This window comes from Allochromatium humboldtianum (assembly GCF_013385175.1).
GTDB lineage: Bacteria > Pseudomonadota > Gammaproteobacteria > Chromatiales > Chromatiaceae > Thermochromatium > Thermochromatium humboldtianum.
Genome location: NZ_JABZEO010000009.1, coordinates 1 through 57,671 on the forward strand (window position 1 = coordinate 1; position 57,671 = coordinate 57,671).

47 protein-coding genes (1 of these 47 running past the window's edge) are annotated in these 57,671 nt (G+C 62.0%); 24 read left to right on the top strand and 23 right to left on the bottom strand.

Annotated elements, in window-relative coordinates; all coding sequences use genetic code 11:
• The first annotated feature begins 92 nt into the window (after positions 1-92).
• The 6 genes from HW932_RS13525 to HW932_RS13550 all read left to right on the top strand — a co-directional run bounded on the left by HW932_RS13525 (position 93) and on the right by HW932_RS13550 (position 8,777).
• Positions 93-824 carry a cephalosporin hydroxylase family protein gene (locus HW932_RS13525; protein ID WP_176977026.1) on the top strand — a complete coding sequence of 244 codons (732 nt, stop codon included), beginning with the start codon at positions 93-95 and terminating at the stop codon, positions 822-824.
• A 96-nt stretch (positions 825-920) separates the two neighbouring features.
• On the top strand, positions 921-1,820 hold the full coding sequence (locus tag HW932_RS13530) for a radical SAM/SPASM domain-containing protein (RefSeq protein ID WP_176977027.1): 900 nt from the start codon (positions 921-923) through the stop codon (positions 1,818-1,820).
• Between the two features lie 5 nt (positions 1,821-1,825).
• A complete protein-coding gene (locus HW932_RS13535; protein ID WP_176977028.1) occupies positions 1,826-3,688 on the top strand; it encodes an O-linked N-acetylglucosamine transferase, SPINDLY family protein in 1,863 nt (620 codons plus the stop codon).
• A 17-nt stretch (positions 3,689-3,705) separates the two neighbouring features.
• Positions 3,706-6,018 (top strand): tetratricopeptide repeat protein, encoded by a 2,313-nt coding sequence (locus HW932_RS13540; protein WP_176977029.1) that lies wholly within the window; start codon positions 3,706-3,708, stop codon positions 6,016-6,018.
• Positions 6,019-6,045: 27 nt separating this feature from the next.
• Positions 6,046-8,187, top strand: coding sequence for an O-linked N-acetylglucosamine transferase, SPINDLY family protein (locus tag HW932_RS13545; RefSeq protein WP_176977030.1), 2,142 nt, complete (start codon positions 6,046-6,048; stop codon positions 8,185-8,187).
• 95 nt (positions 8,188-8,282) lie between these two features.
• On the top strand, positions 8,283-8,777 hold the full coding sequence (locus HW932_RS13550; RefSeq protein ID WP_176977031.1) for a hypothetical protein: 495 nt from the start codon (positions 8,283-8,285) through the stop codon (positions 8,775-8,777).
• Here HW932_RS13550 and HW932_RS13555 read toward each other — a convergent pair.
• Positions 8,740-11,070, bottom strand: a complete 2,331-nt coding sequence (locus tag HW932_RS13555) for a tetratricopeptide repeat protein (protein WP_246296829.1) — start codon at positions 11,068-11,070, stop codon at positions 8,740-8,742. The two genes, HW932_RS13550 and HW932_RS13555, sit on opposite strands and share 38 nt — an antisense overlap.
• A 503-nt stretch (positions 11,071-11,573) precedes the next feature.
• Between HW932_RS13555 and HW932_RS13560 the strand changes: the two genes are divergently transcribed.
• A complete protein-coding gene (locus HW932_RS13560; RefSeq protein ID WP_176977032.1) occupies positions 11,574-13,133 on the top strand; it encodes an ATP-binding protein in 1,560 nt (519 codons plus the stop codon).
• A 125-nt stretch (positions 13,134-13,258) separates the two neighbouring features.
• Complete coding sequence (locus HW932_RS13565) at positions 13,259-14,818, top strand: ATP-binding protein (RefSeq protein WP_176977033.1); 1,560 nt, start codon at positions 13,259-13,261, stop codon at positions 14,816-14,818.
• Here HW932_RS13565 and HW932_RS13570 read toward each other — a convergent pair.
• The gene (locus HW932_RS13570) at positions 14,811-15,230 is read right to left on the bottom strand and encodes a pepsin/retropepsin-like aspartic protease family protein (RefSeq protein WP_176977034.1); all 420 of its coding nucleotides are present in this window, start codon (positions 15,228-15,230) and stop codon (positions 14,811-14,813) included. The genes HW932_RS13565 and HW932_RS13570 overlap by 8 nt on opposite strands.
• A 241-nt stretch (positions 15,231-15,471) precedes the next feature.
• Between HW932_RS13570 and HW932_RS22030 the strand changes: the two genes are divergently transcribed.
• The 5 genes from HW932_RS22030 to hrpA all read left to right on the top strand — a co-directional run bounded on the left by HW932_RS22030 (position 15,472) and on the right by hrpA (position 25,185).
• A complete protein-coding gene (locus HW932_RS22030) occupies positions 15,472-17,586 on the top strand; it encodes a flagellin N-terminal helical domain-containing protein (RefSeq protein WP_176977035.1) in 2,115 nt (704 codons plus the stop codon).
• A 181-nt stretch (positions 17,587-17,767) separates the two neighbouring features.
• Positions 17,768-18,133, top strand: a complete 366-nt coding sequence (locus tag HW932_RS13580; protein WP_246296831.1) for a flagellar protein FlaG — start codon at positions 17,768-17,770, stop codon at positions 18,131-18,133.
• Positions 18,134-18,215: 82 nt separating this feature from the next.
• Positions 18,216-20,261, top strand: coding sequence for a flagellar filament capping protein FliD (gene fliD, locus HW932_RS13585; protein WP_176977037.1), 2,046 nt, complete (start codon positions 18,216-18,218; stop codon positions 20,259-20,261).
• A 220-nt stretch (positions 20,262-20,481) separates the two neighbouring features.
• Positions 20,482-20,883, top strand: a complete 402-nt coding sequence (gene fliS / locus HW932_RS13590) for a flagellar export chaperone FliS (protein ID WP_176977038.1) — start codon at positions 20,482-20,484, stop codon at positions 20,881-20,883.
• Positions 20,884-21,219: 336 nt separating this feature from the next.
• Positions 21,220-25,185, top strand: a complete 3,966-nt coding sequence (gene hrpA / locus HW932_RS13595; RefSeq protein ID WP_176977039.1) for an ATP-dependent RNA helicase HrpA — start codon at positions 21,220-21,222, stop codon at positions 25,183-25,185.
• 22 nt (positions 25,186-25,207) lie between these two features.
• On the opposite strand, the gene HW932_RS13600 is transcribed toward hrpA, so the two are convergent.
• A complete protein-coding gene (locus tag HW932_RS13600; protein WP_176977040.1) occupies positions 25,208-26,518 on the bottom strand; it encodes a diguanylate cyclase in 1,311 nt (436 codons plus the stop codon).
• 76 nt (positions 26,519-26,594) lie between these two features.
• Positions 26,595-27,719, bottom strand: coding sequence for a DegT/DnrJ/EryC1/StrS family aminotransferase (locus HW932_RS13605; protein WP_176977041.1), 1,125 nt, complete (start codon positions 27,717-27,719; stop codon positions 26,595-26,597).
• Positions 27,720-27,893: 174 nt separating this feature from the next.
• Here HW932_RS13605 and HW932_RS13610 point away from each other — a divergent pair, with 174 nt between their 5' ends.
• The 8 genes from HW932_RS13610 to HW932_RS13645 all read left to right on the top strand — a co-directional run bounded on the left by HW932_RS13610 (position 27,894) and on the right by HW932_RS13645 (position 34,261).
• Positions 27,894-28,775 carry an META domain-containing protein gene (locus HW932_RS13610; RefSeq protein ID WP_176977042.1) on the top strand — a complete coding sequence of 294 codons (882 nt, stop codon included), beginning with the start codon at positions 27,894-27,896 and terminating at the stop codon, positions 28,773-28,775.
• A 118-nt stretch (positions 28,776-28,893) separates the two neighbouring features.
• On the top strand, positions 28,894-29,103 hold the full coding sequence (lptM, locus tag HW932_RS13615; RefSeq protein WP_176977043.1) for an LPS translocon maturation chaperone LptM: 210 nt from the start codon (positions 28,894-28,896) through the stop codon (positions 29,101-29,103).
• Positions 29,104-29,127: 24 nt separating this feature from the next.
• Positions 29,128-30,399, top strand: coding sequence for a diaminopimelate decarboxylase (gene lysA / locus HW932_RS13620; RefSeq protein ID WP_176977044.1), 1,272 nt, complete (start codon positions 29,128-29,130; stop codon positions 30,397-30,399).
• Positions 30,396-31,067: a class I SAM-dependent methyltransferase gene (locus HW932_RS13625; protein WP_176977045.1), complete on the top strand. Its 672-nt coding sequence runs from the start codon at positions 30,396-30,398 to the stop codon at positions 31,065-31,067. Before lysA ends, HW932_RS13625 begins: the two co-directional genes overlap by 4 nt.
• Entirely contained in the window at positions 31,064-31,900 is an 837-nt protein-coding gene (dapF, locus tag HW932_RS13630; RefSeq protein WP_176977046.1) for a diaminopimelate epimerase, read from the top strand. The genes HW932_RS13625 and dapF overlap by 4 nt, the downstream gene beginning before the upstream one ends.
• Before the next feature lie 10 nt (positions 31,901-31,910).
• The gene (locus tag HW932_RS13635; protein WP_246296833.1) at positions 31,911-32,606 is read left to right on the top strand and encodes a DUF484 family protein; all 696 of its coding nucleotides are present in this window, start codon (positions 31,911-31,913) and stop codon (positions 32,604-32,606) included.
• A gap of 13 nt (positions 32,607-32,619) precedes the next feature.
• Positions 32,620-33,582 (top strand): tyrosine recombinase XerC, encoded by a 963-nt coding sequence (gene xerC / locus HW932_RS13640; RefSeq protein WP_176977047.1) that lies wholly within the window; start codon positions 32,620-32,622, stop codon positions 33,580-33,582.
• 19 nt (positions 33,583-33,601) lie between these two features.
• On the top strand, positions 33,602-34,261 hold the full coding sequence (locus HW932_RS13645) for a sulfotransferase family 2 domain-containing protein (RefSeq protein ID WP_176977048.1): 660 nt from the start codon (positions 33,602-33,604) through the stop codon (positions 34,259-34,261).
• A 2-nt stretch (positions 34,262-34,263) separates the two neighbouring features.
• On the opposite strand, the gene HW932_RS13650 is transcribed toward HW932_RS13645, so the two are convergent.
• The 5 genes from HW932_RS13650 to HW932_RS13670 all read right to left on the bottom strand — a co-directional run bounded on the left by HW932_RS13650 (position 34,264) and on the right by HW932_RS13670 (position 38,965).
• Positions 34,264-35,052: a DUF2189 domain-containing protein gene (locus HW932_RS13650; protein ID WP_176977049.1), complete on the bottom strand. Its 789-nt coding sequence runs from the start codon at positions 35,050-35,052 to the stop codon at positions 34,264-34,266.
• 115 nt (positions 35,053-35,167) lie between these two features.
• On the bottom strand, positions 35,168-37,141 hold the full coding sequence (locus tag HW932_RS13655) for a SpoIIE family protein phosphatase (RefSeq protein WP_176977050.1): 1,974 nt from the start codon (positions 37,139-37,141) through the stop codon (positions 35,168-35,170).
• Positions 37,141-38,097 carry an ABC transporter substrate-binding protein gene (locus tag HW932_RS13660; RefSeq protein ID WP_176977051.1) on the bottom strand — a complete coding sequence of 319 codons (957 nt, stop codon included), beginning with the start codon at positions 38,095-38,097 and terminating at the stop codon, positions 37,141-37,143. The genes HW932_RS13655 and HW932_RS13660 overlap by 1 nt, the downstream gene beginning before the upstream one ends.
• A 92-nt stretch (positions 38,098-38,189) precedes the next feature.
• Complete coding sequence (locus tag HW932_RS13665) at positions 38,190-38,627, bottom strand: ATP-binding protein (protein ID WP_176977052.1); 438 nt, start codon at positions 38,625-38,627, stop codon at positions 38,190-38,192.
• On the bottom strand, positions 38,624-38,965 hold the full coding sequence (locus HW932_RS13670; RefSeq protein WP_176977053.1) for an STAS domain-containing protein: 342 nt from the start codon (positions 38,963-38,965) through the stop codon (positions 38,624-38,626). Before HW932_RS13670 ends, HW932_RS13665 begins: the two co-directional genes overlap by 4 nt.
• A 369-nt stretch (positions 38,966-39,334) precedes the next feature.
• On the opposite strand from HW932_RS13670, the gene HW932_RS13675 reads away from it, so the two are divergent.
• Entirely contained in the window at positions 39,335-40,303 is a 969-nt protein-coding gene (locus tag HW932_RS13675; protein WP_176977054.1) for an MBL fold metallo-hydrolase, read from the top strand.
• 9 nt (positions 40,304-40,312) lie between these two features.
• Here HW932_RS13675 and HW932_RS13680 read toward each other — a convergent pair whose 3' ends face one another.
• Genes HW932_RS13680 through HW932_RS13700 form a run of 5 tightly spaced genes read right to left on the bottom strand, consistent with a single transcriptional unit; the run spans position 40,313 to position 43,980 of the window.
• Positions 40,313-42,412 carry a heavy metal translocating P-type ATPase gene (locus HW932_RS13680; protein ID WP_343047363.1) on the bottom strand — a complete coding sequence of 700 codons (2,100 nt, stop codon included), beginning with the start codon at positions 42,410-42,412 and terminating at the stop codon, positions 40,313-40,315.
• Positions 42,413-42,448: 36 nt separating this feature from the next.
• A complete protein-coding gene (locus HW932_RS21870; protein WP_246296835.1) occupies positions 42,449-42,850 on the bottom strand; it encodes a hypothetical protein in 402 nt (133 codons plus the stop codon).
• The gene (locus HW932_RS13690) at positions 42,847-43,038 is read right to left on the bottom strand and encodes a carbon monoxide dehydrogenase (protein ID WP_176977055.1); all 192 of its coding nucleotides are present in this window, start codon (positions 43,036-43,038) and stop codon (positions 42,847-42,849) included. The genes HW932_RS21870 and HW932_RS13690 overlap by 4 nt, the downstream gene beginning before the upstream one ends.
• Entirely contained in the window at positions 43,031-43,396 is a 366-nt protein-coding gene (locus HW932_RS13695) for a magnetosome protein MamC family protein (RefSeq protein ID WP_176977056.1), read from the bottom strand. Before HW932_RS13695 ends, HW932_RS13690 begins: the two co-directional genes overlap by 8 nt.
• The gene (locus HW932_RS13700; protein ID WP_176977057.1) at positions 43,393-43,980 is read right to left on the bottom strand and encodes a hypothetical protein; all 588 of its coding nucleotides are present in this window, start codon (positions 43,978-43,980) and stop codon (positions 43,393-43,395) included. Before HW932_RS13700 ends, HW932_RS13695 begins: the two co-directional genes overlap by 4 nt.
• A gap of 196 nt (positions 43,981-44,176) precedes the next feature.
• Here HW932_RS13700 and HW932_RS13705 point away from each other — a divergent pair, with 196 nt between their 5' ends.
• Both HW932_RS13705 and HW932_RS13710 read left to right on the top strand, forming a co-directional pair.
• A complete protein-coding gene (locus HW932_RS13705) occupies positions 44,177-44,782 on the top strand; it encodes an HMA2 domain-containing protein (protein WP_176977058.1) in 606 nt (201 codons plus the stop codon).
• 101 nt (positions 44,783-44,883) lie between these two features.
• On the top strand, positions 44,884-45,237 hold the full coding sequence (locus HW932_RS13710; RefSeq protein ID WP_176977059.1) for an HMA2 domain-containing protein: 354 nt from the start codon (positions 44,884-44,886) through the stop codon (positions 45,235-45,237).
• A 114-nt stretch (positions 45,238-45,351) separates the two neighbouring features.
• Here HW932_RS13710 and HW932_RS13715 read toward each other — a convergent pair whose 3' ends face one another.
• The 9 genes from HW932_RS13715 to pepN all read right to left on the bottom strand — a co-directional run.
• Positions 45,352-45,549 carry a zinc-finger domain-containing protein gene (locus HW932_RS13715; protein ID WP_176977060.1) on the bottom strand — a complete coding sequence of 66 codons (198 nt, stop codon included), beginning with the start codon at positions 45,547-45,549 and terminating at the stop codon, positions 45,352-45,354.
• Between the two features lie 122 nt (positions 45,550-45,671).
• Positions 45,672-46,595: a branched-chain amino acid transaminase gene (locus HW932_RS13720; RefSeq protein WP_176977061.1), complete on the bottom strand. Its 924-nt coding sequence runs from the start codon at positions 46,593-46,595 to the stop codon at positions 45,672-45,674.
• 83 nt (positions 46,596-46,678) lie between these two features.
• Positions 46,679-49,531, bottom strand: coding sequence for a bifunctional [glutamate--ammonia ligase]-adenylyl-L-tyrosine phosphorylase/[glutamate--ammonia-ligase] adenylyltransferase (gene glnE, locus HW932_RS13725; RefSeq protein ID WP_176977062.1), 2,853 nt, complete (start codon positions 49,529-49,531; stop codon positions 46,679-46,681).
• A gap of 23 nt (positions 49,532-49,554) precedes the next feature.
• Positions 49,555-50,469 carry a D-hexose-6-phosphate mutarotase gene (locus HW932_RS13730; RefSeq protein ID WP_176977063.1) on the bottom strand — a complete coding sequence of 305 codons (915 nt, stop codon included), beginning with the start codon at positions 50,467-50,469 and terminating at the stop codon, positions 49,555-49,557.
• A gap of 10 nt (positions 50,470-50,479) precedes the next feature.
• Positions 50,480-50,896, bottom strand: coding sequence for a type II toxin-antitoxin system HicB family antitoxin (locus HW932_RS13735; RefSeq protein ID WP_176977064.1), 417 nt, complete (start codon positions 50,894-50,896; stop codon positions 50,480-50,482).
• Between the two features lie 3 nt (positions 50,897-50,899).
• Positions 50,900-51,088: a type II toxin-antitoxin system HicA family toxin gene (locus HW932_RS13740; protein ID WP_176977065.1), complete on the bottom strand. Its 189-nt coding sequence runs from the start codon at positions 51,086-51,088 to the stop codon at positions 50,900-50,902.
• A 74-nt stretch (positions 51,089-51,162) separates the two neighbouring features.
• Positions 51,163-53,931: a pyruvate, phosphate dikinase gene (ppdK, locus tag HW932_RS13745; protein WP_176977066.1), complete on the bottom strand. Its 2,769-nt coding sequence runs from the start codon at positions 53,929-53,931 to the stop codon at positions 51,163-51,165.
• A gap of 140 nt (positions 53,932-54,071) precedes the next feature.
• Positions 54,072-55,205 (bottom strand): LPS export ABC transporter permease LptF, encoded by a 1,134-nt coding sequence (gene lptF / locus HW932_RS13750; RefSeq protein ID WP_246296837.1) that lies wholly within the window; start codon positions 55,203-55,205, stop codon positions 54,072-54,074.
• Positions 55,202-57,671 carry the 3' portion of an aminopeptidase N gene (gene pepN / locus HW932_RS13755; protein WP_176977067.1) on the bottom strand. It continues 167 nt past the right edge of the window, so 2,470 of the gene's 2,637 nt are visible here — the last part of the coding sequence; the start codon falls outside the window, past its right edge; its stop codon occupies positions 55,202-55,204. The genes lptF and pepN overlap by 4 nt, the downstream gene beginning before the upstream one ends.

Here is a 57,671-nt window from a genome sequence, read left to right on the forward strand (position 1 = left end):
AACTAAACTGACTGACAACTACCGCAATGAGGGGACGGTCGGAATCCGTTTCGAAGTTTTCCCGTGGTGTAATATCTAAAGGTTTTTAACTGATGAGCTCCGAATACTTCCCCAAATCTTATCCAATTGCCGAAAAAACCAAAAAGCTTGGTCAGTTGTTTTTAAATGATCTTGCGCATTCAAAATATTACTATAATTTTTGCTGGCAAGGAATACCTATTATTCAATATCCTCAAGATATTATTGCTTTGCAAATGATTATTTGGGAAACAAAACCGAGCTTAATTATAGAAACTGGATTTGCCAAGGGCGGAAGCGCAATATTATATTCTTTTCTTATGTCTGCTTATCTTGAAAAACCTAAAGTCATATCAATAGACATTGATTTTAGAGATGAAAGTTTATCTAGGTTTTATTTAAACAAATATTCTAGTTTTGTCGACCTCGTTTCAGGCTCATCAGTTGATTGTAAAATTTTTGACTTAGTGAAATCAAAAATCAAATTAGACGATAAAGTTATGGTGGTATTGGATTCCGATCATACTCATAGCCATGTTTTGCAAGAATTAAATTTTTATTCTGATCTAGTTACTGAAAATTGTTATTTAGTTGTGCTAGATACTGGAATAGAAGATATGCCAAATAAGTTTTTTTTCGACAGATTGTGGGGAAAAGGCAATAATCCAAAAACTGCTGTATTAGAGTTTTTAGAAAAAAGAAAAGATTTTATTGTAGATAAAAAAATCGAAGAGTCTGTTGTTATTACTTCAGCGCCTTCCGGATTTCTTCGGAAAATTTCTTCGGCAAAATCCGAATTCGGCTGAAACTATATTTTTTTATAAGTCGGGGTCTATTTGTATAGAATTTTTTGCATTTTGAACACTCACTTGTTTTATTAATTTATCACGAGGGTTGTCTGCATGATTTTTCCAAAAAATTTGATGATAGAAATTGTTTCTGGACTATGTCCTTCTCGTTGCATAATGTGCAATATAGAAAAATCCTTGACGAAAGGAGTAATGAGTAATGAAAAATTCACTGCAATTTTAGAAAAATTTTATCCTTATAAAGAAAAGCTTTTATATACAACCTTGCAGGGATTAGGAGAACCTTTGTTAGACAAAAACATAGTAAAAAAAGTACAAATAGCAAAAAAAATGGGATTTCCTAGTATTGGTTTTTCAACTTCAGCAGTGAATCTTGATTACAATTTAGCCCTGAATTTAATTCAATCGAAACTAGATACAATTATTTTTTCTGTTGATGGATTATGTGCAGAAACTCACGAATCTATCAGAATAGGAACTGATTTTAACAAAATTAAAAATAATATTGATAATTTTATTATGTTAAGAAATGATTTAGGAAAAACAAAAATTATTGTTAGAATGATTTTGCAAGAAAAAAACGCTCATGAATGGCCGGATTACCAAACATATTGGCTAAATGCTTTGAACAAAAAGTTTGGCGATCAAGTTAGTGCATTTAATGTTCATAACTTTGATTCTGAAAAAAACAAAGAAATAGCAGAAAATTTAAAAGATTTATCTAAAAAAAAATCTGTAATTTGCTCGGAAATTTATGAAAGATTTGTTGTCCGCGTCAATGGAAATGTTAGCCTTTGCTGTGTAGATGATTTTAATTGGTATGACCTGGGCAATGTTTTAAATGAAGATCCTATAAGTATATATAATAGAGGTTGGTTTTTGCATTACAGAAAAAAAATGAATGAATCTAAAATTTACGAGCTTCCTTATTGTTCTAGTTGCTCTGCTTTGAAATGCTTTCAAGATAAAGTTTATTTAAATATTGCGAAGTAAATTTTATGAAGAAAATAATTCTCGCTCGTCAAAATGTTATTCTGAAATTGATCTCTGAAAAAAAAAATCATGATGCTGAAATTGCTGCGAGAAGTTTTATTTTAAAACATCCAGAAAATGATTTTGGATGGAAAGCTCTTGGTGCTCTTTTGTTTTTTCGTGGCGAATTCCAAGAATCTCTTGACTTTTTGCTAAAAGCTGTTTCTATCAATAACAAAGACCCAGAATGTCTTAACGCGTTAGGCAACACGCTTATGCAGCTAGGTCGCATAAAAGAATCTTTAGATTGTTTTGATCGAGCATTAGAAATAAATTCAAATTGCGCATCCGCACACAACGGAAAAGGTCTTATTTTAAGTAGATTAAAACGCACTGAAGAAGCAATTGAATCGTTTAGAAAATCATTGAAATTACAACCAAATCAGATTGAGCCTTATTATAATTTAGGCGTTTTTTTAATAGGTTTGGGTCGTATAGATGAAGGAATTGAACTTAATCGTCATGCATTAGAGCTTAATCCAAATTGCATTGAGGCTTTGAATAATCTAGCTATGGCATCGCAAGATCTTTGCAAGCTTGATGAGGCTTTATATTTTTATGAACAAGCCATCAATTTGGAGCCGCAAAATAAATCTATCTGCTCTAATCGTTTATTTGTCTTGAATTATCATCCAACCAAATCAAAAAAAGAAATTTTTTCTTATTATCAAGATTTTGATAACAAATTCGGTATTTGTTATCAAAAAAATTGGCATTTACATAAAAACACTCCTAACTTAAATCGACGTTTACATATTGGATATTTTTCACCAGATTTTTGCATTCATTCAACACGGCATTCGATTGAGCCAATATTTGAAAATCACAATCACGATCAGTTTAAAATCACTGCTTACGCCGAGCAAATTAGCACAGATTTTATGACGGCACGCTATCGTAAATTAGTTGACTGCTGGATAAACACAAATGGGTTGACAGATGAAGCACTTTCTCAACGTATTCAAGATGATCAAATTGATATTTTAGTGGATTTGGCTGGTCACACTGCTAATAACCGCTTAGGTGTCTTTGCAAGACGTCCAGCGCCGATCTCAGTAACATGGATGGGTTACGGTTATACTACCGGTTTAAGTGCTATAGATTATTTTTTAACTGACACAGTTACTGTTCCTCCAGAGGAGGAAAAAATATTTTCTGAAAAGATTTGGTATTTAGATACCCCGGCAGGAATTTATCGTCCCAGTAATCATATGGGAGAAACCAATAAATTACCTGCTTTGCAGAAAAAGTTTATCACTTTTGGAGCTCTTACGCGAGGAATTCGTATTAATTTTCGCGTTATTCGTGTCTGGTCGGAAATTTTACGAAAAATCCCTAAATCTCGTTTAATTATTAATAGCAAATCTTTTGTCACTTCTTTTGCAAAAAATAAATTAATTGAGCAATTTGTCGAGCATGGCATTGAGCGAGAACGCTTGGAAATTGGCTACAACACTCCGCCTTGGGATATTTTAAGAAATATGGATATTGGACTTGATTGCTTCCCACATAATTCAGGAACCACGCTTCACGAAACACTTTATATGGGAGTGCCTTTTATAACTTTAGCCGATCGCCCAAGCGTTGGTCGTATTGGAAGCTCTATCTTAACCGGCATTGGACACCCAGAGTGGATAGCTAATACCGAAAAAGAGTATGTAGATAAAGCTATTATGTTAGCAGACGACTTAAATCGTTTAGCTGAAATTCGTAAAAATTTACGCTTCGACTTCGAATCTAGTCCCTGGCGTGATGAAAAAGGTTTTACCCAGCGTCTTGAAAAAGCTTATCGCGAAATGTGGAAAATTTGGTGTAATAATAATTTCTGATTTCGAAAAAATTGCAAATGTTAAACATTGACTTTCATAGTGATGGCCAATCAAAAAATCCTGCTATTAATCATCAAAAATTGATAGCATATATTCACTCTGGCCAGTTAAGTCAAGCCGAGCAGATGGCGTATAATTTGATTTTGCTTGACCAGGCTGATTTTTTTGCACATAAAATTTATGGCAGTTTACTTGTGCAAAGTGAACGTTATCAAGAAGCAATCGCATCTCTTGAACAAGCATACACATTAAAACCTGAAGATACTGAAATACTTAATAATTTAGGGCAAGCGTACTACAAATTAGAGCAATTTGATGAAGCGCTCAAATATTATAACTCAGCATTAGCTCAGCGATCTGATTTTGCAGAATGCTTGAATAATAAAGGTATGGTTCTTCATGCTTTAGGTCGCTTGAATGAAGCAATAGATATTTATGATCGCGCTATTATTCTGCGCCCAAAATACCTTAAAGCACATAACAATCGTGGCGCTGTCCTGCGTGACCTTAAGCGTTATCAGGAAGCACTAGCCAGTCATGATCGAGCACTTGCGATTGAACCCCAAAATGCTGAAGCGCATAGTCTTTGCGGTATGGTTTTTCAGCAGCTTGGGCAATTGCATGAAGCTTTAGCTTGTCAATTGCGTGCCTTAGCCATTCAGCCGAATAATCCAGGTATTTGGGTGACTTTAGGACTGATATTAAGTGCTAAAGGAATGTTGACTCAAGCCTTGATTGCTTTCGATCAAGCACTGGCCCTTAATCCACGATTATCTGAAGCGATTAACAATCGTGGTTTAATTCTTCGAGCACTTGGACGCCTCTCGGAAGCTAGAGCGTGTTTCGAGAAAGCACTAATATTTAAACCTTGTTCTGTCGAAGCGCTTAACAATCTAGCTATTTTACAGCACCAACAGGGACAACTCGACTCAGCGTTAGAAACACTGAATAAAGCGCTGACATTTAATCCAAACCACGTTTCAGCACTCATCAACCGCAGTACCGTATTACGGGATATGGGGCAACTGGATACGGCGCTATCCGATCTAGCGCAGGCCCAAACCTTTGAGCCGGATTCGGTCATAGCTTGTTCAAATGCACTCTTCATCCTGAACTACCATCCTGACCATTCAGCCGAGACGATCTTCGACGCCTACCGAGAATTCGACCGACGCTTCGGCCAGCCGCATCGCGCCGCCTGGCTGCCCCATCCCAACCGCCCCGATCCCGAGCGACGCTTGCGTCTCGGCTATGTCTCGCCGGACTTTCGGGGCCATTCCGCCTGCCATGCTCTTGAACCGCTGCTGACACACCATGATCGCGCCCACTTCGAGCTCACCGCCTATGCCGAGCTGACTCAGGAAGATGCGCTGACGGCCGTCTATCGCCGGCTGGTCGACCACTGGGTGCCGACGCGCGGTCTGAGCGATGATGAACTGGCGGCCCGCATCCGCGCCGACGGTATCGATATTCTGGTCGATCTCGCCGGCCATACCGCCAACAACCGCCTCGGCGTCTTTGCCCGACGACCGGCGCCGGTGTCGGTGACCTGGATGGGCTATGGCTCTACCACGGGGCTGAGCGCGATCGATTATTTTCTCGCCGATGCGACCCTCGCCCCCGAAGGCAGCGAAGCCTTGTTTGCCGAGCAACCCTGGCGTTTGGATCGACCACTGGCCATCCATCGTCCGGTGCCCGAGATGGGTGAGGTCAGCCCGCTACCGGCGCATCGGCGCGGTTATGTCACCTTCGGAACGCTGACGCGCCATGTGCGGATCAACCACCGCACCCTGCGCACCTGGGCGACGATCCTGCAACGCCTCCCCGGATCGCGACTGGTCATCGACAGCAAGGATTTTGCCGCCCCGTCCATGCAACAGCGCCTGACCGAGCGCTTCGAGGCGCTGGGCATCGCCCCCGAGCGACTGGAGATCGGCTATCACAGCCCGCCCTGGGACGTGCTGCGCGGCATCGATATCGGACTCGATTGCTTCCCCCACAATTCCGGCGTCACGCTCTACGAAACCCTCTACATGGGCCTGCCCTTCATTACCCTCGCCGATCGCCCCAGTGTCGGACGCATCGGCAGTACCATCCTCACCGCACTCGGGCATCCGGAGTGGATCGCCGCCTCGGAAACCGACTATGTCGAACGCGCCCTGGCCCTGGCCGCCGACCTCGACCGGCTGGCGGCTCTGCGCGCCGGTCTGCGCGCTGAGATGGAACATTCACCCATCCGCGATGAGGGCGGATTCGTCCGCAGTCTGGAGCGCGCCTATCGACGCATGTGGCAACTATGGTGCCGAACGTCGATACGTCACAACAGTTGACTGAATTGAAATCCCAGGGAATTTGAGATGGCCAATGACGCTCTACCCACGGAACAAGCGGACGCTTTGCTCACACTCTTCGAGCAAGGCCGCTATGCGGAAGCGGAGATCAGCGCACGCCTACGGATAGAACGCTATCCTGACGATGCCTTCGGCTGGAAAATTCTGGGGGCCATCCTGGCGGCGCTACAGCGTTCTCAGGAAGCCGTCGCGAGTCTAAAAAAAGCGCTGGATCTCACGCCCACCGACGCGGAAGTTCTGAATACACTGGGGGCCGCCCTAGAGGATTCGGGGCGACTGGAAGAAGCGGGTTCCTATTATGCCAAAGCGGCTCGTCAAGCGCCTGGTTTCGTCGCCGCTTTCTATAACCTGGCCAAGTTGCTTCAGCGACTGGGGCGTCTTGAGGACGCACGCTTCTACTATGAACACGCGCTAAAAATCCACCCGACACATCGCAAATCGCTCAACAATCTGGGTTCCTTATTACGCGACCTGAATCGCACCGATGAAGCGCTGAACTGTTATCGACAGACACTGGCGCTCGACCCCAATCAGCCGCAAGCGCTCACCAACCTGGGTAATCTGCTGCTCGATCTAGGCCAACTGGACGAAGCACTGGACTGCCAACGACGCGCCATCGAGCTTCAACCTGGACACCCCGAAATTCTCTGCAATCTCGGCAATGTTTTGCAGCACCTGGGGCAATTGGATGAAGCTCTGGCCGTTTATCAACAGTCCATGACGATTCTCGGACGCCCAACAGCCAGCCGGCCTTCGCAACAGGCTAAGCAGCAGCTGGCAAACCTACTTCAGTTGGATCACCCCGAGATCCTGACCATGCAGGGCAATACTCAGCAAACCCTTGGTCATCTCGATGCCGCCGAGCAGCTCTACCGTCGCGCGCTGACGCTCGACGCAACGGATGCCTCCATCTACAGCAAATTGCTGTTTACGCTGAATTACCATCCTGATCATTCAGCCGAGACGATCTTCGAAGCCTACCGAGAATTCGACCGACGCTTCGGCATCCCGCATCGCGCTGCCTGGCTGCCGCATCCCAACCGCCCCGATCCTGAGCGACGCTTGCGTCTCGGCTATGTCTCGCCGGATTTTCGGGGTCATTCCGCCTGCCATGCTCTTGAACCGCTGCTGACACACCATGATCGCGCCCACTTCGAACTCACCGCCTATGCCGAGCTGGCTCAGGAAGATGCGCTGACGGCAGTCTATCGCCGACTGGTCGACCACTGGGTGCCGACGCGCGGTCTGAGCGATGATGAACTGGCTGCACGCATCCGCGCCGACGGTATCGATATCCTGGTCGATCTCGCCGGCCATACCGCCAACAACCGCCTCGGCGTCTTTGCCCGACGACCGGCACCGGTATCGGTGACCTGGATGGGCTATGGCTCTACCACGGGCCTGAGCGCGATCGATTATTTTCTCGCCGATGCGACCCTCGTCCCCGAAGGCAGCGAAGCCTTGTTTGCCGAGCAACCCTGGCGTCTGGATCGACCGCTGGCCATCCATCGTCCGGTGCCCGAGATGGGCGAGGTCAGCCCGCTACCGGCGCATCGGCGCGGTTATGTCACCTTCGGAACCCTGACGCGCCATGTGCGGATCAACCACCGCACCCTGCGCACCTGGTCAGCGATCCTGCAACGCCTCCCCGGATCGCGACTGGTCATCGACAGCAAGGATTTTGCCGCCCCGTCTATGCAACAACGCCTGGCCGAGCGCTTCGAGGCGCTGGGCATCGCCCCCGAGCGACTGGAGATCGGCTATCACAGCCCGCCCTGGGACGTGCTGCGCGGCATCGACATCGGACTCGATTGCTTCCCCCACAATTCCGGCGTCACGCTGTACGAAACCCTCTACATGGGCCTGCCCTTCATTACCCTCGCCGATCGCCCCAGTGTCGGACGCATCGGCAGTACCATCCTCACCGCCCTCGGGCATCCCGAGTGGATCGCCACGTCGGAAACCGACTATGTCGAACGCGCCCTGGCCCTGGCCGCCGACCTCGACCGGCTGGCGGCCCTGCGCGCCGGTCTGCGCACCGCCATGGAACACTCGCCCATCCGCGATGAGGGCGGATTCGTCCGCAGTCTCGAGCGCGCCTATCGACGCATGTGGCAACTATGGTGCCGAACGTCGACGATGCCCTGATTCGAATCCTTCCGATCAAGCCTTGTATTTCCGAGTCGAAGCGGACAGGATGAATGCACCGGACCTCATCCGTTTCCCAACGAGAGTCTTTGACCATGAATCAACGCCGCTGGCCCACGCAACTCGCCGCCTATCCCTATGCCCAGCCGCTGCTGATCGGCTGGCAGATCGCCGATCGCGAACGCGATGTCTACTGGAACGACTACGAGCCGGCGCTCGAAGCCTATCTCTCTGCGCAGGACGACAGCCTGACGGACGAGGAACGCCAGAGCCTGCTCCTGACTAGCCGCGATGGTTTTCAGGCACTTGCCGCCAAGGGCGACCGACACATCGGCACTAGTCTGGCCCTGATCCGAATCCACTCCGAACTCGGCGAGCTGGAAGCCGTGGTGTATGCCATCGAACAACTGCTTGACATCATGCCCTGGATGGCCGAGCGGCTGCCGGATGAGCTTGAGATCCATATCAATCGCCCCTTTCTGGCTCCGCTTGCCGACTTCGATCACACTCAGGTCTTCGAGGGCGATCTGGGCAACTGGATCCAGTCCGGCATCATGGCTGCTCTGGAAGCCGCCGATCGCGCTGCATAGGCGACGTCGCCGCTTTTCGCACCCAGAATTGATACATCCCAGCAAAGGTCTTGGGGTGTTCCTGTTCGAACCGGTGCCAATGCTCCAGATTGGTCGCCGACGGATCGTCTGGAAAACGCTCGGCATAGCGCGCCATGACTCGCTGATCAAGGATGAATCCCACCAGACTCAGTTCCAGCTCGTGCAGCACGTCGGCCAGTTGCGGCAGCGTGAAGCGCTGCTCGCTGACATGGAACAGCAAATCGCGGCATCCGCTGAGGCTATAGAAATCAGCGCTTCGGGTCAGATGCCCATCATTGGACGCATCGCACTGCTGGAGCAATTGTTGCCGAAACGCGCGTATCTGTGTGGCGCTCGGTTGTCGGCCCTCGCGTGCAATCTGCTCGCGCACCCTGACTATGTCACGACGAGCCCATTCGCTATAGAGCCCGATCGACATGAAACCGTCGGGACGCAGACGCGCGAGTAACGCCTTCCAGCCGGCGACGGGATCTTGCAGATGATGCAGCACTCCCACCGACTCGATCAGGTCGAAGGATTCGTCGAGTTCGTCCAGTCGCAGGATATCGGCCTGGGCATATCGGATGTTCGTCACGCCCAACTCGCACGTTTTGCGTTGCGCATAGGCGAGACTGCTCAACGACAGATCGACGGCCAGAATCCGTGCCTCGGGATAGCGCCGGGCGATTTCGAGCGAATGCAACCCCGTGCCGCAACCTGCCACCAGAATCGAGACTTCGCTGTCTTGTTTTATTGGTGCCTGAAGGTGCGCATTGGGAAATTGTTGGCGGATATAGGCGGCGATGGTCGGGGCCGGAGGAACGATCCCGGCCCGCGTCCAGCGCGGATAGGGATGCTCCTCGTATTGCGCCCGCACCGCGACCGAGACGGAATCGGCGATCGCGATCAGACACGGCATGGCGCGGCGATATTCCGCCTCCAGCAACGGCTCGCGCACCTGTTCGATCAGCACCGTCATGACCTGCTTGGACCAGTCGTGCTCCAGTAGCCGGGCAGGCTCCGGCAACGTCAGCAACGGTCGATAGGCCGCCAGCACGAGCAGATACGGCTCTGCGATCGACGCCTGTTGGCGTAGCGCTAGCGACAACGCTCCATGCAGCGCCTCGACGCGCGCTGTTTCCGGATCGCTCTCCACCCAGACGTAATCATTGAGATGGCATTGCCGCGCCAGCGCCGCCGACAGCTGCCGCGCCGTTGCATCGAACAGCCGCGTCGCTCCGTTCAGCGCCACCGCCTCCAGCAGTGCGCGCCGAACCTGGGTCAACAGCCGCTCCAGATCGGCATAGGCGATCGAGCAGGTTTCCAGTAGCCCCATCAGCAAGTCATCGTCGGCCAGCCGGACCAGTCCGGTCGTGCCGAACAGATCCGCCGCCGTCAGCGTCTCACCCCGGTCGAGACTGGCGAGCGTGGACTCGATGAGCGGATTCAGACGGATGAAACTGATGCATGTGGCCATGAGCTCATGCGGACGACACCATGACTCGCGCAACGCCTGAACCAGCCGTGCGCGAATCTCGGGGCGATCCTGCGTGAAAGTCAGCCGCTTGAGACAGTGCGCATACTGGCTCTTGGCCAGGGGCCAGTCGGGTTTCAGGTCCAGAGCGCGGCCATAGTGCGCAAGCGACTCCTCGAAGCGCCCCAGATCGCGCAGCACGGAGCCTAGGTTGTGATGCGCCTCGGCAAAATCCGGTTTGAGTTCGATGGCGTGCGCATAGGCCGCGAGCGCCGCCTCCGGACGTCCGAGCGCCTTGAGTGCATGCCCCTGATCGTTGTGAGCACTGGCCGAGTCCGGCTGCAAGATCAGCGCCCGGTCGAGACAGGCCGACGCCTCATCGGCCCGTCCGAGTTGCACCAGGACATTGCCGCGATTGATGAGTGCGCTGACGTAATCCGGGCGCAGACTCAGAGCGCGCTCGATCATGTCCAGGGCGGCATCGAGCTGTCCCAGATCCTGAAGCGTCTTGCCCAGGCTGTTGAGCGATTCGCTGTCGCGCGGATTGAGCTTGAGCGCCTGTTGCAGCGCGGGCAGCGCCTCGCGTTGACGGTCGCAGGCCAACAGCAACGTTCCCAGCGCCTTCCAACTGAAGGCGGCCTTGGGATAGCGTCGGGTGAAATCGCGCGCCATCGCCTCGCCCTCGCTCAGACGTCCGGCGTTGAACAGCGCCACCAGAGCGTCCTGCTCGGTCGTGGATAGGCCGGATGAGCCGGCGGCGCGGCGCATTCCAGGACGGCTCGGGACATGCGAACCGGGTGGTCGGTTATTCTTGCGCATGGCTGGAGAAAGCGTTTGACGATGGATCGAAGCATTCTAGCCGTGATCGCGGCCTTACCCTAGAATCCAGGCAATCCCTATCGTCGAACACCCAACAGTCCCTGCCGTCAACTACCCCGCCCTGAAGGGCGGAGCTTGTGAGAGCAAGCTGGGTTGACCAGCCTCAGCCCGCCTGACCAGGACGGTCGAAAGGGGCTACGTATGCAACAGGTCGCTAAGACTCACCGGCGGATGCTTCCTCAGTCCGCCGCTCTGAAAGGTCGAGATCATGCAGGCGAAAGGTAAAGCGTCGAAGGTTTTGATCGCCGCGCAAGCGGGAGCCGGTTGCACACATTGGCGAGGGGAGCGTGTCGCGTCGTGAGACGCCGCACCGTCACCAGGCCCTTACGGGCAGAGCCTCACGGCCCGGCAGGTGGAAAGCCTGCACCTGTTTCCGGCGGCTGCACTGTCGTAGCCGCTATCCCTCACCGCTCTGAAGGACGGGGTTTCTCGCGGAGGAACTGATGACATCGCCGCGCCGCAAACTGCCCATCGGCATCCAGACCTTCCGCGAGATCCGCGAGGAGGACTGCTATTACGTCGACAAGACGCCGCTGATCGGGCGCCTGATCGATGAAGGCAAATACTATTTCCTCTCGCGCCCGCGCCGTTTCGGAAAGTCGCTGTTGATCGACACCATCGCCGAGCTGTTCGCCGGCAATGAGACGCTGTTTCGCGGCCTGTTCATCCACGAACGCTGGGACTGGTCGCGCCGTGCACCGGTCGTGCGTCTGAATTTTACCGAGGGCGTGTTGGAGAATCGCGCGGATCTCGACGCCAAGATCGATGAGCAGCTGGAAGAGAACGAACGGCGTCTGGGCGTCCATGAGCCGGGGCACAGCCGCTCTGGGCGATTCTCGGGGCTGATCCGCGCCGCCCATGCCGCCACGGGCGAGCGGGTGGTGGTCCTGGTCGACGAGTACGACAAGCCGATTCTGGACAATCTGATCCGTCCCGATGCGGCAGGCACGATCCGCGCCGGTTTGCGCGACCTGTACTCCGTCATCAAGGCTCAGGACGCCCATATCCGCTTCGCCTTGATCACCGGGGTCTCGAAGTTCAGCAAGGTGAGCATTTTCTCGGGGCTGAACAATCTGAACGACATCACGGTCTCGCCGGAGTACTCGGCCCTCTGCGGCTATACCGATCATGATCTGGATTCCGTGTTTGCGCCCGAGCTGCCGGGTCTGGACCGCGACGAGATCCGCCGCTGGTACAACGGCTACAACTGGACCGGCGAGGCGGTCTATAACCCCTTCGACGTGCTGTTGCTGTTCCAGAAGCGCCAATTTCGCCCCTGGTGGTTCGAGACGGGGACACCGAGTTTTCTGGTCGATCTCCTGAGCCGGCGCGGCTACTTCACCCCGGATCTGGCGCGACGCCAGACCAGTCTGGAGCTGCTCTCCAGTTTCGATGTCGAGCACATCGACAGCGACGCCCTGCTGTGGCAGACCGGCTATCTGACCTTCCACGCCGTCGAACAGCCGCTGACCGGCTATTGGGTCTACACCCTCGGCTATCCCAATCACGAGGTTGAGACCAGTCTGAATGCCGCGCTGCTGATCGGCTATGGCGTCGATGGACAGCGTGCCTTCGCCAATCGGCTGCGGCTGCTCCAGTTGCTCCAGGCCGGTGACACAAGCGGACTGCGCACGCTGTTCGAGGCGTTTTTCGCCGGCATCCCGAACGACTGGCATCGCGCCAATCCGATTGCGCGCTACGAAGGCTATTACGCCAGTGTGTTCTATTCCTACTTCGCGGCGTTGGGGCTGGACATCCGGCTGGAGGACGCCAGCCGTCAGGGGCGGCTCGACATGGCGCTACGCTTTCAGTGTGCGGTGTGGCTGTTTGAGTTCAAGGTGGTTGAGCTGGAACCGGAGGGCCGGGCGCTGGCGCAGATCAAGGCGCGCGGCTATGCCGATAAGTACCGCGCCGAACACCACGGCGGGCCGATCCATCTGATCGGGGTCGAATTCTCGCGCGAGACGCGCGCCGTGGTCGGGTTCGAGGTCGAGACCCTGTAGAGAGTAGAGAGACGGGCATTGCGCGATTATACGGAGCGTTTCGCTCGACATCTGGAGTCGGCTTTCTGCGGGATGTGGTTGCGCTACACTGGGATACCAATGAACACTCACCCGCTACACACCGCATGACCCAACCCCGTCGCCAACTCCCCATCGGTATCCAAACCTTCGCCAAGATCCGCGAGGGCGAGTATTATTATGTCGACAAGACACCGGCGGCCTGGCGTCTGGCGCAAACCTCAGGCTATTACTTCCTCTCGCGTCCGCGCCGCTTCGGCAAGAGCCTCTTTCTCGACACCCTGAAGGAACTCTTCGAGGGCAACGAGCCGCTGTTTCGCGGCCTGGACATCCATCCGCGCTGGGACTGGAGCACACGCCATGCCGTGATCCACATCAGCTTCGGCGCCGGGGTACTCCAGACGCGGGCGGAACTGGATCGGCGGATTCTCGATATTCTGCGCGTCAATCAGGAGCGCCTTGGGCTGACGTGTCCGGATTCCCAGGATGTCGCCGGCTGTTTCGCCGAGCTGATCCGGCTGGCACATGCGCACACCGGCCGAAGGGTGGCGGTCCTGATCGACGAATACGACAAGCCGATCCTCGACAACATCGCCGATTCCGACACCGCGCTCGTCATGCGCGAGGGACTCAAAAACCTCTATTCGGTCATCAAGGACGCCGACGCCCATCTGCGTTTCGTCTTCCTGACCGGGGTGTCGAAGTTCAGCAAGGTCAGTCTGTTTTCGGGGCTGAACAACCTGGAGGACATCACGCTGACTCCGGCCTATTCCGCCCTCTGCGGCTATACCGACGCTGATGTCGATACCGTTTTCGCTCCCGAACTCGACGGACTCGACCGCGACGAGATCCGCCGCTGGTACAACGGCTACAACTGGACCGGCGAGTCGGTGTACAACCCCTTCAATCTGCTGCTGCTGTTCCGCAACCGCCGCTTTCAACCCTGGTGGTTCGAGACCGGCACCCCGGCCTTTCTGGTCAAGTTACTCGCCCGAAACGGCTTTTTTACCCCCGATCTGGCGCGCCTGCGCACCGGCCTGGAGATCCTCTCCACCTTCGATGTGGACCGCATCGCCCCGGAGGCGCTGCTGTTCCAGACCGGCTATCTCACCATCCACAAGGCCGAAGAGCCGCTGCTGGGGCATTGGGTCTACACCCTGGGCTACCCCAATCACGAGGTCGCCTCCAGCCTCAATGCCGCGCTGCTGAGCGAATACACCGACGACCCCAGCCGCAGCTTTGCACACCGTCTGCGCCTGCTCGATCTGCTTCAGGCCAATGACCTCGCCGGTCTGAAGGCGCTGTTTCAGTCCTTTTTCGCCGGCATCCCCAGCGACTGGTATCGCAACAATCCGATCGCCCGTTACGAAGGCTATTACGCCAGCGTTTTCTACAGCTATTTCGCCGCCCTGGGGCTGGAGATCCGGCTGGAGGATGCGACCAATTGGGGACGGATCGATATGACGGTACTGTTCAACGGCCACATCTATCTGTTTGAATTCAAAGTAGTCGAGCTGGCGCCGAAAGGACTCGCCCTGCAGCAGATCAAAGATCGGGGCTATGCCGATAAGTATCGAACCGAGGGCGGCCTGATCCATCTGATCGGGGTCGAGTTCTCGCGCGAGACGCGCACTGTGGTCGGGTTTGAGGTCGAGACGCTTACTTGAGTTTGAGCAACGGCAGATTCGGCGATTCAGGGCGTGGTCCAAGGGAGCGGCGTGCGCAATCGACGATCAGATCCAGTTCTTCCAGCACCAACTGACCGAGCAACGGCTCGCACAGCGGCGGGCCGATGACGCAATCCGTGACCATGGTGCGCCCAAGAACGGTCACTTCCAGGCCGCGTGCGGTCGGCAACTCCTCGCGGCGATCATCGGCGTAGGTCACGATGACCCGTCCACCGCGCGCCAGACCGAGTTTTCCGACCTCATCGGCCGGCAACAACATCATCACGGCGCCGGTGTCCACCAGACAGTCGAGTTCGCTGGTCGGCAACCGCTCCACATCCCCACCGCCGCGCTCGGCCAGCGCGACATCGACGAAATTGCGCAATCTGGCCTTGACTCTGACTTCACCCATCGTCGGTCTCCGGAAAACAGCATCGACGCTTCAATCGCAATGAGGATAGCATGGCGCCGGCCGTCGATATCGCCCTCTGAGCGCGGCCCTATGAAGCGTGATCGATGTCACAATCGGCGTGGTACAACGGCTCAAGGTTTCATCCGACTGGCCGATACCCAAGTCGGATCGAAGCGATTAAAACCAAGGCAGCGCTGGTGTTCAGCCGTCGGCCTGGGTCAACACAGACAGGAGAACAGTCATGGCAATGGTCATCAACACCAACGTGATGTCGCTGAATGCACAGCGGAATCTCACCAAATCCCAGGGCGCCCTGGGGCAGTCGATGGAACGTTTGAGCAGCGGTCTGCGCATCAACTCGGCCAAGGACGACGCCGCCGGCTCGGCCATCGCCAGCCGCCTGACCTCGCAGATCCGCGGTTTCGACCAGTCGGTGCGCAACGCCAACGACGGTATCTCGCTGGTGCAGACCGCCGAGGGGGCGCTGAGCGAGTCATCCAACATCCTGCAACGCATGCGCGAGCTGGCCGTGCAATCGGCCAACGGCACCTACACCTCCGGCAACCGCACAACGCTCAACGCCGAGACCCAGCAGTTGATCAAGGAGCTGGATCGCATCTCCGAGAGCACTAATTTCAATGGACTCAACCTGCTCGATGGCTCAGCGCAGGAGGTCAAGCTGCAAGTCGGCGCCGAGGCCAATCAGACCATCAGCGTTGAGATCGGTGCCATGAACTCCTCGTCACTCGGCATCGAAAAAACGGCCGGTGTAGGGTCTGTGGGCCGGATCGGAACAGGTACGACGGCGGCCCTAGCGACAACTGCTGTCAAGCAATTGGGCACCGGTGATCTGGTGATCAACGGTATCGCCATCGACGCCGCCGTTGCGGCCTCCGATACCGCTTCCTCGGCGGGCAAGGCGGCGAGTGCGATTTCGACCGCTGCAGCCATCAATGCCAAAACGGATCAAACCGGCGTTTCGGCGGTCGTGGGCGAGACACAGATAGGCGGATCATCTATGACCGCTGGTGCAACCTCTGGAACCATTGAACTGAATGGCGTGAGTATTTCGCTGAATACCACCGGTGATGCCGCGACCACGCGCTCGGCGATCATACGGGATATCAATCTGAAGTCCGAACAGACCGGCGTCACAGCCATTGATACCGGGACCGATAATGGCGGCATCACCCTGAGCGCTGCCGATGGGCGCAACATCGTACTGACAAACAGTACAGGCGGATTGACTGCAGCTAATACCGGTCTCGGTTTTGCCGGTGGCGCTACTACGACGGCTCTTGCCACAGGCACTGTGACTCTGGTCTCTGAGGGCAACAAGCCCATCACCATCAGCTCGGGTGCGACCGGCGATGCAACCGATGTCGGATTTGCCGAAGGCACCTACAATGGTTCTCAGGTTCAGGTCAGCTCGAACCTCGGCACCAATACCACAGCGATGGCGGCTGGCAATGTGCTCGTCAACGGCGTCTCGGTCGGACCGTCTTACGCCACTGACGATACGGCTTCTATGGCTGGCACCGAAGCCTACAGCGCTATTGCCAAGGCAGCGGCTTTCAATGCAGTCTCCGACAAGACCGGCGTCACAGCCGTAGTCAATGCGAACATCGCGACAAATAATTCGTCTCAGGGCATTGGCTCCTCGGCGGTCAGCGGCAGCATCAATGGCGTCGCCATTACAGGCTTTACGACGGTTGCCGGTGCTGAAAATACCAGCCTTAATCGTCAGTCGCTCGTGAATGCCATCAATGCCATCGCCGATCAGACCGGCGTGCGGGCGATCGATACCGGCGAGGATGCGTCCACCAGTGGCGGCGGCGTGCAGCTCATCGCCGAGGATGGGCGCAATATCGTGGCGAATCTCACCAATGGTATTGAGGCTGGATTCGGCAATGGTAATACTACCCATGTCGGTGAATTCACGCTGGTCTCCGACAAAGAAATCGTCATTACCCGCGGCACCAATGCCGATATTTCGAACTCCGGCTTCACTGTCGGCGAGTATGGCGGCGGCGAAAACGGCCAGTCGCTCAAGAACGTCGATATTTCCACAGCAGAAGGCGCCAACAAGGCCATCGTGGCCATCGACAACGCCCTGGAGAAGGTCAACAACGTCCGCTCCGACCTGGGTGCCGTCAACAACCGGCTGGACTTCACCATCAACAACCTGACCAGCATCTCGCAGAACGCCTCGGCCTCGCGCTCGCGCATCGAGGATGCGGACTTCGCGCTCGAAACCTCGAAGCTCTCGCGCTCGCAGGTGTTGACACAGGCCAGCCAGGCGATGCTCGCCCAGGCCAACTCAGCGCCACAGCAGGTACTGTCACTCCTGCGCTAAACTCATAGCCAGTTAAGTGACGGATGCGGGCGGCACTCCGGACGGAGTCCGCCCGCTCAAACCAGGAGACACAGCGATGGCCGGCGATCCCATGAGTGTCAGCGGAGCGACACAACCCATTCAATCCACCGGAGCCACAGGCGCCCGAACGCCTTCGAGTTCCGAGATCCGTCCAAACGGCTTGCCGCCGCCCGGCAACCGCACCGACGCCATACAGGGCAACGCCGCACGCTCGGCGACCCGCCTCGACTCCGGTCAACCGGGCCGAACCGACGACACCAACAGCGACCCGTCCCAAGGCGTGGCCGCCACCGACACCGCCATGGTCGAAAAGCTCACCGAAGCGGTCGACAAAATCAACAACATGATGCAGCAGGGAAAGCAAATGCTGACCTTCCAGCTCGACGACGACTCCGGACGCATGGTGGTCCGTGTGATCGACTCCCAGAGCAAGGAAGTCGTCCGCCAGATCCCGAGCGAAGAGACGCTCAACTTCGCCAAGTACGTCGACGGGCTGGCAGGACTGATTTTCAACAAAAAGGCCTGAACCGCGTTCCCCCGCATCCGGGGATGATGTCGATGGACGTGGTTAGGCGGGGCGGATTCCGCACGACACTGGAGCAACAGCCATGGCCGACAACATCATCAGCACACTCGGCGCCGGTTCAGGCATCGACATCAAGAATCTCGTCACCCAACTGACCTCCGTCGAGCGCGCTCCGCAGGAACAGCGCCTGGATGCGCGCAAGGAGAAACTGGAGGCGCAGATCTCCGGCTATGGCCAGTTGCGCAGCGCCTTCGATACCTTCAAAGGCTCCCTGACGCCCCTGAGCAACGGCGACCTCTTCAACGCCCGCTCAGCCACCGTCCCCAACTCGGACGTCATCACCGCCAACAGCGTCGAGCCCGGCGCCCAGACCGGCTCCTACTCGATCGAGGTGCAGGAAGTCGCGCAAGCACAAACCCTGGCGATCGGTGGTGCGGCCCAGACCGACCCCAAAGCGGCGCTCGGCGCCTCCGGTTCCATGACCATTCGCTTCGGTGCCTGGACCGATGCCGACGGCAATCCTCAACCCTTTGCCGCCAATGCCGATCGAACGGCGCTGACGCTCGATGTCGGCAGCACCGATTCGCTCCAGGACATCGCCGCCAAGATCAACGCCGCCGACTCCGGCGTGCAGGCCGCCGTGATCAAGGTCGACGACCAATACCAACTGACGCTGACCGCCGACTCGGGCCGCAACAACGCCATGGAGATCAGCACCAGCGGCACGAATCTGGAGGCCTTCTCCTTCAAAGACGGCGCCCTCAACGCCACCCAGACCCAAACCGCCCAGGATGCCGAACTCAAGGTCAACGGACTTGCCGTCACCCGCGAGAGCAACGAGATCGACGACCTCATCGAAGGCTTCTCCTTCACAGTCAACAAGAAGGGCGCCGCCGGCGAGAGCCTGAACTTCTCGATCACCGCCGACAAGACAGCGCCCGATCAGGCGATTCGTGATTTCGTCGAAGCCTACAACAGCTTCCAGAAGACCACCCAGGAACTGGTCGGCTATACCCGCGACGAGGACGACAATCTGGTGCGTGGCGGTCTCGCCGGCGACAGCACGGCGCGGACCATGATCAACCGGATGCGCGAACAGATCGGGGGCATGCTTCCGGGCGCCCAGGGCGGCTTCACGGCCCTGACAAACCTCGGCATTCGCACCGAGCGCGACGGCTCGCTCACGATCAACGAAACTGACTTCAAAAACGCTTTCGACAACAACTTCAACCTGCTCGAAGGCCTGTTCGCGAGCAAGATGAGCTCGACCAACAGCGCCGTCGAGGTCAAGGCCGGCACCTTCGCCTCGCGCGCCGCCGCCGGTACCTATGACGTCGAGATCACCCAGGATCCGACACGCGGCCAGATCGCCGGCAACGCCCTGACCCACGACTTCACCGCACCGCTGGATGCCTCGGACCCGGCCGCCGACTACAGCTTCAGCATCAATGTCGACGGCGCCAATTCGGGTCTGATCAAGCTCACCGGTACCTACGCGAATGCCGATGAACTGCGCGCCGACCTTCAGGCCCGCATCAACGGCGATTCCAGTCTGAAGGCGGCCGGCGTCGCCGTGGACGTCGAGTACGATACCGGCACCAACCAGTTCAATTTCGTCTCGCGCGAATACGGTTCGATCTCAAAGGTGAGCTTCACGTCGGCGAGCACCCAGATGGCCGAACTGGGGATCGAGACCGCGCTGACCGGAACCCAGGGCCTGGATGTCAAGGGCACCATCAATGGCGTGGAAGGCTTCGGCGCTGGAAACGTCCTGCTGCCGGCCGTCGACTCACCCGCCTATGGCCTGAACCTGACCGTCGGCGCGGGCGCAACCGCCCAGGGCAAGTTCCAGATCAGCTTCTCGCGCGGCATCGCCGGCGAACTGGCCAACATGATCGACAACTTCATCGGCAGCACGGGTTCGATCAAGACCCGGGAATCCAGCATCCAGAAGCAGCTCGACGGCATCAAGGAAGAGCGCAGCGCACTCGACCGGCGCATGGAGGGTTTTCAGGCGCGACTCATGTCCCAATTCATGGCCATGGAGAACATCGTCAGCAGCCTGAAGGATACCGGCAGCCAGCTGGACGGCATCAACGACCGCCTGCCCTTCACCGCCTCGAATTGAGGCAGGCGCCTTCAGACGCCCCGGAGTGGCTCCAGATCCCTCCGGGGTGAATGCGAACCCGATCACAATTCACCGACCGCCCTGCCTCAAGAAATCCGACTCCGTGTCGTTACAGTCCCCAAGAGCGCAGCCAACCCAGGAAGACACCGGATCACCGGGTTGGAACACTCCCCCACTTTCAACGACCGACAGAGTCATCCAGTATTCGTCGAGGTAGGCCATGTACGCGATGCGCAGAGAACTGAACCAATACCGTCAAGCCGGTCCGATCGCCGAGATCGCCGTGGCCGATCCCCATCGCCTGACGCAGATGCTGTTCGAGGGCGCGCTGGAGCGCATCGCCGTGGCACGCGGCGCCATGACCCAGGGCAATGTCCCGCTCAAGGGCCAGAAGATCGGTCAGGCCATGGACATCATCGGCGAGCTGCGCGGTGCGCTCGACCTCGAACGCGGCGGCGAGCTGGCGGCCAATCTGGATTCGCTCTACGACTACATGATCCGCCGTCTGGTGGCCGGCAACGCCCGCAACGATCCCGCCGCACTGGAAGAAGTCTCGATCCTGCTGCGCGAAGTCAAGGCCGGCTGGGACGCCATCCCCGAGCAGATGCGCAAAGCCTCCTGAACTCAGTTTTTTCCGGCTCGTCTCCATCGCGGCTGCAAGCGACTCCAAAACTTGGAGTAAAAACAGACAGCTTGCAGCCGCAAACCGTATGGATGTAATTGGCCGGATGCTTACCCCCGGCCAGACTCGGTCACGATTGCCATTGAAGCATCCGCTCGTTATCCTGTCGGCCATTCCGCTTCACCCCATCCGACTGAGGAATCACCTGCCAGTGTTAACGCGCTGGTGCACGGCTTTCGGTCGGCGACATCTTTGCACAGTGCGCCAGCGAATCGACCTGTTGAAAACGGTGCGTACGCATGAAGCAATGAATCGAGTAGTCTAAAGATCGGCTTCATGGATCTACCAAATGACCAGGACATCGCGGGCTGTCTGATCCGCGACCGTCACTCCATCCAGTCACGTCTGCGCAATCTGCACCGGCGCGCGCGTGCTGGCCAGCCCATCGACGAGGGACTGGCCAAGCTCTGGGCCTGTATCCAGGCCTCACAAGCCGTGGTCGCCCAGCGTCAGGCACTGGCGCCCCCCCGGATCGACTATCCGCCGGAACTGCCGGTCAGCGAGCGGCGCGACGAGGTCGCCGAGTTGATCGAGCGCCATCAGGTGATCGTGCTCTGCGGCGAGACCGGCTCGGGCAAGTCGACCCAGTTGCCCAAGCTATGTCTGGATCTGGGACGCGGACGTTTCGGGCGCATCGGCCATACGCAGCCGCGACGGATCGCCGCGCGCAGTCTGGCCAGCCGTGTGGCGCAGGAGCTGGGCGTCGAGAACGGCGGACTGGTCGGCTACAAGGTCCGCTTCCACGATCGCGTGCGCCCCGAGACGGCGATCAAGCTGATGACCGACGGGATGCTCCTGGCCGAGATCCAGCAGGACCGCTGGCTCAACGAGTACGACACCCTCATCATCGACGAGGCCCACGAGCGCGGGCTGAACATCGACTTCCTGCTCGGCTATCTCAAGGGCCTGCTGCCGCGACGGCCCGATCTCAAGCTGATCGTGACCTCGGCGACCATCGATCCTGAGCGTTTCGCGCGTCATTTCGCCGACAGCGAGCGGCGCCCGGCGCCCATCATCGAGATCTCGGGCCGGACCTATCCGGTGGAGGTCCGTTACCGTCCGCCCGAGGAAGAGAGCGCCGCCGAGTGCGACGAGCCGATGCAGCGGGCGATCTCGGAGGCCGTCGAGGAGCTGGCGCGGGTCGGGCGCGGCGACGTGCTGGTGTTCCTCTCCGGCGAGCGCGAGATCCGCACCACCGCCGAGACGCTGCGCAAGCATCATCCGCCCTCGACCGAGATCCTGCCGCTGTTCGCCCGTCAGGGGCCGCAGGAGCAGGCGCGCATCTTCCAGCCGCACGGCACGCGCCGGGTGATCCTGGCCACCAATGTCGCCGAGACCTCGCTCACGGTGCCGGGCATCCATTACGTCGTCGATCCGGGCTTTGCGCGCATCAGTCGCTACAGCCACCGCACCAAGGTACAGCGATTGCCGGTCGAGCGCGTCTCGCAGGCCAGCGCCAATCAGCGCAAGGGGCGTTGCGGGCGTGTGGCGGCCGGTGTCTGCATCCGGCTCTACAGCGAGGACAATTTCAGCGCGCGCGCTGAGTTCACCGAGCCCGAGATCGCGCGCGCCAACCTGGCCGCCGTCATTTTGCAGATGAAGCTGCTCGGCTTCGGCGCCATCGAGCACTTTCCCTTCATCGACAAGCCGGATTCGCGGCTCATCAACGACGGCTATCGCACCCTGGAGGAACTCGGGGCGCTCGACGATCGGGGCGAGCTGACCACGCTCGGGCGCCAGCTCGCGCGCCTGCCGGTCGATCCGCGCATCGGACGCATGCTGCTGGCGGCCAGCGAGCATCAGTGTCTGGCCGAAATGCTGGTGATCGCCGCCGCGCTCAGCGTGCAGGATCCGCGCGAGCGGCCGCACGACAAACAGCAGGCCGCCGACGAGATCCATGCCAGCTTCAGCCATCCCGAGTCGGACTTCATCACTTTTCTCAACCTCTGGCACTTTCTCGACACAGAGCGCCATCAGCTCTCGCGCAACAAATTCGTCAAGCTCTGTCAGCGTCACTTCCTGTCCTGGAACCGGGTGCAGGAATGGCGCGACATCCAGGCCCAGTTGCGCGAACAGATGCTGGAGATGGGCTTCAAGGAATCGGCCGCGACCGCTTCCCAAGCGCCATCGCTCGATGCCGATGGCTACGAGAAGATCCACCGCGCCCTGCTGGCCGGTCTACTCGGCAACATCGGTTTCCGCGAGGCCGAGCGCGAGTTCCAGGGCGCGCGCAACAGCCGCTTCCTGATCCATCCGAGTTCCGCCCTGTTCGCCAAGCCGCCGAAATGGGTGATGGTGGCCGAGCGGGTCGAGACCACGCGCCAGTATGGGCGCATCGCCGCCGCCATCCAGCCGGGCTGGATCGAGCGCGCCGCCGGTCATCTGCTCCAGCGCAGTTATTCCGAACCACATTGGCAGGCCAAGTCCGGTCAGGTCGCGGCCTTCGAAAAGGTCACGCTGTTCGGCGTCACGCTGGCGCCCAAGCGGCGTGTCAACTATGGCCCGATCCATCCGGCCGAGGCGCGCGAGATCTTTCTGCGTTTCGCGCTCACCGAGGGGGATTTCGACACCCGCGCGCCCTTCTGGCGTCACAACCGCGAGCTGATCGAGTACGTCCAGCATCTGGAATCCAAGTCGCGACGGCGCGACATCCTGGTCGACGAGGAGGCCATCTACGCCTTCTATGCCGAGCGGGTGCCTTCCGGGATCTACTCGACGCCCCAGTTCGAGCGCTGGCTGCGTCAGGTCACGCGCCAGACGCCGCGCATTCTGCACATGCGCCTGAGCGATCTCATGCGCCATGAGGCGTCGGAGATCAGCGCGCAGTCCTTCCCCGATCAGCTCCAGGTGGGCGCCACCGCACTGCCGCTCGAATACCGCTTCGAGCCGGGCGCGGCGGCCGACGGCGTGACCCTGGTGGTGCCGCTGCCGCTGATCAATCAGGTCTCGCCCGACCGGCTCGACTGGCTGGTGCCGGGTCTGATCGAGGAGCGGATCACGGCCCTGCTGCGCGGTCTGCCCAAGACGCTGCGCAAAGCGTTCGTGCCGATCCCGGACACGGCCAAGCGGCTGGCGGCACGGCTCGTGCCGTCCGACCGGCCGCTGATCCAGGCGCTGGCCGAGGAGATCCGGGCCATGAGCGGCGTCCAGATCCCGGAGGACGCCTGGGATCAGTCGGTGATCCCGCCGCATCTGCGCATGAAGATCAGGCTGGTCGACGAGTCGGGGCAGGCGCTCGCCGTGGGCGACGATCCGCTGGCGCTCAAACGGCGGTTCGCGGCGCAGGGGACTCAGGGGTTCACCCGGATTCCGAGCGCCGATCTCGCGCTGGAACGCGAGGGCGTGACGCGCTGGACCTTCGGTGATCTGCCCGAGTCGGTGGATCTGACCCGCGCCGGGATCAAGCTACGCGGCTATCCGGCGCTGGTCGATCAGGGTGAGAGCGTGGCGATCCGGGTGCTCGACTCGGCGGATAACGCGACCGTCGCGCATCGGGCGGGACTGCGGCGGCTCATCATGCTGCATCTGGGCGCGGACATCCGCCAACTGCGCAAGCAACTGCCGGAGCTGGACCGGATGCGGTTGCAGTATGCCAAGGCGCCGGAGCCGTCTTCGCGGCCTGCTGATGCGTCTGCCGCTCCAGGCTCCAAGTCGGCTGATCTAGCCGACGAACTGGTCGCGCTCATCCTGGATCTGACCTTCATCGAAGATCAGCCGCCGATCCGCGCCCAAGCGGTGTTCGAGCAACGTCTGGCCGCGTGCAAGCCCCGGCTCTTTCCGACGGCCAACGCGGTCTGTCAGCTCATCGGGACGATCCTGGGCGAATACCAGGCACTGCGCAAACGTCTGGCCAACATCAACCAGGTCAACTGGATGCCCTCCGTGCTAGACATCCGCGATCAGCTCGACGCACTGGTGTTCCGGGGTTTTCCGCAGACCATCCCCTATGTCCATTTCAAAGAGTACCCGCGCTATCTCAAGGCGATCGGACAGCGCATCGAGCGTCTGGCCCATGCCCCTGATCGCGACCGGCGCTGGATGAGCGAGATGGCTGGAATCCAGTCACGCTGGCGCGAACGCGAGACGGCGGCGCGCACGGCCGGTCGTCAGGATCCGCGTCTGGACGAGATCCGCTGGCTGCTGGAGGAGCTGCGCGTCTCGCTCTTCGCCCAGTCGCTCGGGACGGCCTGTCCGGTGTCGGTCAAGCGCATCGAGACGCGGTGGAAGGAGCTGGGGCTGTGACATTCGAACGCGCGTTGCAGGATCATTCGACCGAATCGTCGATCACGAAGCGATCGCGCCCACCCTGCTTGGCGCGATAGAGGCAGGCATCGGCGCGGTCGATCATGGCTTGCAGACTGTCGCCCAACGCCAGGGTCGCGCCCAGGCTGATCGTGACCGACAGCGACAGATCCTCGTGCGCGATCGGCGTGGACTCGACGGCCGCCCGCAGCCGCTCCAGGATCATGGCCAGATGCTCCTGATCGATCCCGGTCAGCAGGATGCAGAACTCCTCACCGCCATAGCGCCCGAGCAGATCGGCCTGACGCACGCCGCTGGCCAGGAGGCTCGCCACCTGCTTGATGACCCGATCCCCGGCCAGATGGCCATAGGTGTCGTTGACGCGCTTGAAATGATCGATGTCGAGCATGACGGCCGCCAGCGCCAGTTGACGCCGCCGCGCCGCCGCGTGCAGGGTCTCGCCGGCATCGAAGAAATGGCGGCGGTTGAAAAGCCCGGTGAGATAGTCGCGCACCGAGGAGTCGCGGATGGCGCGCACCAGCTCGATCTGCTCGATGTTCTGGATGACGCGGCAGTAGAACTCCTCGACCAGGAACGGCTTGGTGATGAAGTCGTTGGCGCCGTTCTTGAGCAGCCGCGCCGAGAGCGCCGACGACCCCTGCTCCGATAGCCCGATGATGGCCAGTTCCGAGCGCGGCTGACGCTGCCGTAGCGCACCGATGAGTGCGAGTCCGTCCATCTCCGGCATGTTGTAGTCGGTGATGACCAGGTCGACCCCCGGATCGGACTTCATGATCTCCAGGGCCGCACGCCCGTTCTCGGCCTGGAGCACCTGGAGACGATGCAGTTCGAGCAGCTTGGCCAGATAGGCGCGAAAGGAGCGCGAATCGTCGACCACCAGCACCTTGACGTCGCGGTTGCGATGGATACGCCGCACCAGGGTCGCGACATGATCGATCTCGTGCAGACTGCTCTTGAGGAGATAGTCGACCACCTCCTTGGTCAGCATGCGCGCGCGAATGTCCTCATCGTAATGGGCCGTGAGCACGATCACCGGAATGTCATGGGCGCGCACCAGATCGATCGCCTCGCCCTCGCGCGAATCGGGCAGATTGAGATCGACCACGGCCGCGAAGAAGCGTTCCGGCCCGGTGGCCAGCAGCGCCCTGGCCTCGGCCAGCGAACCGGCGATCTCGGATTTGACGCCGGCGAGATCTTCGCAGCGCGCGCGCAACAGACGGCTGATCGCCTGACTGTCATCGATCAGCAACAGGCGCTCGCCAGCGACCGACGCCTCGACGTCGACCTTGGCGGGGCTGGGTGTCGTGGGCATCACGTCGACATCACCTCGATCGTTGTCGGTTTCCTGGGGTCGCCGGGCGCTCGGCGCGGATGGTTGGGTCTGGCGGCTAGAGTCCGGCCGCCTCGGCCACGGCTTCCACGACGCGCGCCTGGGTGTCCCCGTCCAGATAGGGATGCATGGGCAGACTCATCACCCGGCGGGCGATGGCGGTGCTGACCGGATAGTCCTCGCCCGGCAAGCCGACATGGAACACCGGCTGCTCGTTGAGCGGGATCGGGTAATGGACCGCCGTCGGGATGCCCTGCTCGTTGAGCTTCGCGGCGACCGCGTCGCGATCCTCGACCTGGATGGTGTACTGGGCATAGACCGACAGGTTGTGCGGATGGACATGGGGCGTGAGCACGGGCGCGCCGCCGACATCCGTGCCGACCGCGCCGCGCGCCTGGAACAGCTCCGTATAGCGCGCGCCGATCCGGGCGCGGGACTCGACCTCCTCGGGGAAGATCGCCATCTTGGCGAGCAGAATGGCCGCCTGCAGGGTGTCCAGGCGCGCGTTCAGCCCGAGACGCGGATGATGGTAGCGCCGGTCCTGGCCATGATTGCGGATCTCGCGCAGGGACTTGGCGAGCGCGTCGTCGTCGGTGAAGCAGGCGCCCGCGTCGCCATAGGCGCCGAGCGGCTTGGCCGGAAAGAAGGAGGTGCAGCCGATGCGCGATAGCGCGCAGGAGCGCCGGCCATGATAGCTCGCGCCGAAGCTCTGGGCCGCGTCCTCGATCACCGGCAGCCGATGGCGTGCGGCGATGGCGTTGATGGCGTCCATGTCGGCGCACTGGCCATAGAGCGAGACCGGCATGATGGCGCGCGTGCGTCCGGTGATGGCCGCTTCGATCTTGCTCGGATCGATGTTGTAGGTGACGGGATCGATGTCGACGAACACCGGACGCGCGCCAAGGAGCGCGATCATTTCGCCGGTGGCGATGAAGGTGAAGGGCGTGGTGATGACCTCGTCGCCACGGCCGATCTCCAGGGCCATCATGGCCGCGAGCAAGGCATCCGTGCCGCTCGACAGGCCGATGCAGTGACGCACGCCGACGAACTCGGCCAGACGCTCTTCCAGTTCCTGGACCTCAGGCCCCTGGATGAACAGGCCATGGTCGAGCACGGCTTCGATGCGGGCTTTCACATCGCGGTCGATACGGGCGTACTGGGTCTTCAAGTCGATGAATTGCATGCGGGTCGCCTTGGCGAGTCTCTCGCCGTCTCGTTCTGAATCGAGGATCGTCCCGGAGCGACGCGGGCGTGTTGCATCGCGCGTTCGGGGCATGGAGAATCCAGAGATTATAGGATTGCCGCCCGATGCCGGGGCCGATATTTTGTCGCAACGTCGAAACGCGGGAGCCTGACCATGCCTGACCCCTTACGCACGCTCGTTGGCTGTGGACTGCTGTTGATGGCGGGCTGTATCCAGGCTCAGCCGCAGGCCGAGACGCCTGAGTCCGCGCCGCCCGCTCCAGCCGGGGAAGAAGCGAGTCCCGAGCCGGTTCCGATTCCGTTCGAGGGGCTCGACTGGCGTCTGACGACCTATCGAAGCGACTCCGGTCCGACCGCGGTCCAACCCCGCTCGCGCCCGACCGAGTTCCGGTTCGAGGCCGGTCGTTTTTCGGGCAGTACCGGCTGCAACCGGGTTCAGGGCGGCTATACGGTCGAAGGCGCCGACTTTCGCTTCGGCGAGGGGCTGGCTGCGACCCGAATGGCCTGTCCCGAGCCGTTGATGAAGCAGGAAACAGCCATCTTCAAGGCACTCCAAGGCGTGACGGGCTACCGCTATGCGCTGGATCGCCTGGAACTGACCGACGATCGGGACGAGACCGTGCTGAGCTTCACGCGGATCGGCGCGGCGACGAGTGCGGCGGACGGCACGACGGAGGCCCTGGAAGGACGCGACTGGGTGGTCGAAGCCCTGGCCGACGCTGAAGGGACGCTGGCCGCCCCGATCCGGGGCGCCACGATCGACCTGAGCTTCGACCCGCGCGGACGGATCAGCGGCTCGGACGGCTGCAATCGCTATCTGAGCGGCTTCACGCGCACGAAGACGTCGCTGTCGTTCGGCCCGATCGCGACCACGCGCATGGCCTGCACCGCCAGCGATGGTAGGGCCGAACAGGCGCAAGCCTATGCCGCTCTGCTCGGGCGGGTGAGCGCTTATCGGATCGAGGGCGGGCATCTGATTCTATTCGATGACACCGGCGCGATCCTGGTGCGCTTGCGGGCCGTCATCGCGGACTGATCCGGTCCTCGTCGCTGCGACTCCTTTACGAATCGGTGCCGGCGTCGAACCGAGACATCGCAGGACGTTCGGGTATACTCGCCTGTCCAAACCACGCTTTAATGGATCGGAGCCGGTCATGCGCTGCTGGGCGAACAATCTCTTCATACTCGTCGTCGTCGTGCTCGGCACGCTCGCCATGCTCGGCGCCTGCGGTCAGAAGGGCGATCTCTACCTGCCCGAGCCGGCGTCCGCGTCCAGGTCCAGTACGCCGCCGGGCGCCGATGTCCCGACCCCACCACCGGCACCGCCGGAGTCCGGGGCGGGTTCCGACGCCTCTCAACCCTAACACTCAGATTCCCCGACACGCCGCATGGATCACTTCAACGACCGCGACGGACTCCTCCACGCCGAGGATGTACCGCTCACCGAGATCGCCGAACGTTTCGGCACGCCCTGCTATGTCTATTCGCGCGCGACGATCGAACGCCACTGGCGCGCCTTCGAACGCGCCTTTCGCGATCATCCGCATCTGATCTGCTTCTCGGTCAAGTCCAACTCCAACCTCGCGGTCCTGAACGTGCTCGCGCGACTGGGTTCGGGTTTCGACATCGTCTCGATCGGCGAGCTGGAACGGGTGCTGGCCGCCGGCGGCGATCCGGCCAGGGTCGTCTTCTCGGGCGTGGGCAAGCGCGCCGACGAGATCCGGCGCGCGCTGGAGGTCGGCATCCGCTGCTTCAACGTCGAGTCCGAGTCCGAGCTGACCCGCATCGACCGCATCGCCGGAGAGCTCGGGGTCCGGGCGCCGGTGTCGCTGCGCGTCAACCCGGACGTCGATCCCCAGACCCATCACTACATCTCCACCGGCCTGAAGGAAAACAAGTTCGGCATCGACATCCAGGAGGCCGAGTCGGTCTATGCGCTGGCTGCCGCGATGCCGAACCTGAAGGTCGTCGGCATCGACTGTCACATCGGCTCGCAGTTGACGGACCTGGCGCCCTTCATCGACGCGCTCGGGCGGGTGCTGGCGCTGGCCGACCGGCTGTGCGCCTCCGGCATCGCCATCGAGCATCTGGATCTCGGCGGCGGACTCGGCATCCGCTATCGCGAGGAGCATCCGCCTGAACCGGCCGCCTATGCCGCCGCCATGAGCCATCTGCTGGCCGATCGTCCGTATGAAGTGATCCTGGAGCCGGGACGCGCCATCGTCGGCAATGCCGGTGTGCTGCTGACGCGGGTCGAGTATCTCAAGCATGGTCCGCACAAGCATTTCGCCATCCTCGATGCGGCCATGAACGACCTGCTGCGTCCGGCGCTCTATCAGGCCGGTCACGAGATCGTGCGCGTTGTTCAGGAAACCGACGCCGATCCGAGCCGTTACGATCTGGTCGGCCCGGTGTGCGAGACGGGAGACTTTCTCGGCAAGGACCGCACCCTGGCGCTCGAAGAAGGCGATCTGGTCGCGGTGCGTGGCGCCGGGGCCTATGGCTTCACCATGAGTTCCAACTACAACAGCCGTCCGCGCGCCGCCGAAGTCATGGTCGATGGAGACCAGGCTTATTTGGTGCGCGAGCGCGAGCAGGTCGCGGATCTCTACGCGGGCGAGCAGTTGCTGCCGTCCGAGACACCCGACGCCGCCGCATGAAACGCCGTCCCGAACCCGAATTGATGGATGGCGAGGCCCAGGCGCTCGCCTATGCCGAGGCCGATTTCAACGCCTCCAACACGCTCTTCATCGAGCTGTTGCGCCGACTGGCGCCCGGACCGCTCGCGGGCGCCACGGCGCTCGATCTCGGGTGCGGGCCGGCGGACATCGTGATCCGCTTTCTGCGCGCTTATCCGGGCGCGACCTGTGACGCGCTCGACGGCTCGCGTCCGATGCTGGAGCTGGCCCGGCAAGCGCTCGATGCCCAGCCCGAGATCGCCGCGCGCGTCCGACTGCTGCACGACAGCATCCCGTCCGAGCAGCTGGCACGCGGGCATTACGATCTGGTGATCTCCAACAGCCTGCTGCATCACCTGCCTGAACCCGCTGTGCTGTGGCGGACGGTGCGCGAGACGGCCAAGCCCGGCGCGCCCGTGCTGATCATGGACCTGATGCGCCCGGCCTCGCCCGGCTGGGTCGAGGCGCTGGTCGAGAGCTATGTCGCCGACGAATCCGAGATCCTGCGCACCGATTTCCGCAACTCGCTCTATGCCGCCTTCGAGCCAGCCGAGGTGAGCGAACAGCTCGCCGCCGCTGGTCTGGACAGTCTGGAGGTCGCGGTGGTCAGCGATCGGCATCTCGCCGTCATGGGGTTCCTGCCGACATGAGACTGCGCTTCACCAAGATGCAGGGACTGGGCAACGACTTCGTCGTCTTCGACGCTGTGCGCCAGCGGGTCGACCTGGATGCCGGATTCGCGCGACGTCTGGCCGATCGGCGCTTCGGCGTCGGCTGCGATCAGATCCTGCTGGTCGAGCCGCCGCGCCTGCCCGAGACCGATTTCCACTACCGCATCTTCAACGCCGACGGCTCCGAGGTCGAGCAGTGCGGCAATGGCGCGCGCTGCTTCGCCCGCTTCGTCCGCGATCAGGGCCTGACCGACAAGGACGAGATCCCGGTCGGCACGGCGGCTGGCGCGATCCGGCTCTATCTGGAGCCGGATGGTCAGGTGCGGGTCGACATGGGCGCGCCCGAGTTCACCCCGGCGCGTATCCCGTTCACGGCCGAGACCGAGACGCCGGACGCGACCTATCCGCTGGAGGTCGAGGGCCGGACATTGACCATCGGCGCGCTCTCGATGGGCAATCCGCACGCCGTCCTGATCGTCGACGACGTCGACTCGGCGCAGGTCGCCACGCTCGGCCCGCTGATCGAACACCATCCGGACTTCCCGCGCCGGGTGAACGTCGGTTTCATGCAGATCCTCGGACCGAACGCGATCCGGTTGCGGGTGCACGAGCGCGGTTCGGGCGAGACGCTCGCCTGCGGCACTGGCGCCTGTGCCGCCGTGGTCAGCGGACGCCGGCGCGGACGGCTCGACGAGCGGGTCCGGGTTGCACTGCCCGGCGGCGAGCTGGTGATCGAATGGCGCGGTCCTGGGCATCCTGTCTGGATGACGGGACCGGCCGTCAACGTCTTCGAGGGCGAGATCGAACGATGAGGGAACATGCATGATGCATCAGGCCGAACACAGCCAGGACGAGGCGTTCGACCAGGAGCGACAGGTCATCGACTATCTCATCGCCCATCCGGACTTCCTCGCCCGTCACCCCGAGGTGCTGAGCGCCATCGAGGTGCCGCACGGCATCCAGGGCGCGGTGTCGCTGATCGAGTATCAGGTGCGTGTCCTGCGCCGCCAGCTCGCGACCGAGCGTAATCGGCTCGTTCATCTCATCGCGCGCGCGCGCCAGAACGAAGCCCTGGCGATCCGGCTGCATGGTCTGTTCCTGCAACTCATGACGGTCGAGGAGCCTGAGCACCTCTGTCACCTGCTGCGCGAGACCCTGCTGCGCGAGTTCCATGCCGAGGCGCTGGCATTCAAACTCTTTGCGCTCGCCGCCCTCGAAAGCCGGCCGCACGATCCACTGGTCAACGCCTTTGCCGACTTCATGGACCGTCGCAACGCGCTCTGCGGTCCGCTGAGTCCCGAACGCGCTCTGGCCCTCTTCGGCGACGGCGGCGCAAGTATTCACTCGGCCGCCATCGTTCCGATCCATGCCGACGGCCAGTCCGGCATCATCGCCATCGGCAGCTCGGATGCCACGCGCTTCAGCCCCGAGATGGGCACCGATTTCCTGAACCGGCTCGGCGAGATCATCAGCCAGAAGCTCCGGTCGGTTCGGCTCGGCGACTGCGAACCAGCCTGATCCGCCATCGACCATGCCCACACGCCCGGACGAGCCGACTGCACAGACCTCGATCGATACGACTCGGATCGAGCGTTTCATCGCCCATCTGGCGCACGAGCGACGGCTGTCCGAACATACGGTGCGCGCCTACCGGCACGATCTGACCCAGATCGCCGTCTGGCTCGCCGATCAGGGCGAGCGGGAGGCGGAATCGATCGAACGACTCGATGAGGCCGGTATCCGGCGCTATACCGCCTGGCGTCATCGTCAGGGCATCTCGGGCAAGACGCTTCAGCGCGAACTCTCCAGCCTGCGCGGGTTCTATCGCTGGCTGTTGCGCGAGAACCAGGCCGTGGCCAATCCGGCCGTCGGCCTCCGCGCGCCCAAGAGTCCGCGCAAACTTCCTCACACCTTCGACGCCGATCAGCTCGGCGCATTGCTCGATCCGGCGGACGAAGATCCGCTCATGATCCGCGACACGGCCATGGTCGAGCTGTTCTATTCCTCGGGTCTGCGTCTGGCCGAGCTGGTGAGCATCGATCTGGGCGACATCGATATGTCTGAAGGCGAATTGGGCGTGATCGGCAAGGGGTCGAAGAGCCGGCGCGTTCCGGTCGGTCAGAAGGCACGCGAGGCGATCGAACGCTGGCTGGCGGTGCGTCCGGCACTGGCCGATCGAGACGAGCGGGCGCTGTTCGTCAGTCTGCGCGGCGGGCGCATCCATCCGCGCACGGTCGAGAAGCGGCTGGAACGCTGGGCGGTCGAACGGGGCACCAGTCAACATCTGCACCCGCATCTGCTCAGACACAGCTTCGCGACCCATCTGCTGGAGTCCTCCGGCGATCTGCGCGCCGTGCAGGAACTGCTCGGCCATGCCGACATCGGCACCACCCAGATCTATACCCATCTCGACTTCCAGCACCTGGCTCAGGTCTATGATCAGGCGCATCCGCGCGCGCGCAAGAAAGCCGCGAAGCCGGACGATCGGACCTGATCGAAGCGACACTCACACCATGCTCCTGTCACCCAAATACCGCTTCCTGTTCGTCCATATCGCCAAGACCGGCGGCACCAGCGTGCGCGCCGCGCTCGAAGGGCTACGCTGGCGCGATCCCTGGTACTACCCGATGTTCCTGTGCAGCCGCTTCAGTCATCTGAGCGGGCACCGGATCGCCGCCAAGCTGCCGCGTCACGCCAAGGTGGTCGCGGCCAAGGAGCTACTGCCGCAAGAGTATTTCGACAGCCTGTTCAAATTCGCCTTCGTGCGCAATCCCTGGGATCTCCAGGTGAGTTCCTTCCATCACATCCGGCGCGAACGGCCGCAGTATCTCGGCGGACACGAGACCTTCGAGGATTTTCTGCGCTGGAAGCTCGATCCGGAGCGGCCCTATCAGTATCACATCGATACCTCGATCACGCTCCAGACCGACTATCTGATCGATCTCAGCGGCACGGTCGTCGTCGACTTCATCGGGCGCTACGAGCGTCTGAACGAGGATTTTGCGACCGTCTGCGAGCGCATCGGCATCCGTGCTCCCGCCCTTCCCCACGAACGTCAGGCTCGGGATCGGAAACGCGACTACCGCAGCTATTACAGCGACGAGACCGCCGAACTGGTCGCGCGCCATTTCGCGCGCGACATCCGGATGCTCGATTACCGCTTCGATCCCTGATCTCAGGAACTGGGCACGAGATCGCGATAGGCATGCCAACTGGCGTGCCCCACGAGCGGGATGGCGATGAAGAGGCCCAGGTAGAAGGTCGCCAGCCCGGCGCCGACGATCAGCACGATCAACCCCGCCCAGAGCAGCATGGGGCCGGGATTTTGCGTCACGGCGCGCACACTGGTGCGCATGGCGGTCAGGGCGTCGACGTGTCGATCCGTGAGCAAGGGCACGGTGATGGCCATGATCCCGAAGACGACGGCCGCAAAGCCGGCGCCGATGACGGTGATGGTCGCCAGCAGGAGCAGGTGATCCCCCGAGAAGAACACGACCGGCAGGAAGTTGTCGAGCGTCGGGAAGGGATCGTCGAACAACAGCGCGATCGACACCAGCGAGACCACCAGCCAGGCTTGCAGGCTCACGAACAGAAAAGCCGCGACCATCCCCAACTGTCCCTGATTACGCCTGAAAGCCTCCAGCGCTTGACAGGACTCCAGCGATTCGCCGCGCTCCAGGTGGGCGCTCATCTGATAGAGTCCGATCGACAGCATCGGCGCCATCAGAAAGAATCCGGCGATCAGGAAGGGCACCAGAAAGGTCAGCTCACCGAGGATCATCAGCGTAGTGATGAGCAGACTGAGCAGCACGATCCCGGTGCCGTAGGTCAGGCTGTAACCGGGTGCGGCGCGCACATCGGCCCAGCCCTTGCGCAGCCATTCCCAGGGATGGCTGAAATCGATGGTCGAGACGCGCAGACCCGCTTGGCCGTCGAAGTGATCGGCCGTCATGACGTGTGGCATTGGCAGGCTCCTCCAGAGTGTTCTAATCGTTATGGAACGCGCCTGAACACAATACATATCATTGAAAGCACGGGACAGACGCGTCGTTCTCTGGTGGGGACGACTTGGACGGAGTTCAACTCTCGATTGCTGAAGAAGAACCGGGAGCGATCGTCTCCGGTCCGCGATACTCGATCGCCAGCAGGGTGATGTCGTCGGACTGGGGCGTCTCGCCGGCGAAGGACTGGACACGTTCCAGCAGCATCGCGAGCAGGCCCGCCAGATCCGGCTGCGGTTCGGATTCGAGGGTGTCGAGCAGACGCGCCTCGGAATAGAACGCATCCTGCGCGTTCATGGCCTCGGTGACGCCGTCGGTATAGAGCAGCAGCCGCTCGCCTGGGGCCAGACGCAGGGAGGCCGACCGATAGACCACGCCCTCCATGATGCCGAGCAGCAATTGCGGCGTTCCCTTGAGCAATCGCGGTGACTGACCATCCGCCCCGATCAGCACCGGCGGATTGTGACCGGCATTGGTGTACTCCAGATCGCCGGTGCGCGCATCGAGCACGCCGCAGAAGACGGTGACGAACATGTTGTTGGGATTGTCGGCGGCCAGCTCAGCGTTGACCTGGGTCAGGATCTCGGCCGAGCTGTGCCGATCGCGCGCGGTCGACTTGATCAGGGTCTTGGTGACGGCCATGAACAGCGCCGCCGGCACGCCCTTGCCCGAGACGTCGGCGATCAGAAAGCAGAGCCGGTGTTCATCGAGCGGGAAGAAGTCGTAGAAGTCGCCGCCGACCTCGCGTGCCGGCACGATGAGCGCGCGCAGATCGAATTCGTCCCGATCGGGGATCGGCGGAAACAGCTTGGGCAGGATCGCCATCTGGATGTCGCGCGCGATCGCCAGCTCGCTCTCGATGCGCTCCTTGGCCGCCGTCGTCGTCTTGAGCCACTCGATGTGCCGGCGCAGCGCCGTGCGCATGGACGCGAAGGACTCGGTCAGCCGGCCCACTTCGTCGCGTCGCCGAACCTCGGGCAGAGGCGCGTCGAAATCGCCCCCGGCGATGCGGTCGGTCGAGTCGGCGAGCGCGCACAGCGGGCGGCTGATGGAGCGTGCGATCAGCAGCACGACCAGCAGCGAGACCAGCAACCCCAGACTGCCGACGGTCGCGGCATTGCGGGTCAGACGATTGATGTCGTCGAACAGCTCGTCCTCGGGGAACACGATGGCAAGCGTCCAGTCCGATGAGTCGATGGGGGCATAGTGGACGTGCGCCATCACGCCGAACAGCGGGGTGTGCTGGATGAACCCCGACTCGCCATCGATCAGGGTTCGCGCCTGTCGACGCAACGCGTCGGCCTCATCCCCATGGGCCGCCGCCAGACTGAACAGGCTCTCGTTCATGATGAAGTCGGTGTTGGGGTGGCTGAGAATGGCGCCATTGCGTGAGATCAGGACCGCGAAGCCATGCTGGAGCACCCGGAATTCGGCCAGCTCGTGCGTGAGCCAGTCGAGGGCGATGTCGGCGGCCAGGATGCCGATCAGACGCTCGCCATCCGGAGTCGCCTGCGTCACGGGCTGTGAGAAGGTTGCGATCAGCTGCGTGTTGCCGGCCCCCAGCTCGTAGTAAGGCTCACTCCATTCGGCGCGCCCCAGTTCACGCGGGATCTGATACCAGTCCGAGAACAGATAGTCCTGCTCTTCCAGGGCGAAACTCAACTCGATCCGGCCATCGCGCCGGAAGACATAGGGCGCATGGCGTCGATCGGGATCGCCCAGCACCGAGGGCTCGAACCCCATGGCCATCCCGAACAGCTCGGGATTCATCTCCAGGGCACGCCGCAGCAGAGGCACGATGTCGTTTTCGCCAAGACGCACCGAGTCGAGCGTACCGGCCAGGGTTTCGGTCGCGCGCCGCACCGAGATCAGGACGCGCTCCACACGCTGTACCAATGCCAACGATCGGTTGTGCGCGTTGTCCTGCAAACGCTGCAACAACAGCTCACGCGCCTGATAGTGATACAGCCCCAGGCTGGTGCCGAGAATGACGGCCACGCACAGCATCACCGAGAGAATCAGCCGTGCACCGATGCCGGAGAAACGCGCCATCATTGGACTCCGAGACGTTCGATATCGGCCGGCATGGCGTCGATCATCTCCAGGCGCTGCAAGGCTTCGCCGGCCAGATCGACATCTTCTGGGTGCAGTCGCCAATCCCAGCCCTGTTCGCCCGGCTCACCCATGACCGCGCGGATCTGTTCCAGCATCCAGCGCTGATGGATACGATTGGCCGGTACATGCGCCGCGCGCTGGTGCTGGAGCACGAGATCGAGCGCGCCCTCCGGATCGGCAAAGGCCTGCTCCCAACCGCGCCGGGTGGCGGCCACGAAGGCGGCGATCGCGGCGGATTTTTCGCGCTGGGTTCGTTCCAACGCATAGAGCCCGTCCTCGGGGAAGTCGATCCCATACTCGGACAGCCGGAACACCGTCAGTGCTTCCGGTTCCAGACCGGCATTGATCAACAGATGATATTCGTTGTACAGCATCCCTGACATCGCCTCGACTCCGCCGCGCAGGAAGAGATTGACCGTTTGCGACTGCGGCACGCGCTTGACCTCCAGCCCCCGAGTGCGCAGCAGGGCCTCGACCGGCAGGGACGGCTCGTTCTGCCAGACCCCGACACGCCGCCCATCGAGATCGGACAGACGGCGCACATTCGAGCCGGAGCGCGCGATCAGTACCACCGAGGAGCGCTGGAACAGTTGCGCGACATTGACCAGGGGCACCCCCTCGGCGCGGGCCTTGATGGCCGTCGACAGCCACAGCACCGCCAGATCCACCTCGCCCGCTTCGAGGGCCGCGCGCGGTGAGCGCACATGGCCCATGCTCAGAATACTGGCCTCGATCCCCGCCTCGCGATAGAACCCGCGTGCCTGCGCGACATAGTAGCCGGCGAACTGGGCCTGCGGCTGCCAGGCAAGCATCAGGCGCAGCGGCGTCGGCGCCGCTTCTTCAGGCTCCGGATGTTCGGTCTCGGCCCAGGTCGGCGGAACGATCAGCAGCATGATCACCAGCAGACTCCAGTCTCGCACCGCCGCACGCCTCGGCCCACACGGCAGCGCAGACCGGCTGAACAACCGCTCAACCAGGTGATCGATCACGAAGCACGCCCACCCTCATCCGCCGGTTGCTGCATGACCAGTGAGACCAGATTGCGTCCCTGCTCGCGCCGACAGCTCAGTTCAGTCACCATCTGGCGCACCAGGAACCAGCCCAGACCGCCGACGGTGCGCTGCTCCAGTGTCGCGGCCAGATCCGGTTCCGGCAGGTTGGCCGGGTCGAACGGCTGTCCGTCGTCGAGCACATCGAGTACGAACCGCTCGGCGCTCGGCGAGATCCGCAGCTCGATCTCGCCCGGCTGACCCGGCGGATAGGCATAGTGACAGATATTGACGAACACCTCTTCGAGCGCCAGCGCGAGCCGTCCGCCGAGATGCGGATCGAGTCCGGCCTGTTCGATCCCGGACTTCAGGAAGGCCTGGGCGGCGGGCAACTGCTCGACAGTCGCCGGCAGACGCCGGGTCACGGCGTTCATCCGGCTTGCACTGCGGCGATCGCCTCGGGCAGCGAATCGCACACTCTGAACAGCGACAGCAGCCCCGTCATCTCGAAGACCTCGCGCACACCGGGCTGAAGATTGACATAGACCAGCGCCCCGCCCTGCGCCAGCAGTGGCTTGCTCGTGTTGAGCAGGGCGCGCAGACCGGCGCTGCTGATATAGACCAATGGACCGAAGTCCACCACCAGCTGTCGCGCGCCCTCGGCGACGAGGCGGTTGAGACGTTGTTCGTAATCCGCGCTGCTGAGCGCGTCGAGCTGACCGGACACCTTCAGGACGCGAAGGTCGCCCTGGAATGTGATTTCGATATCCATGATTGTCGGAACCCTGTTGATCGTCGAGATGGGACGTGCTCGACGGTGCTGAATCGGTTGGATGGCGATTGAGTATACTACCGACGCGACACGCTGGAACCGGCCAGGGCGCCGGGCCTCGACTACATCACCGACCTGCTCGCCCGCTCGATCGAGGAGGCACGGCTACTGGAGGTGCGCGGGCGCGTGACCCAGATCACGGGCACCATCATCAAGGCGATGGCGCCGGGTGCACGCATCGGCGAACTCTGTCATCTGCGCAATCCGAGCCAGGAACAAAGGATGACTCCTTCGCGGCACATAATCACACGGGACGCAAAAGTTTACTCTATCCCTCTTCATTCCAATCCATTTTCGGAGTCATCGTTCATGTCACACCCCCACTTCCAGGAGATCGCCGAGGGTATCTACTGCATCGAGACCGGACTCTATCGCCATGGTCTGGCCGCCGCCTATCTGGTGCGCTCGGGCGAGCGTCTGGCCTTTGTCGACACCGGGCCGGCCAACGCGGCTCCGGCCCTGCTGGCGACCGTCGCTGCGCTCGGACTGACGCCCGAGCACGTCGACTATGTGATGCCGACCCATGTGCATCTGGACCATGCCGGCGCCTCGGGTCATCTGATGGCCGCCTGTTCCAATGCACGTCTGGCGGCTCATCCCAAGGGCGCGCCGCACCTGATCGACCCGAGCAAGCTCATCGCCGGTTCCAGCGTCGTCTATGGCGAAGAGAACTTCGAGCGCGACTTCGGCGCGCCCCTGCCGATCCCGGCCGAGCGCGTCATTGTCGCCGAGGACGGACAGACCTTCGATCTGAACGGGCGGACTCTGACCTTCATCGACACCCCAGGGCACGCCAATCATCACGGCTGCATCCTCGACAGCCGGACGCAGAGCTTCTTCACCGGCGACACCTTCGGCATCGCCTATCGCGAGTTCGACACGGCGAGCGGTCCCTGGCTGTTCGCGCCGACCACGCCGGTCGCTTTCGATCCGGACATCTGGCTCGCCAGTCTCGACAAGCTGATGGCGCACGCTCCCCAGGCCATGTATCTGACCCATTATGGGCGTGTCGACCGCCCGGTTGAGCGCGTCGAAGCTGTGCGTCGGAGCATCCGTGATCTGGCCGAACTGGCATTGCGTGAGGAAGGTCAGCCCGAAGATGGACGACAGGGACGGATCAAGGAGTCGGTCACAGCGCATCTGATGCAGCGCGCACGCGAGCATGGCGTGGACCTGAACGACGCGCACATCCAGGAACTCTTGACCGTCGATACCGAACTCAACGCCCAGGGATTGGAAGTCTGGCTCAAGCGGCGCGAGAAACGCGCGGCAGGCTGAGCGCGGTGATCAGCGTTCCAGTTGCACGCCCTTGAGCGCATTGAGCAGCACGCCCAGCGTCGTGCCGTTGTGCAGCACGGCGCTGCCCAGGGGCGGCAGACGACCGCTCACCGCGCCGGCGAGGATCGCGGTATTCAGCCCGACCGCCGCGCGGAAATTGGTCCGGATCAGCCCCATGGTCTTGGCGGCGATCTCGCGCGCATCGGCCACGGCATCCAGCCGATCGTCCATCAGCAGGATATCGGCCGTCGCACGCGCGATATCCGCACCGCGCGGCATGGCGATGCCGACATCGGCCACGGTCAGCGCCGGTCCATCGTTGACCCCGTCGCCGACGAAGGCCACCCTCGCCCCTTCGGCCTGTAGCTGCTGCACCAGCGCCGCCTTGTCCTCGGGCACGACCTCGGCATGGATGGCATCGAACCCGAGTTCACTTCCCAGCGCCTCGGCCATGGCGCGCCGATCACCCGAGATCATCACCAGCCGCTCGATCCCCAACCGACGCAGACGCGCCAGCGTCGCCGGCGTCTCGGCGCGCAGGGTGTCGCGCAAGGCGATCAAGCCCACCGGACCGCGTTCATTGGCGACATAGAGCAGCGTCTTGCCTTCGGACTGAAGCCGCTCGATCCGCTCATCGAAGGGCGAGAAATCGAAGCCTTCGTGTGACTGGAGATAGTGACGACTGCCGATGACCAGCCGTCCGCTCGCCAACTGCGCGGAGACGCCATGCGCGACCAGATACTCGATCTCGCCATGACTGACGTGCGGCAGATCGCGATCGCGCGCCGCCTGGACCACGGCATTGGCGATGGGATGACTGGCGTGTTCCTCGATCGAGGCCACCAGCGCCAGCAGATCGCGCTCGCTGCATCCGGCCTTGGGCTTGAGCACTTCGACGTCCGTGACCATCAGCTCGCTGTGGGTCAGGGTGCCGGTCTTGTCGAACACGATCGTGTCGACTTCGGCCAGCCGCTCGATGGCGTCGCCACCGCGCATCAGCACCCCATACTCGGCCGCGCGCGCCATGCCGGACTTGATGCCGATCGGGGTGCCGAGCTTGAGCGCGCAGGCATAGTCGACCAGGAACACCGACTGCACCCGGCGCGGATCGCGCGTCAGCGCATAGACGGCCGCGGCCGTACCCAGGGTCAGGTTCACACGCTGATCGGCGAGCCGCTCGGCCTCGCGCTGGCTGACCGAACGCTTGGCGAGCGCCTCGCGGATGAAGCGCGACACCCGCGCGGCCGTGGTGTCTGCGCCGACCTCGGTGGCCTCGATCCGCAAGCGTCCCTCGATCACCACCGACCCGCCGAGTGCGCGGCGGAACGGTTCCTTGCGCACCGGCGTATGCTCGCCGGTGATGGCGGACTGATCGACCAGGGCCAGTCCCTCGATCACGCGCCCGTCGATCGGGATCTGCTCGCCGGCGCCGACCGCCACCAGATCGCCGACGCACACTTCGCTACTGGGTATCCGGATCAAGCGACCGTCGCGCTCGACCCAGGCCGGCGCCGGATCCGGACGCAACAGCCGCTGCAACAGTCGATCGGACTGACGCACCGTGCGTCGCTCCAGATAGGCGCCGAGTTCGAGCAGCAGCCCGGTGACGGTGGCGGCATAGACCTCGCCGCGCGCGGCGGACAGTCCGATCGCCAGCGCGTCCAGCACCTCGACCTTGACGCCCGCGTTGACCAGCGTGTCCAGACCGCGCGCCAGCGTCGGACCGACCTTGAGCGCCGTCAGGCCCAGCTTCAGGGGCGGCGGCAGGAGCGGCAGCAGGGCCAGTGTCAGCACCGAAACGGCCAGCGGCGCCAGCTCGCTCTCAGACTCCTCGCCCGTGTCAAAGGTCTCGTCAGGCTCCGGCTCGCGATAGTCGCCGAGCCGCTGCAACACCGCCTCGCGGTGCGTCGTCAGTGGATCGAACTCGACGATCAGCGAGCGGCTCGCGCGGACGGCCTGGACACCGAGCACGCCGGGCAGCGCCTCCATCCAGGCTTCGAGATCGCCCGGCCCCTGACCGGGCGCACCGAGTCGCGGCAGACGCAGACGCAGACGTCCGGGCAGTTCATGAACGATCCGATACGAGAGCACGGCGGCGGCCTGGGACACGGTTCAACTTCCTGGATATGAACGACGAACGCCGGATCAGTCGGAATCCGGACGTTGACTGGCGTGATGGAGTTCGGCCTGAGCATCGCCGAAGCGCTCCTTGACCTCCTCCAGACCGCCCTGCAACAGCGACCACGCCTGGACCACGCCCTTGATGGCGGTGCGCTGGACCTGCTCGTTGGTCAGCAGATAGGTCGCGGCGGCGCCGATCAGCAATCCCTTGAGGAAACGGTCGCGCGGCAGGATCGAAGACGACTGGGTGCGTTGCGGCAGTCCCTGGTAGACGGGCATCTGGGCCTGATAGCCGTAAGCGTCCGGCTGCCCCCAATGCGGAGCGGCCGCCGGACCCTGGCCGGCCGGCGGCGGGGTCTGTCCCGGCATCTGTTGCGACATCCAGGGGCCTTGACCTGGAGCGTAGGAACGATTGTCTTGACTCATGCGGATTCTCCGGAAGTCTTGCGATCAGTGGTAGACGGAACCGATGCACTGGCGGAAGCGAGCGTCGCACGGCGCTGGAACAGACCGCGCAGAAACAGAACCAGCGCCGCGCCGGTCAGGGCGCCGCCGATGCCCTCGACGAGATTCTTGCGCACGCCATGCTGATGGCGCTGACGTGTATCAGCCATGCGTGTTCTCCCGACCTTCGGTCCAGTTGGACAGCCCATAGAACACCGCCGAGCCGGCCAGAAACAGCAGACCGAGCCGCGACAATCCCTGATCGCTGAGGCTGGCGGCGATGGCGCCGCCGGCGGCAGTCGCCAAGCCGGCCGTCACCGCACTCTTGCCGGTCTCCAGCACGGCGCGCTGCGGTGTCTGCCCGCCTTCCTGAACCTGACGCAGTTGACGCGAGGCCGCGAGACTGGCGCCGACGACCGCGCCCAGGGTCGCCAGACGCATCAGGTTCGCGCAGTCCGGCCCGGCGAGGTTCGGCGGGGCCGGATACAGCGGATCGAATCTGTCGTAGCTGTACTCATGGGTGCTCATGAGGCCGCATCCGTCTTGTCGGCCTTGGCTACGGCGCCGAACAGGGCCGACTGAACCGAGCCATTGGTCAGGAGCAGCACGGCCGCCGCGCCGACCAGAGCGCCCTTCCAGAAATCGATGTCGTCGAGATCGAGCATCCGGGTCAGACTCGACAGGCCGCTGCCGCCGCCGGCGACCTCGTTGACCAGGTCGCTCACACTGGCCCCATGACCATGCCCCGCGCCCGCGTGCCCCATGCCGGGCTGTCCGGCATTTCCGCTCGGACCCGGCGACGGCTCGGCATAGCCGTATCCGTGTCCGGGAGGCGGCATGGCGCCGGACCAATAGGGCGCGGCCTGTGGCGGCGGCGGATAATAGCCGTGCGGCGGATAGGGATAGGGGTACGGATAGGGCGGCGCGGCCTGGTAGCCCGGTCCTGGTCCGGGACTGCCGGCAGGAGCCTGATGATAGGGGGCGCTTGCTTCTTTCTGGGGCGCGCCCGACTCGGCGCTGCGGCCCTGGCCCTGGCCCTGGCCCTGACTCCAATGATCCGAGCCGGGACCGGAATCCGGCGCATTCTTCGCTTCTTTAGGGTGTTCGCTCATCGGTTCCTCTGTGGGTCGTTGACGGTTCCCGAACGTGATGGCGCCCAACGCGGCCAACCACGATCCAACAGGGGACATAGCTTAAACAGACTGCTCGCAAAATGTAAATAAGATTAAATGTTATTTACATCCAGCTTCGAATCCACTATAAAACTTCCATGGTTTTCGCCCTCAACGCCTTGAGAGTGTCCTGGTCATGCCGAGTCCTGTGAAGACGATGGAGTTACAGTCCAAGCAACTGGAGATCCGCCACCAGATCCCCGGACGGATTCGGTTGCATGTTCCGGCGCTACGGGACGATCCGCAGCTGAGTGAGCGTCTGACGCGCGCACTGACTCAGATCGAAGGGGTGCGTGGTGTGCGCTGGAATCCGGCCTGTTCCAGTCTGGTGGTGTGGCACCGGCGAGCCGGGCCGCTGACTCAGGCGGAATTGGATCAGGTGCTGTATCCGGTGCTCCATCGCGCGGCCGCACGCCGACCGGCGCGGATCGAGTCAAGCCGCGCGGCGCCCGAGGCGCTGAAGATACGCACAGCACTCGCCAAACGACTCCCCTCCCCCACGCGGGCGCAATCTCTCGTCGAGACAACGGCGAACTGGCGTTCCCGGCTGGTGCGGCCGACCTCCTGGCGCCTGCCGTTGCCGATGCGCCTCTCCGCCGCGCGCAAGGTCGCGACGACACCGGCGACCAAACCTGTCTGTCGGCTCTGTCAGCTCAAACTGACGCTGGCGCGCTGGATCTTTGCCGATGTCTGGCGTTGCTGGACGAATGAGCTGACGACGCAGCGTACCCAAGCGCGTTGAGCGATCGCTGAAATCAGGGCTTGCATTCTCGTTTTTTAGCCATAAAATGAGAATGCATCGCATTTAATTGTCATTTCCAGGCATCACCGAGCGAGGTCTCCATGCATCACTCGATCCATCATGTCCCCGGTCGTTTGCGTGTCCGTTCAGCGGCATTCCGGTGCCGGCCCGGAACAGTCGATTCCGCACAGGCTCAACTGCGTGCACTCGACGGCGTCGAGCAGATCCGCTTCAACCGCGCCGCCGGTAGCCTGGTCATCCATTACGATCCGGCACGCCTGGATCATCATCGACTGCTGGAGATGCTCAAAGAGACGGGCTGCGCCGATCTGTCGTCGGCGAGTGAGGCTGTGATCTCGAAGGCGGGTGCGCTGTTCGGGAAGGCGCTCGTCGGAGCGGTCGTCAACAAGGCCGTCGAGCGTTCGGCCTTCCGTCTGGTCAGCGTGTTGCTGTAAGCGAGGAAGCGTGTTCCCGGCGACGAAGGCGCCGCTTCGTCAGCCGAGTCTGAAGCAACAGATCCGGGCACCTCGGTGCGGAAATCCGCTGCCGTCCCGAGGTGTCCGGATTTTTTAGTCGACGAGCCGGTATCCGGCCCCGCAATAAGGACAGACGGCCTCGTGATGCGGGTCGTCCTCGATCGGCAGATAGACCCGAGGGTGCATGTTCCAGACCGGAGCGTCCGGACGGGGACAGCACAGGGGGAGATCCCGGCGGCTGACTTCGATCGGCGGCGACTCCTGGAGCATCGCCGTGGCTGTGCTCGACATCGTTGCGACTCCTCTCGTTGTGACTCGAATGCAGAGACGGTCTCGCTCCGATCTCCAGGCGTTCGATGGGCATCGCCGATGCGCTGCCCATCCTACGCATCAGGGCTTGACCGACAGCGGTCTCAGACCAGCGCCAGCCACTCGGGGTGCTGCTCGCGCCGACCGTGGACCTGATCGAAATAGAGCGTCTGCAAGCGCTCGGTGATGGGACCGCGCGTACCGGAACCGATGGCGCGCCCGTCGATCTCGCGGATCGGCGTCACTTCAGCCGCCGTGCCGGTGAAGAAGGCTTCGTCGGCGATATAGACCTCGTCGCGGGTGATGCGCTTCTCGACCACCTTCAGCCCCAGTTCCTCGCACAGCGTCATCACGGTGCGGCGGGTGATGCCGTCGAGCGCCGAGGTCAGATCCGGCGTATAGAGCACGCCGTCGCGCACGATGAAGATGTTCTCGCCGCTGCCCTCCATCACGAAGCCCGCCGCATCGAGCAGCAGCGCCTCGTCGTAGCCGTCGCGCAGGGCTTCCTGGAGCGCCATCATCGAGTTCATGTAGTTGCCGTTGGCCTTGGCCCGGCACATGGTGGTGTTGACGTGATGACGGGTGAATGACGACACCTTGATGCGGATGCCGTTGCGCATGTTCTCTTCGCCCAGATAGGCCCCCCAGGACCAGGCGGCGACCATGCAATGGACCTTGAGGTTGTCGGCGCGCAGACCCATGCCTTCCGAACCGTAGAAACACATGGGACGGATGTAGGCCGATTCCAGGCCGTTCTCGCGCACCACATCGCGCTGAGCCTGATTGATCGTCTCCTGATCCCAGGGCATGGGCATGCCCAGGATGTGGGCCGAGTTGAACAGCCGGCGGGTGTGTTCCTCCAGACGGAAGATGGCCGTGCCCCTGGCTGTCGGATAGGCCCGGACGCCCTCGAAGACCCCCATGCCATAGTGCAGGGTGTGGGTCAGTACGTGGGTCTTGGCCTCGCGCCAAGGCACCATTTCGCCGTCCAGCCAGATCAGGCCGTCACGGTCCGCCATCGTCGCCATGTGTCTTAACTCCGGTAGGCTCGGGACGCTGCGTCCCGAGTTCGATCTTGAGAAGGGTCCGGGACCGACCGGCGCGCTCGGCGTCAGTCGTCCATCAATTCCTGCCACAAGGCTCGCACGCGCTCGCGTTCGGGCCGTAGCTCGTCGTCGGCCACGGTCTTGGGCTGCTCGCGCAGGGCACTGCGATGATAGGCCGCGCGCAGCGACTTGTAGGCTTCGGTGAGATCCTGGGCGCAGTGCCCCGGAAGCAGATCGAGCCGAGCCAGGGTGTCGAGCAGCCGCACGTTGTCGGTCCAGTCGGTCAGTGCCGGGTGGTCGGCCGCCCAGCGCAGGACAGTGTATTGAACCATAAACTCGATATCGGCAATACCGCCTGCGCCCTGCTTGAGATCGAAACGCCCCTCGCCGCTCTTGTCGAGGTTCTCGCGCATCCTGGCGCGCATCTCGCGCACATCGCGCCTGAGCTGATCGGGATCGCGCGCGCGACACAGGATGGCGCGGCGGATCGCGCCGAAACGCGCCGCCAGCCCCGGATCACCGGCGACCGGACGGGCGCGCACCAGCGCCTGATGCTCCCAGGTCCAGGCGCTTTCGTTCTGATAATGCTCGAAGGACTTCAGTGAGCGCACCAGCATTCCCTTGGCGCCGTCCGGACGCAGTCGCATGTCGACCTCATAGAGCTGACCGGAGGGGGTGCGTGTGGTCACCATATGAATGATGCGCTGGCCGAGCCGGGCATAAAACTGCTCGTTGCTGATCTCCTTGGGACCGTCGGTCATGGCATTGACCGAGTCGCTGCCGTGCAGGAACACCAGATCCAGATCCGAGCCATAGCCCAGTTCGATGCCGCCGAGCTTGCCATAGCCGAGGATCAGGAAGCCGCTGTCCTCGCCCTTGATGGCGGTCGGCCGGCCATGACGGGCGACCAGATGGGCGTGCGACAGATCGAGCACGCGCCGGACCGCGACCTCGGCGATCTCGGTCAGATAGTCGCTGACGACCATCAGTGAAATGGTCGCGGTCAGGTCGGCGGCGGCCACCCGCAGCTGATTGCCCTGGGCGAACTGGTGCAACCGCTCCATCTGCTGCTCCAGATCTTCGGCATCGACATGGGCGAGCAGCGCGTCGAGTTCGGCCTCCAGACTCTCGCGGCGCAGGGGCGCATAGAGCCGGCGCGGGTCGAGCAGTTCGTCGAGCAGCAGCGGATGGCGTCCGATCTGATCGGCGAACCAGGGGCTGAGACTGGAGAGCTGGATCAGATGGGTGAGGATCAGCGGATGTTCGGCGAGCATCGCCAGATAGGCGCTGCGGCGCACGATGGCTTCCATCACACGCAACACGCGCTCCAGCGCCGGATCGGGATGGGCGCAGCCGGCGGCGACGCAGAGGACATGCGGCATGATCAGACCGAGACGCTCGTGTCCGCGCGTGCTCAGCCCCTTGCGCACACAGGATTCGCGAAACTGCTGGACGCGGGTGCGCACACCCTCGGGATCGGCGAAACCGGCACGTTCGAGCAGTTCCAGTTCATGGGCGGGGTCGCGGTCGCCGTGCCAGACGGCGCTCAGCGGGGCGTCTTCGACCTCAGTCTCGGTCGCCGGCAAGGCGAAGACGGCGTCGAACTGTTCCTGGACCAGATGACGATGGGCGTTCAGATCTACCGCAAAGGAGGCCCAATCCGTATAGCCCATCGAGCGGGCGAGCCGGAGCTGTCCGGGGCCGTCGTCCGGCAGGCGATGGGTCTGCTGATCGCGATGGGCCTGGAGCCGGTTCTCGACCAGACGCAGAAACACATAGGCCGCGTCGAGCTGGGCGACGGCCTCGGCCGGCATCAGCTCACGCTGGGCCAACAGCGCCAGTACGGTACGGATCGGGCGCACCTGGAGTTCGGGATCGCGCCCGCCGCGCACCAGCTGGAACGCCTGACCGATGAACTCGATCTCGCGGATGCCGCCGGGGCCGAGCTTGATGTTGGCGTCCATGCCGCGCCGGTAGAGTTCCTTGGCGATCAGGCGTTTGAGTTCGCGCAGCGACTCGAAGGCGCCGAAATCGAGATAACGCCGGTAGACGAAGGGGCGCAGCATGGACATCAGTTGTTCGATGTCGTCCGGATCGCCGGCGACCGGACGCGCCTTGATCATGGCGTAGCGTTCCCACTCGCGCGCCTGGGACTGGTAGTAGTCCTCCATCGCCTGGAAGCTCATGGCCAGCGGCCCGACCTCGCCGAAGGGTCGCAGTCGGGTATCGACCCGGAACACGAAGCCGTCGACGGTCTTGTTGGCCAGCGCCTGCACCAGACGCTGCCCGAGACGGACGAAGAACTGCTCGTGACTGAGCGGACGCCGTCCGCCCTCAATGGCGCCCGGCTGGGCAAAAGCCAGGATCAGGTCGATGTCGGAGCTGAGATTGAGTTCACGCGCCCCGAGCTTGCCCATGGCCAGCACCAGCAGGTGCAGCGGACGGCCGGACACATCGCGCGGCGTGCCCAGCTCGGCACAGGTCCAGGGATAGAGCCGGTCGAGCGCGCCCCGGATACAGACATCGGCCAGTTCGGACAGGTCTTCCAGCGTTTCTTCCAGCGGGGCCAGACCGGCGATGTCGCGCCAGATGATCCGCATCATCTCGCGGCGGCGGAACAGGCGCAGCGCCTTGTGGAGTGTGGTCTCGTCCTCGGCGCCTTCCAGTCGCGCATCGAGCCGCGCGGCCAGATCACCGACCCCATAGGTTCGAGCAAGATCGCCGCTCGCGATCAGCTCGGCCAGATCGGCCGGATGGCGCGCGGCCGAGATCGCAACATACTCGCTCGCCTCCCACACCCGCCGCCGTGCCGGCTCGAATTCGGGGTCGTCCGGCGGGGTCAGACCCTGTTCAACGGCCCAGTCGAGCCAGTCTTGCCAGTGGGATTCGGTCAGGGAGTCGGACGGTGCATCGGACATGGCTGGCTTCACAGTGCAAACGGTTACAGGGATTCGAGGCGATACTCGGCGCCGATCCGCACCTCCTGCCGGGGCGCGACTCGGATCACTTCGGAAGCGGCGTTGACGGTCTCGACACAGACAAAACGCCGGTAGTCCTCGTCGTCGAGGTCCGGCATCGACCGCGAGCCGGCGATCCAGGGGTTCCAGACCACGCAGGTGTGACTGTTGTGGCTCTCGATGCGGATACGTCGGCTGAGCGCCTTGTCCTCGATTGTGAGGCACTGCGGCACAGACTCATAGATGCGGTTGACCTCGGCCTCGAGTCCCAGCGAACCGGACTGGACGCCGGCCGCATCCGGCGGCGCATCCGCCGCCTTGTCGAGATAGCGGCAGCCATCGAGTCCGAGGACATGAGTCTGAGCCGGATCGCCGATCTTGAAATAGGCGTGCAGCCCTTGAGTAATCGTGAAGGGTTCGTCACCGGCATTGCGGGTCGTGAGCGACACCGACAGGGTCGAACCGACCGTCACCTCGACCCAGAGATTGAAGTAATGCGGCCAGAGCGCGTGCGTCGACTCATCATCACCCAGACCGAACCGCACCCAGATCGCACCATCAGGCCGCATCTCACATGCCAGCACCGACCAGTCCCTCAGGCGCGCAAAGCCGTGGATGATCCGCTCCGGTTCAGCCGGATCACGCCCGAACCACGGCCAGCAGATGGGCACGCCACCCTTGATCTCCTGATCCGATGCGAAATAGGCGCACTCGCTGACGAACAGCAGGTCGTCGCGCGCCTCGGTCGGGCGATAGGACAACACCTGAGCGCCATGCGTGGTCAGGGTCGCCTGCGCCGGACCGTTGTCGATCTCAATCAGCGTCAGACCGCCCTGCCCCTCGACGAAGCGCAGGACGTTGGGGAGTGCGAAGGCTGCATTCAGGGCATCGAGATCCATGCGTCTTGCCTCATTGGTTCCGGCATGGCCCTTCGCGCCCCATCGCCTCGCTGGCGACCTGGGTCAGAAAGGCCGAACGGCTCAGATGACGCGCCCTGGCGTACGCATCGATGCGCTGGAGCAACCGTCGCGGCACCCGGATATGGATCTTCTCGGTCGGTCCGAAATAGCGCTCGATCGGTGCATCGATCACCACCCACACCGCCCCGGCGAAATCCGGATTGGACTGATGCTCGGCGAGCGGACGCGGACAGGGCACGGCGTCCCCATCATCCATCAGCAGTTCGACATGGGCATCGATCGCCTCGTAGGCATTCTCTATCGCCTGATCCAGACTCTCACCCGCCGAGAAGCACCCCGGAAGATCGGGCACCGTGACCCCATAGGTCACGCCATCATCAGTATGCAGGGCCAATGCCAATCGCATAACTCACTTCCAGGGCCAGCCGGCCTGACGGTAGATGCTGCGCAGGGTCGGCAGCGGAATATCGGTTTTCGGATGCGGCACCGTGACCAATCCCGGCTGTCCAGGCCGCCGGAACTGATGATGCGAGCCTTTCACGCGCACCAGCACCCAGCCGTCGGACTCCAGGCGCTTGATCACATCGCCGCTTTTCATGGTGAAGCGCCCAAATCATCAGCCGAGCCTCGCGCGATCGTCAGACGACGGCACGAGGCCGGCCGGTTTTGCCCTCAACCTGACTTCAAGGCCGCGTGCGCCGCCGCCAGACGCGCGATCGGCACGCGCGGACCCGAGCAGCTCACATAGTCCAACCCGGCCTGATGACAGAAGGCGATCGAGGCCGGATGCCCGCCGTGCTCGCCGCAGATGCCGACATGCAGATCGGGCTTGACCGCCCGTCCCCAGTCCACCGCCAACTGCATCAGCTTGCCCACGCCCTTCACATCGAGCACGTCGAAGGGATTGTCCTGCAACAGACCCGATTGATTGTAGAGCGGCAGGAACTTGTTCTCGGCATCCTCACGCGAGAAGGAGAAGGTCGCCTGGGTCAGATCGTTGGTGCCGAAGGAGAAGAACTCGGCCTCCTCGGCCAGCGAGTCGGCGCGCATACAGGCGCGGACCACCTCGATCATGGTGCCGAACTGGAATCTGACCGGCTTGCCGTAACGCGCGGCGACCTCGGCATGGATGCTGTCGACATACTCCTTGACCTTGCGCAGCTCCTGCACGGTACAGACCTGCGGCACCTTGATCTGCGGATGGACCTCGATGCCCGACTTGGCGCACTCGGCCGCCGCTTCCAGGATGGCGCGCACCTGCATCCGGTAGATCTCGGGGAAGGTCATGCCGAGGCGCACGCCGCGATGACCGAGCATGGGATTGGTCTCGTAGAGGGCGCGCACCTTCTTGAGCATCGCCTCCTTCTTGGCGATCGCCTCCTCGACCACGGCCGGATCGACCATGTGACGCGCGGTCTCGACCTCGCGGCGCAGGCTCTCGGAGGCATGCAGCAGCCCCATCGCCCCGGCCAGCACCGTCACGCCGCGCGCGCTCTGCGCCAGTGCCCGCAGTTCCGACAACTCGCGTTCGAGCACATGCTCGTCGGGCAGGAACTCGTGGATCGGCGGATCGAGCAGGCGGATGGTGACAGGATGCGGCGACATCACCTCGAACAGGTCATGGAAGTCCTGACGCTGCAAGGGCAGCAGCCGGTCGAGCGCCTCCTGGCGCGCTTCCGGCGTCTCGGCGACGATCATCTCGATGACGATCGGCAAGCGCTCGACGTCGTTGAACATGCGCTCGGTGCGCGCTAGACCGATGCCGACTGCGCCATAGCGGCGCGCGCGCCGTGCGTCGTCCGGGGTGTCGGCATTGGCCAGCACCTTGAGCTTGGACATTTCGTCGGCCCAGCCGAGCAGGGTGTGCAGCTCGGGCGTGAAGTCCGGTTCCACGGTCGGGATCGCGCCCAGATAGACCCGACCCGAGGTGCCGTCGATGGTGATGACGTCGCCTTCCTTGAAGCTGGTCAGCCCGACGCGCGCCTCGCGCCGGTCGACGTCGACGCTGATGCCCTCGGCACCGGCCACACAGGGTTTGCCCATGCCGCGCGCGACCACGGCCGCGTGCGAGGTCTTGCCGCCGCGCGAGGTCAGGATGGCTTCGGAGGCGAAGAAGCCGTGGATGTCCTCGGGCTTGGTCTCCTCGCGCACCAGGATGACCTTCAGCCCCTGGCCCTTGCCCAGATGCTCGGCGCGGTCGGCATCGAACACCGCGATGCCGGAGGCCGCGCCCGGCGAGGCCGGCAGCCCCTGAGCGACCGCCTCGGCCTTGACGTTGGGGTCCAGACGCGGGAACAGCATCTGTTCCAGCGACTCGGGCGCGATGCGCAACAGCGCCTGTTCCTTGGTGATGAGTCCTTCGCGTTCCATCTCGACCGAGGTGCGCACCATGGCGACCGTGTTCATCTTGCCGTTGCGGGTCTGGAGACAGTAGAGCTGACCCTGCTCGATGGTGAACTCGAAGTCCTGGACCTCGTGATAGTGGCTTTCGAGCTTGTCGCGCAGTTCGTCGAGCTGGTCGGCCAGATCGGGCATCTCGACCTTGAGCCGGTCGAGCGGCTTGGGCGTGCGGATGCCGGCGACCACGTCCTCGCCCTGGGCGTTGACCAGATATTCGCCGTAGAGCTTGTTCTCGCCGGTGGCCGGATTGCGGGTGAAGGCCACGCCGGTGGCCGAATCGTCGCCACGGTTGCCGAACACCATGGTCACGACATTGACCGCCGTGCCGTTGGCCATGTCCGGGGTGATGTGGAACTGTTTGCGATAGTCGACCGCGCGCTTGCCGGACCAGGAGTTGAAGACGGCCTTGATCGCGATCTCGAGCTGCTGATAGGGATCGGTCGGGAAGGGGTGTCCCGTGGCGTCCTCGACCACCTTGAGGAAGCGCTCGCAGGTCTCGCGCAGATCCGTGGCCGAGAGATCGACGTCCTGCTTGGCGTGGGCGGCCTCCTTGATGGCGGCGAACTCCTTGTCGAAGGCGTCGTCGGGCACGCCGAGCGCGACCTTGCCGAAGAGCTGGATGAAGCGCCGATAGGCGTCATAACCGAAGCGCGGATCATCGGTGGCACGGATGACGCCCTGCAGGGTCGCGCTGTTGAGGCCCAGGTTGAGGATGGTGTCCATCATGCCCGGCATCGACATCGCCGATCCCGAGCGCACCGAGACCAGCAGTGGATCGTTCGGGTCGCCGAAGCCCTTGCCGGTCTTCTGCTCCAGGGCGCGCATCTGCTCATGGACCTGTTCGATCAGGCCGGGCGGCAGGGCGCGCCTGGGTTCGTCGAGATATTCCAGACAGGCTGCCGTGGAGATGACGAATCCGGGCGGGACGTTCAGCCCGATCTGGGTCATCTCGCACAGGTTGGCGCCCTTGCCGCCGAGCAGCTTCTTGTCCTTTCCATCGCCGTCCTCGAACGCAAAGACATACTGAGTCGTAGTGTCCATCGATGGGGTCCGCCTCTTCTCTTTGGTTGGTGTGATGGGTCTGGCGCTCCGGGTGACATGCTGCCATATCCGAAGCGACCGGGGTATCTCGGATTTTTTACGCAATCCGATGGATCATCGACCAGGCGTCAATCATGGAATCAATGACATGACGGCACACCTCGTAGACGCCGACTCAGCCGTTTGAGCCAAAAGGTCTCGGGCAGCAGCAGGAGATGCACGAACACCAGGATCGCAAACTGATACCAGAGACTGCCGAGCCATTGCGGCGTGACCCCGGTGGCCATCCAGCTCTCGGCGAGGCGTTGCAGGTTGAAGAAGCTGAAATAGGCCAGCAACGCCAGCAGCACGCGCCCGGTGGCGCGTCGGCGCGGCGAGGGATCGACCAGAGGAATGGCCAGCAGCACCAGGGTCAGGATGGACAGCGGAGCGGACAGCCGATGTTCCAGCTCCACGCGATCGGCCGGATCGTCGGAACGCATCAGATCCGGTGTCGGGATGGTGGCACGCTTGTTAGAGGCGCGTTGAGTCGGCCCCTCGCCGGCGAGTCTCAATTCGTATTGCTCGAAGTCGCTGATCAGATAGGCCCCGGAGCCAGCCCGGCCATCGAAACGATGGCCCTTATTCAGTGTAACGAGGTGATCTCCGGTCGCGTCCTCGATGCGATGCCGGCCCGACTCGCTCACCACCAGGCGCGTTCTGTCGCCTCGCCGATCGAGGACGAAGACGTCGCCGAGCGCCTTGCGCTGGTCGATCTCGCCGATGTAGACCACGACCTCGCCGCGCTGCTCGACGTAGAAACGTCCCGGCTGGAGTCCGGCGATCTGGGCCGCCTGTTCCTTCTGCTGGAGCCGGATCTCCTGGATGCCGGCGGCGGCGTGCGGCTTGAGATCGAGCGCGATCCAGCCGGTGACGAGCGCCACCGGCACGGCCAGGATCAGGAAGGTGCGATAGAGCCGCGGCGGCCCTACGCCGCAGGCCTGCATGGCGATCAGTTCGCTGTCGCGCGAGAGGCGCGCCAGTGTCACCAGGATCGCCAGGAAGAAGGCCGGGGGCAGCAGGGTGGAGACATCGCGCTGGATCTGGAGGCTCAGATAGCGAAAGACCACGTCCACGCCCAGACCGCCGAGGTTCACCTCCTCCAGGGTGCGCAGGAACATCAGGCTGGCGAGGATCAGCACCAGCACCAGCACGATGGACAGGAAGACCTTGGCGGCTTCACGCAGCAGATAGCGATCGATCAGGCCGAGCATGGGGCTTCGGGTACCGATCATGCCAGCGCCTTGGAGACGACCTCGAAGACGTCGGACGACAGCTCAGAACGCCCCAGCACGCGCTCCAGTTCGGCCCGCATCAGCGTCTGACGCTCCGAGTCGAACCGGCGCCAGCGCACCAGCGGCTTGAGCAGCCGCGCGGCCAGCAACGGATTGACCGGGTCGAGTTCCAGCACCCGATCGACCAGGAAGTGATAGCCGGCCCCGTCGGCGGCATGGAAGCGCACCTGATTGACGTTGCTGAAGGTGCTGACCAGGGCGCGCACGCGGTTGGGGTTGCGCGCGCTGTAGTCCGGGTGCTTCAGGAGCGCCATCACCCGTTCCAGGGCATCCGGGCGCGGGGCCGAGGCCTGGACCGAGAACCACTTGTCGAGCACCAGCGACTCGCCCGCCCAACGCCGATGGAAGGCGTCGAGTGCGGCGTCCGCTTCAGCCCCGCCCTGCTCGGCTAGCAGTCGCAGGGCGGCCATGACGTCGGTCATGTTGTGCGCGGCCTCGAGCTGGGCGTGACAGAGCGCCAGCCCCTCCTCGTCCCCGGCACGCATCAGATAGGCCAGCGCCAGATTCTTGAGCGCCCGCCGGCCGATCGCCTCGGGACTGAAGACATAGTCGCCAGTCTCGGCGTTGGCGTGATAGACGGCGAGCAGATCGTCACGCAGCCGCTCGCCGATATGTTGCGTCAGCTGACGATGGGCGCGATGGAGTCCGTCGACATCGATCACCGTCATGCGATCACTCAGATAGGTCTCGCTCGGCAGGCTCAGCACCTCGGCGAGCAGCGCCCGATCGGCGCTCATGTCGCACAGGGCACGCCGGCAGGCGGCGATGTAGTCCTCGGGGATGGGATGCGCGACATCGTTCGTCAGGGCCAGCAGCAGACGCTCGTGCAGCGTTTGAGCCGCATCCCAGCGGTTGAAGCCGTCGCTGTCGTGGGCCATGAGGAACATCCGGTCGGCGTCGCTCAGATCGTCATGCACCCGCACCGGCGCCGAGAAGCCGCGCAGCAGCGAGGGCACCGGGCGTTCGCTCAGACCGGTGAACGTGAATCGATGCTCGGGTTCAGTCAGCTCCAGCAGGCGCGTGCCGAGCGCCGGGGGGGCGGACTCGCCCGCCAGCCACACCGGCAGGTCGCGCCCATCGGCGCCGAGCAGTCCGATAGCCAAGGGGATATGGAAGGGCTGTTTGATCGGCTGACCCGGCGTCGCCGGCGTCTGCTGGCACACGCTCAGGGTGTAGGCGCCGGCCGTCGCGTCGTACTCGCCCCGGATGTGCAGCTCGGGCGTGCCGGCCTGCTCGTACCAGCGCCGGAACTGGGTCAGATCACGCCCGCTCGCGCCCTCCATGCAGCGCACGAAGTCCTCGGTGGTCACGGCCTGGCCATCGTGGCGCTCGAAATAGAGATCGGTCGCACGTCGGAAGGTCTCGGGACCGAGCAACGCGGCCTGCATCCGTACCACCTCGGCGCCCTTGTCATAGACGGTGGTGGTGTAGAAGTTGTTGATCTCGATATAGGAATCGGGGCGCACCGGATGAGCCAGCGGCCCGGCGTCCTCGGGGAACTGATGGGCGCGCAGCGTCCGCACATCGCGGATGCGCTTGACGGCGCGCGAGCCGACATCGGACGTGAACTCCTGATCGCGATAGACGGTGAAGCCTTCCTTCAGACTCAACTGGAACCAGTCGCGGCAGGTGATGCGGTTGCCGGTCCAGTTGTGGAAATACTCGTGCGCGATGACGCTCTCGATGCCGTCGAAATCGGCGTCGGTCGCCGTGTCGGGACGGGCGAGCACGAACTTGTCGTTGAAGACGTTGAGTCCCTTGTTCTCCATCGCGCCCATGTTGAAGTGGCTGACGGCGACGATCATGTAGATGTCCAGGTCGTACTCGCGCCCGAAACGCTCCTCGTCCCAGCGCATCGCCTTCTTGAGCGAGCGCATGGCGTGAGCGCCCTTGTCGAGATTGTGCGGCTCGACGAAGATCTGGAGCTTCACGTTCCGTCCCGAGGCCGTGACGAAGCCGTCCTCGATCACACTCAGGTCACCGGCGACCAGGGCGAACAGATAGCTCGGCTTCGGGAAGGGATCTTCCCAGGTGACGCTGTGGCGTCCGTCGGGGAGTTCAGCGCGTGCGACCGGGTTGCCGTTGGACAGGAGTACAGGAAAGCGCGTCCGGTCGGCAATGAGCGTGGTGGTGTAGCGCGCCATCACGTCCGGGCGGTCGAGGAAATAGGTGATGCGCCGAAAACCCTCGGCCTCGCACTGGGTGCACAGCAGATCGCCGGACTGATAGAGCCCTTCGAGCGCCGTGTTGAGGCCGGGGTGGATCTCGACCCAAGTCTCCAGCGTGAAACGATCGGGCACCCGATGCAGAGTCAGCCCCTCGCCGTCGACCCGATACTCGGCGGGCGTCAGGACGTGCCCATCGATGGCTACCTGCGTCAGTTTCAGGTGCTCGCCATGCAGACGC

Excerpts from the sequence above, each read along its gene's own strand:
- HW932_RS13525 (WP_176977026.1), top strand. The coding sequence starts at position 93 with ATGAGCTCCGAATACTTCCCCAAATCTTATCCAATTGCCGAAAAAACC.
- HW932_RS13530 (WP_176977027.1), top strand. The coding sequence starts at position 921 with ATGATTTTTCCAAAAAATTTGATGATAGAAATTGTTTCTGGACTATGT.
- HW932_RS13535 (WP_176977028.1), top strand. The coding sequence starts at position 1,826 with ATGAAGAAAATAATTCTCGCTCGTCAAAATGTTATTCTGAAATTGATC.
- HW932_RS13540 (WP_176977029.1), top strand. The coding sequence starts at position 3,706 with ATGTTAAACATTGACTTTCATAGTGATGGCCAATCAAAAAATCCTGCT.
- HW932_RS13545 (WP_176977030.1), top strand. The coding sequence starts at position 6,046 with ATGGCCAATGACGCTCTACCCACGGAACAAGCGGACGCTTTGCTCACA.
- HW932_RS13550 (WP_176977031.1), top strand. The coding sequence starts at position 8,283 with ATGAATCAACGCCGCTGGCCCACGCAACTCGCCGCCTATCCCTATGCC.
- HW932_RS13555 (WP_246296829.1), bottom strand. The coding sequence starts at position 11,070 with ATGCGCAAGAATAACCGACCACCCGGTTCGCATGTCCCGAGCCGTCCT.
- HW932_RS13560 (WP_176977032.1), top strand. The coding sequence starts at position 11,574 with ATGACATCGCCGCGCCGCAAACTGCCCATCGGCATCCAGACCTTCCGC.
- HW932_RS13565 (WP_176977033.1), top strand. The coding sequence starts at position 13,259 with ATGACCCAACCCCGTCGCCAACTCCCCATCGGTATCCAAACCTTCGCC.
- HW932_RS13570 (WP_176977034.1), bottom strand. The coding sequence starts at position 15,230 with ATGGGTGAAGTCAGAGTCAAGGCCAGATTGCGCAATTTCGTCGATGTC.
- HW932_RS22030 (WP_176977035.1), top strand. The coding sequence starts at position 15,472 with ATGGCAATGGTCATCAACACCAACGTGATGTCGCTGAATGCACAGCGG.
- fliD (WP_176977037.1), top strand. The coding sequence starts at position 18,216 with ATGGCCGACAACATCATCAGCACACTCGGCGCCGGTTCAGGCATCGAC.
- fliS (WP_176977038.1), top strand. The coding sequence starts at position 20,482 with ATGTACGCGATGCGCAGAGAACTGAACCAATACCGTCAAGCCGGTCCG.
- hrpA (WP_176977039.1), top strand. The coding sequence starts at position 21,220 with ATGGATCTACCAAATGACCAGGACATCGCGGGCTGTCTGATCCGCGAC.
- HW932_RS13600 (WP_176977040.1), bottom strand. The coding sequence starts at position 26,518 with ATGCCCACGACACCCAGCCCCGCCAAGGTCGACGTCGAGGCGTCGGTC.
- HW932_RS13605 (WP_176977041.1), bottom strand. The coding sequence starts at position 27,719 with ATGCAATTCATCGACTTGAAGACCCAGTACGCCCGTATCGACCGCGAT.
- HW932_RS13610 (WP_176977042.1), top strand. The coding sequence starts at position 27,894 with ATGCCTGACCCCTTACGCACGCTCGTTGGCTGTGGACTGCTGTTGATG.
- lptM (WP_176977043.1), top strand. The coding sequence starts at position 28,894 with ATGCGCTGCTGGGCGAACAATCTCTTCATACTCGTCGTCGTCGTGCTC.
- lysA (WP_176977044.1), top strand. The coding sequence starts at position 29,128 with ATGGATCACTTCAACGACCGCGACGGACTCCTCCACGCCGAGGATGTA.
- HW932_RS13625 (WP_176977045.1), top strand. The coding sequence starts at position 30,396 with ATGAAACGCCGTCCCGAACCCGAATTGATGGATGGCGAGGCCCAGGCG.
- dapF (WP_176977046.1), top strand. The coding sequence starts at position 31,064 with ATGAGACTGCGCTTCACCAAGATGCAGGGACTGGGCAACGACTTCGTC.
- HW932_RS13635 (WP_246296833.1), top strand. The coding sequence starts at position 31,911 with ATGATGCATCAGGCCGAACACAGCCAGGACGAGGCGTTCGACCAGGAG.
- xerC (WP_176977047.1), top strand. The coding sequence starts at position 32,620 with ATGCCCACACGCCCGGACGAGCCGACTGCACAGACCTCGATCGATACG.
- HW932_RS13645 (WP_176977048.1), top strand. The coding sequence starts at position 33,602 with ATGCTCCTGTCACCCAAATACCGCTTCCTGTTCGTCCATATCGCCAAG.
- HW932_RS13650 (WP_176977049.1), bottom strand. The coding sequence starts at position 35,052 with ATGCCACACGTCATGACGGCCGATCACTTCGACGGCCAAGCGGGTCTG.
- HW932_RS13655 (WP_176977050.1), bottom strand. The coding sequence starts at position 37,141 with ATGGCGCGTTTCTCCGGCATCGGTGCACGGCTGATTCTCTCGGTGATG.
- HW932_RS13660 (WP_176977051.1), bottom strand. The coding sequence starts at position 38,097 with ATGCTGCTGATCGTTCCGCCGACCTGGGCCGAGACCGAACATCCGGAG.
- HW932_RS13665 (WP_176977052.1), bottom strand. The coding sequence starts at position 38,627 with ATGAACGCCGTGACCCGGCGTCTGCCGGCGACTGTCGAGCAGTTGCCC.
- HW932_RS13670 (WP_176977053.1), bottom strand. The coding sequence starts at position 38,965 with ATGGATATCGAAATCACATTCCAGGGCGACCTTCGCGTCCTGAAGGTG.
- HW932_RS13675 (WP_176977054.1), top strand. The coding sequence starts at position 39,335 with ATGTCACACCCCCACTTCCAGGAGATCGCCGAGGGTATCTACTGCATC.
- HW932_RS21870 (WP_246296835.1), bottom strand. The coding sequence starts at position 42,850 with ATGAGTCAAGACAATCGTTCCTACGCTCCAGGTCAAGGCCCCTGGATG.
- HW932_RS13690 (WP_176977055.1), bottom strand. The coding sequence starts at position 43,038 with ATGGCTGATACACGTCAGCGCCATCAGCATGGCGTGCGCAAGAATCTC.
- HW932_RS13695 (WP_176977056.1), bottom strand. The coding sequence starts at position 43,396 with ATGAGCACCCATGAGTACAGCTACGACAGATTCGATCCGCTGTATCCG.
- HW932_RS13700 (WP_176977057.1), bottom strand. The coding sequence starts at position 43,980 with ATGAGCGAACACCCTAAAGAAGCGAAGAATGCGCCGGATTCCGGTCCC.
- HW932_RS13705 (WP_176977058.1), top strand. The coding sequence starts at position 44,177 with ATGCCGAGTCCTGTGAAGACGATGGAGTTACAGTCCAAGCAACTGGAG.
- HW932_RS13710 (WP_176977059.1), top strand. The coding sequence starts at position 44,884 with ATGCATCACTCGATCCATCATGTCCCCGGTCGTTTGCGTGTCCGTTCA.
- HW932_RS13715 (WP_176977060.1), bottom strand. The coding sequence starts at position 45,549 with ATGTCGAGCACAGCCACGGCGATGCTCCAGGAGTCGCCGCCGATCGAA.
- HW932_RS13720 (WP_176977061.1), bottom strand. The coding sequence starts at position 46,595 with ATGGCGACGATGGCGGACCGTGACGGCCTGATCTGGCTGGACGGCGAA.
- glnE (WP_176977062.1), bottom strand. The coding sequence starts at position 49,531 with ATGTCCGATGCACCGTCCGACTCCCTGACCGAATCCCACTGGCAAGAC.
- HW932_RS13730 (WP_176977063.1), bottom strand. The coding sequence starts at position 50,469 with ATGGATCTCGATGCCCTGAATGCAGCCTTCGCACTCCCCAACGTCCTG.
- HW932_RS13735 (WP_176977064.1), bottom strand. The coding sequence starts at position 50,896 with ATGCGATTGGCATTGGCCCTGCATACTGATGATGGCGTGACCTATGGG.
- HW932_RS13740 (WP_176977065.1), bottom strand. The coding sequence starts at position 51,088 with ATGAAAAGCGGCGATGTGATCAAGCGCCTGGAGTCCGACGGCTGGGTG.
- ppdK (WP_176977066.1), bottom strand. The coding sequence starts at position 53,931 with ATGGACACTACGACTCAGTATGTCTTTGCGTTCGAGGACGGCGATGGA.
- lptF (WP_246296837.1), bottom strand. The coding sequence starts at position 55,205 with ATGATCGGTACCCGAAGCCCCATGCTCGGCCTGATCGATCGCTATCTG.